46 protein-coding genes, 6 tRNA genes and 2 pseudogenes are annotated in these 51,417 nt (G+C 42.8%); 38 read left to right on the forward strand and 16 right to left on the reverse strand.

Going from position 1 to position 51,417, the window contains the following annotated elements; genetic code table 11:
• Positions 1 to 160: 160 nt before the first annotated feature.
• The 13 genes and pseudogenes from ACGF7G_RS14275 to nagE all read right to left on the reverse strand — a co-directional run.
• The gene (locus ACGF7G_RS14275; RefSeq protein ID WP_387466326.1) at positions 161 to 586 is read right to left on the reverse strand and encodes a DcrB-related protein; all 426 of its coding nucleotides are present in this window, start codon (positions 584 to 586) and stop codon (positions 161 to 163) included.
• 633 nt (positions 587 to 1,219) lie between these two features.
• On the reverse strand, positions 1,220 to 3,895 hold the full coding sequence (locus ACGF7G_RS14280) for a beta-N-acetylhexosaminidase (RefSeq protein ID WP_387466328.1): 2,676 nt from the start codon (positions 3,893 to 3,895) through the stop codon (positions 1,220 to 1,222).
• An 878-nt stretch (positions 3,896 to 4,773) separates the two neighbouring features.
• Positions 4,774 to 5,223, reverse strand: coding sequence for a cupin domain-containing protein (locus ACGF7G_RS14285; protein ID WP_387466330.1), 450 nt, complete (start codon positions 5,221 to 5,223; stop codon positions 4,774 to 4,776).
• A gap of 76 nt (positions 5,224 to 5,299) precedes the next feature.
• Positions 5,300 to 5,539 (reverse strand): FAD-dependent monooxygenase, encoded by a 240-nt coding sequence (locus tag ACGF7G_RS14290; RefSeq protein ID WP_387466332.1) that lies wholly within the window; start codon positions 5,537 to 5,539, stop codon positions 5,300 to 5,302.
• A gap of 56 nt (positions 5,540 to 5,595) precedes the next feature.
• Complete coding sequence (locus ACGF7G_RS14295; protein WP_387466334.1) at positions 5,596 to 7,263, reverse strand: FAD-dependent oxidoreductase; 1,668 nt, start codon at positions 7,261 to 7,263, stop codon at positions 5,596 to 5,598.
• 40 nt (positions 7,264 to 7,303) lie between these two features.
• Positions 7,304 to 7,999: a methyltransferase domain-containing protein gene (locus tag ACGF7G_RS14300; protein WP_387466336.1), complete on the reverse strand. Its 696-nt coding sequence runs from the start codon at positions 7,997 to 7,999 to the stop codon at positions 7,304 to 7,306.
• Between the two features lie 27 nt (positions 8,000 to 8,026).
• A complete protein-coding gene (locus ACGF7G_RS14305) occupies positions 8,027 to 8,536 on the reverse strand; it encodes a hypothetical protein (RefSeq protein ID WP_387466338.1) in 510 nt (169 codons plus the stop codon).
• Positions 8,511 to 9,269, reverse strand: coding sequence for a TenA family transcriptional regulator (locus tag ACGF7G_RS14310; RefSeq protein WP_387466340.1), 759 nt, complete (start codon positions 9,267 to 9,269; stop codon positions 8,511 to 8,513). Before ACGF7G_RS14310 ends, ACGF7G_RS14305 begins: the two co-directional genes overlap by 26 nt.
• A 55-nt stretch (positions 9,270 to 9,324) precedes the next feature.
• Entirely contained in the window at positions 9,325 to 9,783 is a 459-nt protein-coding gene (locus tag ACGF7G_RS14315; RefSeq protein WP_387466342.1) for a hypothetical protein, read from the reverse strand.
• A complete protein-coding gene (locus tag ACGF7G_RS14320) occupies positions 9,749 to 10,150 on the reverse strand; it encodes a hypothetical protein (protein WP_387466344.1) in 402 nt (133 codons plus the stop codon). The genes ACGF7G_RS14315 and ACGF7G_RS14320 overlap by 35 nt, the downstream gene beginning before the upstream one ends.
• A gap of 588 nt (positions 10,151 to 10,738) precedes the next feature.
• On the reverse strand, positions 10,739 to 12,406 hold the full coding sequence (gene glnS / locus ACGF7G_RS14325) for a glutamine--tRNA ligase (RefSeq protein ID WP_387466345.1): 1,668 nt from the start codon (positions 12,404 to 12,406) through the stop codon (positions 10,739 to 10,741).
• Between the two features lie 198 nt (positions 12,407 to 12,604).
• A pseudogene (locus ACGF7G_RS14330) lies at positions 12,605 to 13,054 on the reverse strand (glucose PTS transporter subunit IIA); the annotation flags it as partial.
• Between the two features lie 65 nt (positions 13,055 to 13,119).
• A pseudogene (gene nagE / locus ACGF7G_RS14335) lies at positions 13,120 to 14,629 on the reverse strand (N-acetylglucosamine-specific PTS transporter subunit IIBC); the annotation flags it as partial.
• Between the two features lie 348 nt (positions 14,630 to 14,977).
• Here nagE and nagB point away from each other — a divergent pair.
• The 9 genes from nagB to ACGF7G_RS14380 all read left to right on the forward strand — a co-directional run bounded on the left by nagB (position 14,978) and on the right by ACGF7G_RS14380 (position 19,026).
• Positions 14,978 to 15,790: a glucosamine-6-phosphate deaminase gene (nagB, locus tag ACGF7G_RS14340; RefSeq protein ID WP_387466347.1), complete on the forward strand. Its 813-nt coding sequence runs from the start codon at positions 14,978 to 14,980 to the stop codon at positions 15,788 to 15,790.
• 84 nt (positions 15,791 to 15,874) lie between these two features.
• Positions 15,875 to 17,035, forward strand: coding sequence for an N-acetylglucosamine-6-phosphate deacetylase (gene nagA / locus ACGF7G_RS14345; RefSeq protein ID WP_387466348.1), 1,161 nt, complete (start codon positions 15,875 to 15,877; stop codon positions 17,033 to 17,035).
• A 15-nt stretch (positions 17,036 to 17,050) separates the two neighbouring features.
• Positions 17,051 to 18,274 carry an ROK family protein gene (locus ACGF7G_RS14350; protein ID WP_133816189.1) on the forward strand — a complete coding sequence of 408 codons (1,224 nt, stop codon included), beginning with the start codon at positions 17,051 to 17,053 and terminating at the stop codon, positions 18,272 to 18,274.
• A gap of 151 nt (positions 18,275 to 18,425) precedes the next feature.
• Positions 18,426 to 18,502: transfer RNA gene (locus tag ACGF7G_RS14355), tRNA-Met, on the forward strand.
• Between the two features lie 5 nt (positions 18,503 to 18,507).
• Positions 18,508 to 18,592 (forward strand) — tRNA-Leu (locus ACGF7G_RS14360).
• A 28-nt stretch (positions 18,593 to 18,620) separates the two neighbouring features.
• Positions 18,621 to 18,695, forward strand: a tRNA-Gln gene (locus ACGF7G_RS14365).
• 43 nt (positions 18,696 to 18,738) lie between these two features.
• A tRNA-Gln gene (locus ACGF7G_RS14370) sits at positions 18,739 to 18,813 on the forward strand.
• A gap of 55 nt (positions 18,814 to 18,868) precedes the next feature.
• A tRNA-Met gene (locus ACGF7G_RS14375) sits at positions 18,869 to 18,945 on the forward strand.
• 6 nt (positions 18,946 to 18,951) lie between these two features.
• A tRNA-Gln gene (locus tag ACGF7G_RS14380) sits at positions 18,952 to 19,026 on the forward strand.
• Positions 19,027 to 19,180: 154 nt separating this feature from the next.
• Here ACGF7G_RS14380 and ubiF read toward each other — a convergent pair.
• Entirely contained in the window at positions 19,181 to 20,362 is a 1,182-nt protein-coding gene (gene ubiF / locus ACGF7G_RS14385) for a 3-demethoxyubiquinol 3-hydroxylase (protein WP_207627332.1), read from the reverse strand.
• 199 nt (positions 20,363 to 20,561) lie between these two features.
• On the opposite strand from ubiF, the gene miaB reads away from it, so the two are divergent.
• From miaB to crcB, 23 genes are all read left to right on the forward strand, one after another.
• Entirely contained in the window at positions 20,562 to 21,992 is a 1,431-nt protein-coding gene (gene miaB / locus ACGF7G_RS14390) for a tRNA (N6-isopentenyl adenosine(37)-C2)-methylthiotransferase MiaB (protein WP_387466350.1), read from the forward strand.
• A gap of 87 nt (positions 21,993 to 22,079) precedes the next feature.
• Complete coding sequence (locus ACGF7G_RS14395) at positions 22,080 to 23,057, forward strand: PhoH family protein (RefSeq protein WP_207627333.1); 978 nt, start codon at positions 22,080 to 22,082, stop codon at positions 23,055 to 23,057.
• Positions 23,054 to 23,521 (forward strand): rRNA maturation RNase YbeY, encoded by a 468-nt coding sequence (gene ybeY, locus ACGF7G_RS14400; protein WP_387466352.1) that lies wholly within the window; start codon positions 23,054 to 23,056, stop codon positions 23,519 to 23,521. Before ACGF7G_RS14395 ends, ybeY begins: the two co-directional genes overlap by 4 nt.
• A 73-nt stretch (positions 23,522 to 23,594) precedes the next feature.
• Positions 23,595 to 24,476, forward strand: a complete 882-nt coding sequence (gene corC, locus ACGF7G_RS14405; RefSeq protein WP_387466354.1) for a CNNM family magnesium/cobalt transport protein CorC — start codon at positions 23,595 to 23,597, stop codon at positions 24,474 to 24,476.
• 7 nt (positions 24,477 to 24,483) lie between these two features.
• On the forward strand, positions 24,484 to 26,013 hold the full coding sequence (gene lnt / locus ACGF7G_RS14410) for an apolipoprotein N-acyltransferase (protein ID WP_387466356.1): 1,530 nt from the start codon (positions 24,484 to 24,486) through the stop codon (positions 26,011 to 26,013).
• A 641-nt stretch (positions 26,014 to 26,654) separates the two neighbouring features.
• A complete protein-coding gene (locus tag ACGF7G_RS14415; RefSeq protein ID WP_387466358.1) occupies positions 26,655 to 27,548 on the forward strand; it encodes a glutamate/aspartate ABC transporter substrate-binding protein in 894 nt (297 codons plus the stop codon).
• Between the two features lie 136 nt (positions 27,549 to 27,684).
• Positions 27,685 to 28,425 carry an amino acid ABC transporter permease gene (locus ACGF7G_RS14420; protein WP_387466359.1) on the forward strand — a complete coding sequence of 247 codons (741 nt, stop codon included), beginning with the start codon at positions 27,685 to 27,687 and terminating at the stop codon, positions 28,423 to 28,425.
• A complete protein-coding gene (gltK, locus tag ACGF7G_RS14425) occupies positions 28,426 to 29,100 on the forward strand; it encodes a glutamate/aspartate ABC transporter permease GltK (RefSeq protein ID WP_133816182.1) in 675 nt (224 codons plus the stop codon).
• Positions 29,100 to 29,825, forward strand: coding sequence for an amino acid ABC transporter ATP-binding protein (locus tag ACGF7G_RS14430; RefSeq protein ID WP_350304877.1), 726 nt, complete (start codon positions 29,100 to 29,102; stop codon positions 29,823 to 29,825). The genes gltK and ACGF7G_RS14430 overlap by 1 nt, the downstream gene beginning before the upstream one ends.
• A gap of 162 nt (positions 29,826 to 29,987) precedes the next feature.
• A complete protein-coding gene (gene leuS, locus ACGF7G_RS14435; protein WP_387466363.1) occupies positions 29,988 to 32,570 on the forward strand; it encodes a leucine--tRNA ligase in 2,583 nt (860 codons plus the stop codon).
• A 13-nt stretch (positions 32,571 to 32,583) separates the two neighbouring features.
• Positions 32,584 to 33,132, forward strand: a complete 549-nt coding sequence (gene lptE / locus ACGF7G_RS14440) for an LPS assembly lipoprotein LptE (protein ID WP_387466365.1) — start codon at positions 32,584 to 32,586, stop codon at positions 33,130 to 33,132.
• Positions 33,129 to 34,169 (forward strand): DNA polymerase III subunit delta, encoded by a 1,041-nt coding sequence (gene holA, locus ACGF7G_RS14445; protein WP_387466367.1) that lies wholly within the window; start codon positions 33,129 to 33,131, stop codon positions 34,167 to 34,169. Before lptE ends, holA begins: the two co-directional genes overlap by 4 nt.
• Positions 34,153 to 34,839, forward strand: coding sequence for a nicotinate-nucleotide adenylyltransferase (gene nadD, locus ACGF7G_RS14450; protein WP_133816177.1), 687 nt, complete (start codon positions 34,153 to 34,155; stop codon positions 34,837 to 34,839). Before holA ends, nadD begins: the two co-directional genes overlap by 17 nt.
• 98 nt (positions 34,840 to 34,937) lie before the next feature.
• Positions 34,938 to 35,264 carry a ribosome silencing factor gene (rsfS, locus tag ACGF7G_RS14455; RefSeq protein WP_166295963.1) on the forward strand — a complete coding sequence of 109 codons (327 nt, stop codon included), beginning with the start codon at positions 34,938 to 34,940 and terminating at the stop codon, positions 35,262 to 35,264.
• A gap of 2 nt (positions 35,265 to 35,266) precedes the next feature.
• Positions 35,267 to 35,737 carry a 23S rRNA (pseudouridine(1915)-N(3))-methyltransferase RlmH gene (gene rlmH / locus ACGF7G_RS14460; RefSeq protein ID WP_133816175.1) on the forward strand — a complete coding sequence of 157 codons (471 nt, stop codon included), beginning with the start codon at positions 35,267 to 35,269 and terminating at the stop codon, positions 35,735 to 35,737.
• A gap of 38 nt (positions 35,738 to 35,775) precedes the next feature.
• Entirely contained in the window at positions 35,776 to 37,671 is a 1,896-nt protein-coding gene (gene mrdA, locus ACGF7G_RS14465) for a peptidoglycan DD-transpeptidase MrdA (RefSeq protein WP_387466370.1), read from the forward strand.
• Positions 37,672 to 37,678: 7 nt separating this feature from the next.
• Positions 37,679 to 38,791 carry a peptidoglycan glycosyltransferase MrdB gene (gene mrdB, locus ACGF7G_RS14470; protein ID WP_387466385.1) on the forward strand — a complete coding sequence of 371 codons (1,113 nt, stop codon included), beginning with the start codon at positions 37,679 to 37,681 and terminating at the stop codon, positions 38,789 to 38,791.
• A 13-nt stretch (positions 38,792 to 38,804) separates the two neighbouring features.
• The gene (rlpA, locus tag ACGF7G_RS14475; protein ID WP_387466371.1) at positions 38,805 to 39,812 is read left to right on the forward strand and encodes an endolytic peptidoglycan transglycosylase RlpA; all 1,008 of its coding nucleotides are present in this window, start codon (positions 38,805 to 38,807) and stop codon (positions 39,810 to 39,812) included.
• 161 nt (positions 39,813 to 39,973) lie between these two features.
• Positions 39,974 to 41,185 carry a D-alanyl-D-alanine carboxypeptidase DacA gene (gene dacA / locus ACGF7G_RS14480; protein WP_387466373.1) on the forward strand — a complete coding sequence of 404 codons (1,212 nt, stop codon included), beginning with the start codon at positions 39,974 to 39,976 and terminating at the stop codon, positions 41,183 to 41,185.
• A 159-nt stretch (positions 41,186 to 41,344) separates the two neighbouring features.
• Positions 41,345 to 41,608, forward strand: a complete 264-nt coding sequence (gene ybeD / locus ACGF7G_RS14485; protein WP_011145617.1) for a DUF493 family protein YbeD — start codon at positions 41,345 to 41,347, stop codon at positions 41,606 to 41,608.
• Between the two features lie 131 nt (positions 41,609 to 41,739).
• Positions 41,740 to 42,381 (forward strand): lipoyl(octanoyl) transferase LipB, encoded by a 642-nt coding sequence (gene lipB, locus ACGF7G_RS14490; RefSeq protein ID WP_133816171.1) that lies wholly within the window; start codon positions 41,740 to 41,742, stop codon positions 42,379 to 42,381.
• A gap of 112 nt (positions 42,382 to 42,493) precedes the next feature.
• Positions 42,494 to 43,459, forward strand: a complete 966-nt coding sequence (lipA, locus tag ACGF7G_RS14495; protein WP_387466376.1) for a lipoyl synthase — start codon at positions 42,494 to 42,496, stop codon at positions 43,457 to 43,459.
• Between the two features lie 14 nt (positions 43,460 to 43,473).
• Positions 43,474 to 43,848: a fluoride efflux transporter CrcB gene (crcB, locus tag ACGF7G_RS14500; protein WP_387466377.1), complete on the forward strand. Its 375-nt coding sequence runs from the start codon at positions 43,474 to 43,476 to the stop codon at positions 43,846 to 43,848.
• A gap of 71 nt (positions 43,849 to 43,919) precedes the next feature.
• Here the strand turns inward: crcB and cspE are convergent, their stop codons facing one another.
• Complete coding sequence (gene cspE, locus ACGF7G_RS14505; protein WP_021323071.1) at positions 43,920 to 44,129, reverse strand: transcription antiterminator/RNA stability regulator CspE; 210 nt, start codon at positions 44,127 to 44,129, stop codon at positions 43,920 to 43,922.
• Between the two features lie 219 nt (positions 44,130 to 44,348).
• Positions 44,349 to 44,810 carry a methylated-DNA--[protein]-cysteine S-methyltransferase gene (locus ACGF7G_RS14510; RefSeq protein ID WP_133816168.1) on the reverse strand — a complete coding sequence of 154 codons (462 nt, stop codon included), beginning with the start codon at positions 44,808 to 44,810 and terminating at the stop codon, positions 44,349 to 44,351.
• A gap of 334 nt (positions 44,811 to 45,144) precedes the next feature.
• On the opposite strand from ACGF7G_RS14510, the gene nrdH reads away from it, so the two are divergent.
• From nrdH to ACGF7G_RS14540, 6 genes are all read left to right on the forward strand, one after another.
• Positions 45,145 to 45,375, forward strand: coding sequence for a glutaredoxin-like protein NrdH (nrdH, locus tag ACGF7G_RS14515; protein WP_387466378.1), 231 nt, complete (start codon positions 45,145 to 45,147; stop codon positions 45,373 to 45,375).
• A 13-nt stretch (positions 45,376 to 45,388) separates the two neighbouring features.
• The gene (nrdI, locus tag ACGF7G_RS14520) at positions 45,389 to 45,805 is read left to right on the forward strand and encodes a class Ib ribonucleoside-diphosphate reductase assembly flavoprotein NrdI (protein WP_166295972.1); all 417 of its coding nucleotides are present in this window, start codon (positions 45,389 to 45,391) and stop codon (positions 45,803 to 45,805) included.
• A gap of 2 nt (positions 45,806 to 45,807) precedes the next feature.
• Positions 45,808 to 47,937, forward strand: coding sequence for a class 1b ribonucleoside-diphosphate reductase subunit alpha (gene nrdE, locus ACGF7G_RS14525; protein ID WP_387466379.1), 2,130 nt, complete (start codon positions 45,808 to 45,810; stop codon positions 47,935 to 47,937).
• Positions 47,938 to 47,958: 21 nt separating this feature from the next.
• Positions 47,959 to 48,918, forward strand: coding sequence for a class 1b ribonucleoside-diphosphate reductase subunit beta (gene nrdF, locus ACGF7G_RS14530; RefSeq protein ID WP_166295966.1), 960 nt, complete (start codon positions 47,959 to 47,961; stop codon positions 48,916 to 48,918).
• A 598-nt stretch (positions 48,919 to 49,516) separates the two neighbouring features.
• Complete coding sequence (proV, locus tag ACGF7G_RS14535; protein ID WP_387466381.1) at positions 49,517 to 50,716, forward strand: glycine betaine/L-proline ABC transporter ATP-binding protein ProV; 1,200 nt, start codon at positions 49,517 to 49,519, stop codon at positions 50,714 to 50,716.
• On the forward strand, positions 50,709 to 51,417 hold a 709-nt coding region (locus ACGF7G_RS14540), incomplete at its 3' end, for an ABC transporter permease subunit (RefSeq protein ID WP_387466383.1). The genes proV and ACGF7G_RS14540, both read left to right, overlap by 8 nt.

The raw sequence follows: 51,417 nt of genomic DNA on the forward strand, positions 1-51,417 counted from the left end.
AGGATGCGGCCAATCCGGCCACAAAGAGGGCCCCGGCGAGAATCCCCCCGGCAGCTGAAATTAATGAACCGATGACGGTTCCCGCCATCAGTCCCGCCATGGCGCTGGCATGGCCTATCGTGTCTCCGAGTCGTGCAGCTTCTGGCATAACGTCCCCGCCCTAGAACTGGAAACTTTTCAGGCCGTCATCCAGCCACTGCCGTTGAGCATCGGTGAATTTCTGCGGGGATGACAGGGTGAAAATCAGCATTTTTTTCTCATCCAGCCGGAATACGGCCTGATATTGATAGACTTGTTGGCCTTTTTTGGGCCGATAACGGGAAAGCAGCGCGGTGCCCTGCCGCAAGTTATCGCCCAGCGTCGCGGGCTGCTCTTCCAATAATTGCCAGTTGCGCAGACCGTTTTTCAACAGACCTTTTTGACGGGTGAGGTAACCGGGGAGATCTTCGCCTTCGATTAACTGATCACGCGAGATATTCAGCGCCGGGGCCTCAGGCGCGATGAGGATGTTTACCGTCTGTTCCTGATAGCCTTCCGGTAACAGAATGCTGCCTTCAGTGAACCGACAACGGGCTTGATTGTCCATCTTTCTTTCGTCTTATGTAGTAGGCGTGCCGAACAAAGCAACAACATTGATAATCCTGATTAAACAAATGCAGGGCGTCTCTCCTGCTTAGTCATCAATAAATTTATATAATAAATAATGTTGTCCGTTTAATATTCAGACAAAAAGATATAACAAAAAATCGTCTATGTCTTGATTACCCGGAGAATTAATCACCAGCGAATGTCATAAAATGTGATTTAGATCACAAAATATGCCGATAATCTCGCTGGAAACCGGTTTTATATTAGCTAAATCACTAAAGCTTTATTCAACCTAGTTACCTTGCCCGGTTGATAGGCCTGGTATTAATCACCAGAGAAGATTAACACTGTATTTTTTATGATATTGAACAAAATCAGCTCTTATTATGGTCTTCCCCTGTATTACAAGAAGATAGCGTTGCTAGTCGCAACGCTTTGTTATTCTTATCGGTGGATGACGGGGATATACCATGTAGCAGGGTCAAAATGGCACCTCGGTGGGCGCTCAGACCGGCTTAATGAGAAAAAATGAACACCGTATTTTTCATCATGAAAAAAACCATTATTTCGAATGAGGTTTGTCAGCGGTCTGAAAGGAACCCATCAGGGTTCCTTTCTTGATGAAACAAAATCATGCCTTTACATTATCAATCCGGCTGTAACGTTTGCCATCCGGGCTGACAGAACGAATCAACACATTTCCTTTCACCTTCGGACGTTTGTGATTGTCATAAATTTTCCAGCTATTACCACCATCAGTTGAGTACTGAATAACCAACCCTGGCAAAGCAATATTGGCCTTCAGAACACCGCGTTTTACCTTAGCTCCAGGTACTGGTAAACGGTAAGCAATTCCTGCCCTATCCAGTTTAACAAGCTCACGCTGCCCTATCAGGTTAGCAAACTGTATCCAGTCACGATTCAGTGCATCTATATCAACTTTATGCGTTTCTCCTCGCTTATATTCCTGGCCTGGAACATAATCTTGTTCCCAACCAGCCCGGTGCCATGCCCGTTCTGCCAGCGGTAATAAGCGAGGATAAATCATATATTCCATCTGCTCATCGGTACGAACAGTTTCACTCCATGCTTGCCCTGACAGCCCATAAGCGCCCGGCCACGGTTTGTCACTTTTCGCATAGAAGGCATTACCATCACGGTCAACAGATGTTTCAGCATTTTGCGGCATATTATTTGGCGCAAAACTAAAGATTTTGGCTTCATCATTAAAACGGGTTGCCCAATAGTAGCCACGTTCCTGCGGATGAACTTCATATGGCATATCCAGATAAACATAATCCGGGTTGGATATAACCACTTCATAGCCCTTGTTCGCCCAATCATTGACTGAATCAAAGCCACCCCAGTAGAGAGTATCCCAGAAATTTACACCCACGCGTTTGGTCGCAAAATCTTTAGCGCTGTCGGCATGTTTAAGACCATCCTGCCACGCCTGCATCTTTTCGATACCATTAGCATTCACAATTTTGCTCACTTCAATGGCGAAGTAGCTGGCAAGATGCTCAATATCTTTCACCACGCCCTGCTCCACCAACTTTTGGCAAACCTGAGACTTAGCCCACGGCTTATCTTCTATACTCTTATCAATGATGCCTTTACCCGGTTCTATAGGACCGTTCTTATCCTGGAACCCCGCTCCCAAACGAATATTCTTCGCTTCATCACCACCGAAATGCCAGGTTTCCAATGGCAAGCCCGCCTCTCTATGCATAGCGGCAATTTCACCAATGACTTTCTCAACAAAGCGTTTTGAAGAATCCATACACGGATTCAAATAACTGCGGCGATCATAGAACTGGACAGAAGTTGCCCTGGTGGTATCCGTTGGGTCCAGCAAGCGGTATTCATTCGCCCCTTTCACATCATCCCGAGCGATTAACTTTTTATAGCGTGCCTCCATAGAAACCACCGCAGCCCGGGCATGAGCCGGCATATCAATTTCGGGAATAACGTCAATATAGCGGGCTTTGGCATATTTCAGAATGTCGATGTAGTCCTGACGGCTGAAAAATCCACTCCCCATATTGTTGTTATCAGGACCAGACCCCAGTTGTGGCAACAAGCATTTGGTTTCACTCAAATCATGACAACGCTGGCTACCAACTTCCGTTAGCTCCGGTAATCCGGGAATTTCTAAACGCCAGCCTTCATCATCGCTCAGGTGGAAATGGAATTTATTCAGTTTGTAACTTGCCATTTGGTCAAGCAAACGCAGAACCGCCTGTTTACTGTGGAAATTACGCCCCACATCCAAGATAGCGCCACGATACTCAAAACGTGGAGTATCTTTTACCGTCAGAGTAGCAATCTTTCCGCTGCCATCGACAGGAATCAATGACAACAGAGATTGAAGACCGTAAAACACACCCGCTTGGTCAAAAGCAACAATTTGAGCGCCATTCTGGGTAACATTCAGGCGGTAAGCCCCTTTAACCTGCCATTCACCGGTAAAATCTGAAGAGACAATCTGAGTCGCAACCAGATAGCCACTATTCTCTAATTTAATGCCTTGATCGGTAAAACGTTTTCTGACAAGAATAACCGCCTCATCATTCAAACCACCAAATTCCAGCCTTACTCCCCCAGATAAATCAGCATCCTCTGAATAAATCTGAATTTCTTTTGGCGTCGGGATTATTTGCCCACGTAATTTTTCTGGCTCGACTTTTTTAACCTGCAAATTCTTCACATAACGATTTTCAGACGTCATCAGGATGTTGTTATCCGCTGTTGTGCGTTTCCATTGATCACCGGTGAAAACAGATAAAAATTGGCTCAGATCTTCTGTATCCGTATTTACAAGGATTTTAGGTTTCGCATCGCCTGACGTTGCATACCAGCGTGGCAAGAAGTCAGTGCTGTAAATCTGCCAGTACTCGCCGGTAATAGGCAGTTTTACCTGCTGATTCGCTTTAATACCGGTGAATTTCTCAGTTGGTTCCAGTTTATGTAAATCACCCGTGATACGCGTAATTTTAAACTGCTCATTATCAACACTCAGGACCTGGCGGATACTGTGGAAATAAATCGCCCAGTCAGATGAGTCAATGGCCTGATTACCATTGGTTAAAGTAATATCGACCCGATTACAAGTGGCCCAGTCCGCCCCCAATACCGCACAATTAACACCATGATCTCCAGCCTGATTATCAACAACCTTATAATTAACTTTCAATTGACTCAGTGAATCAACCAATTGCTGCGCTGTATTATTAGCATAGACAGACCCTATCAGGCCAACAGTCGCCGTTAGCGCCGCCAGTGTGCACAATTTAAATTTCTTCATTGTCGCCTCTTTCAAACACAAATGTTATGTAAGGTAAGCCACTGCCCAGAAATATAAAAACAGCGGCAACAAGCCATTAGAAGACAATAAATGGCATGATGATGTTGAATTTAATCTCTTTCTCATCCCGGAAAAATTCCAGACAAATCCTTGAAAACACACACTCTGGTCATAGATTGGATTAGTGCTGATTTTTGTACTCTGTGTAACCATAAAATTAATTATTTTTTAATTAAAAATAAATCACGACCAAAAATGTGAATCTATCCGTGAAATAAAGATTTCAATTGAAAAAGAAAATTAAAATCATCTGATCAGTATACATACAGATTATTTTTCATGTCACGAATTATCAATGGTAAAAAAGGGATTTTTTACAAAACATGACAAAGAACACATTACAAGAAAAATATAATAATAGTTATACATTGCATTGATATTAAAACAAAAAAATAAAACCATAAAAACTTAACAATATAAAATACACATTAAAAAACAGATTGATTAATATAAATGTTTTTCAACTAAAATAGATGCAAAATTATTTATCAATGATAATATTTTAGAGACTATCCTGGTAATCATAATTATTGTCAGCCGTTCCAGTGAATACCAACAGCGCGCAAAATTTTGGCGTACACGTAGTGCGTGAGGATCTTGCATAGGAAAAATATTATAAAATATAACAAATTAAACCATAATCCCTATCATAATAGTTCATAAACAAATTACCGGGATATTGCCAATAGGCTTTTCACCCCGGCTGGATAATTATCTGTTTTTAAATAAAATCAACAAAACCCATATCACATTTATCTAAACATAATAGTGCCATTCCTCTTAAAAAATAGCCTTAATTAATATATATCCTGCTAAATTCAAAGTTCTTCACGAACTGCCAGCCCCAAGTTTTGCAACATCGGTGCATTCTCACATGCAATATAGAATGCTTCATCAGTAGTGCTGCTATTTGTATGTTGATGCCATGCCCATACAGGCACATATATTGCGTCACCCGCTTTCCATGAAACATGTTGTTCACCAATGAGTGAATACCCCTCACCATTGACGATATATATTATGGTTTCATAACTATGCCTGTGTTTACGCGTGGATTGCCCAGGCTGTAATCCCCCCAGAGTCATACTGAGAACTTTACTGGGTAAATTAACCATAGCGACCTTATGACATCTTTCATTTGAGAAACTAATATCTTGACTGACTTCAGAATTCAATACATCTTCATGAATTAATTGAGCAGGCTTATCTGCAATTAACTCTCCTGGAACTCTACCAAAATCACCAGATGAAAAGAAAGTCTTTTTCATTATAATCACCTATAATATCACGTCTTATTTTACAATTTGCATTATTTGGCTATTTTAAAATAATATTCAAGATATTTTATCTTAAAAGTATTTTAATCATCGCTTCTGCTAAAATTTTGCCATGTTCTACACCATGCTTATCCTGTTCCGATAATATTTCTATTGTTCGCTGATTGGTTATATGTGCGCGAGGTGTATTAGCCAGCCATCGATGTTTCGTTATGACCAGTGTATTAATTCCGTAGGTACTCAGAAACAGGGCCGCTGCTGAACCAGAAGGGCCGCTACCTACGATAAGAACATCCGTCTCAATCATAATATTGTTTTCCATCTTTAATTAGCATTAGTACCCTATTCCCGGGAAATCTTCGCTTATTTACCAATAATTCTATCCAGTATCGAACCTGCGTTGTCAGGCACTTTATCCCCTTTCCAGGCAATATATTGATCAGGTCGTACCAAAAGGAGTCTTGCCTGATATAATTGCCAGGCGTCGTAACCAGGAAGATCAATAACCTTCATCGGAATTTTACGTTGATATGCCTGATCTAATAGTTCGGATACATCTGGAAGATGCTCTCCCACCCGAAGCAAACTAAATCCAGTGCCCAAAATATCAAACAGGGATATTCTTGCCCCTGGAACAGGTGTTATCCACAAGTGCGGTAATCGTCCTCCCGGCACATTACTCGGCTGGTAATTCAAAAAGTCATCATCCGGTATTGGGGCGCTGTTAATGATATGAGGAGAATTGTCGTATCGGGCACCCAGTTCAACACCGATAGAGCTAAATTGACTACGAAATGTCTTAAGCTCGGCACCTAATTTTTGGCGAGCCAAATCACCGGCAGAATCCGCATTTTCCAGATTTTCAGGTATAAATAACGCGGATACTCGCTGAGTCAAAAAACGGGCAGCAGATGTATTTCTAAGTGCAATTGGACGACGTTCGCTTTCATAAGAACCCATTAACTTATCGCCTGCCCAGCCATTTATAGATGCGGCAATTTTCCAGGCTAAATTACTCGTATCGTCGATTCCGGTATTCATTCCGAAACCACCCGTAGGCGCAAATAAATGCGCAGAGTCACCTGCCAAATATATCCGACCGTCAGAAAACCGTTCTGCGACAAGAGCAACTCCACCTTTCCATAGCGAATTACCAAGGACAGACACTTCCATATCTGTACCTATCCCTGCCTGCGCTATGCGAATTAATTCCGCATCATCAATAGTCTGTCCAAGTTTACTCTGAGTCACAAATAAAAAATCATCTTTACCATCCAGACTAATAAATAACATTCTCAGCATGGGTGAGATAATATTGTACATCCAGGCCGCTTTATCTTGTAATAATCCCCGGTAAATTCCAGAAACACGGATATAACTGGAAATCATGCCTCCAGTCAGAAAACCTGTCTTAGCTTCAACCGTTCCTTCATATGCAATACCCAGTTTGGAGCGAACAAAACTTTGTCCGCCATCACATCCGATCATATAAGTTGCATGCCAGACTTCATCAAAATATTTTCCCTCAATATGCTCCGCATAAAGTTTTACTTCATCTTCATATTGGACAAAATCTTTAACACGCCAGCCATATCTTATTGTGATATTTGGACGACTGCTTGCATGCTGTAACAAAAATTTTTCAACATAGGTTTGATTTACACGTAGTATCGGCTCTGGAACGGAATCTGTCGCAGCAGCATTTTGGACCCTGGACATTTTTTCCATTTCCGATGGCATATCAATGCGCGCCAGTTCCCATGCATTAAGCTTGGTAAAATAGGCGATATCCAGAGGAAACTCTTTCGGCAATCCTAAATCCCGAATAGACTGAGATATACCCAAACGACGATAATGTTCCATAGTACGGGCACTATGGGTATTGCCTTTAGGGTGTAACCGAGTCAATTCATCCAAATTAAAAATAACCGAACGAATACCATATAAATCCAGAAATAAAGCTAACATTAGGCCAACTGGCCCACCACCCACAATGGCAACTTGCGATACAGAAATATTCTCTGAAATCAAAATATACTCTCCTTAATAATTACTTATAAAAATAAATATCTTAGATTAAAGATACCAGTTGAAAAATTTTGTATATCTGTGAATTTTCGCCTTTTCCTCTTTCTTCATATAAAACAAAATAGTTATAATCATGTGCCATCAGTAATTCACTAAACGCTACCTCATTTCCCTGGCTGCTAAACCCAATGAGTATCTTTCCCTGTGGATTAATATATTTCCTTACCTCCTGAAGGAAACGTTTATGTGTTATATACCCTGGATCATAAAACGCGTGATAAATTTGTTCCTGAAAAGAGTAGCTTTCAGGAACAAATAGAAAGTTAGAATTCCAAAAAATGACATCAAAACTTTCACCTTCTTCTAATATGTCAAACAAATCGCCATGTCTTACAGAAACGAAATTATTTACATTATGACGCATTACATTAAACAAGGTATTTTTCACCGCGTCCCCACTAATGTCAGAAGCAACAACCGGATAACATCCCTCCAGTGCCGCTGTAACAGCGGTTACTCCTGCACCACAACCTAATTCCAAAAAAGAGGTATTTTTAATATAAGGAATATTATTAGTGAATATACAAGTGGACTGAAAATGAGTGGGTGGGAACACATTTTTATGAATATTAAATAACCGCCCCATACATTCAAACTCAGAGACATCGGAAGATTCAGCAAGGATCAATTTTTGTTTTATCGCTTCGACAGCAGGACCTTCATGAGAAACTTTGCTCACAATACTTCACCTTCTTTATAATCAATTCTAATTAGCCGATATATAGTTAATGATTTTTAAAATGCCATTGGGGAGTTGTTTACTCCTTTCATATTCCTCAAGAATTTTAGGGCGAGTATCCTTTAATCTACGTTTCAAAACCTTACCTGTTGCGCCGGTGGGAATTTGATCGAAGCTATTAACAACGATAATCGTATATTCTCTAATATAGTACTCCCTCCCGATTTTTTCCAACATTAGCTGAATAACTTGCTCTACAACAATATTTACATCCGAAGTTAATTTCTCATTTAATAAAATTAATATGACTAATTTCGTTTCTCTATTCTTGGCATGAGATAAATCCAATCCAATAATTATTGCATCATAGATACTTTCAATCGTCTGTATCGCTTCTTCAAGTTGAAGTGTATACAAAGAACCATTGGGGGTATTACTTAGCGCTAAACAGCGGCCAAGAAAATTACCCCTGCCTAACATGTCATCATTACGCAAAATGTCTATATCACACTCAGATGATAGTATCGTCATATTCATGCGGATTTATCCTGGTATTACTTTGATATAGTTCATTTAGCATCGCCATGCGAAAACGCACCATCTCTTCACCAACAGCAATAACGTCTGCCCTTCGGTGAGGATTTTCTTCAATCATTCGATCAATAATTTTCCTCATCACTATTGCATGATCTTCGTCCTCCTCAACATGGATTCTGAAGAAATATAATGCGTCGTCAGAAGCTTTTATTGATCGCAATGCATCTAAAATGGGACCATAAACCAGAGGTACAATTGCCTCAGCACCTAAACACAAAGCCGCCAGACCTCTTAGGGAATCATCACTCCGGCAATGGCGGAACATAGCGTCAATCAGTTGTTGAGTACTTTTAAGTATTGCGTCACTTTTAGGAACAGCATTGATAGCCACCATCGCCTTTTTATATAACTCTGCATGAGAGATCTTTGCAACATCAGTTCCTGTTAGCTCTTCCAGCAAATTATGAGAAAGCGACACAAAATCTTTTTGATCTACTAAACCTCCCATTAATAAACACAAATATCGGGTAAAATATTGTGAATAGTAATGGTGCTGAATCATGAACTTTCTCAGTAAACTCTGGTTGGCCTGCCCAGAACGACAAGCCACCAGAAATATATTCGAATTAAGTTCTTCCAGTAATTCTTTAGAAAAAACGTCTTCCCACAACGGCGATAAGAAATAACCGGTTTCTTTTTTAGGCTCGTTTTGAGTGTTGATAGCGAGTTCCATGATAAACCCTTTTAGTAACATTCAACTGATGAGATCTATGATATACAGGCTTTTATCAAGCCAAAGATATTAGCTCTGCGTTTATGCACTCATATAAATTTTTCAGTAGAGATTGCGGATTTAGATTCTGAAAAACATTTCTGCCAACACATAATCTGCTAGCCCCAGCTGAAATAGCAACTTTTGTATTATCGATCAATATTTTGTCAGCGGTTTTTTCTCCTAATATTTTGGTGTCCGGCGACGCTGATATAATCGGCATACCATTAATATGGAGAATGACACCAATTGATGGGCGAAAAGCGCCACGTAAAATTAACTTCTCTAATACCCCTTTATGTGCCAAAATAGCACTAACATAGTTATTATTAATCCACGGCTCAACTGCATATATATTCTGTAAACTAGGGATCGGCTTCATCGTTAATCCATGATCAATCGGCACGATCAAACCTTTATTTGAATTGGGAAATAACAATCTACTTTCTCTTAATTTTCTTCCAATATATCCCATGATCGTCACCTATTTTTCGATGATTGACTCGTTTGTTCCCCGCAAACTCTGCTTCAATTAACCGAATTTGCATTCTTTTAGGTACTTCATCAATGAAAGCTGAGAAATTATCTGGATATAAAATTATATCACTATAAAAAGAATTTATTACTCTGATGAAAATGCTGCCATCTGGCCTTTGATCTGACAGCTTTTCTGTATCAAACCAAATCACTGGCCCATTTAAAGCTTCACGTTTAGAACTTTTATTTTTACTTGGATTGTTTAATCTTACAGATGTTCTCTTGGCAACTATTTCGGCTGTTTCAAAATTGTCGGATGGGATGGTGACTGCTTCCTTTTTCATGCTAATTATATTTTTGTTCATATTCATAACCCCCTAAAAAATAAATAATATTTTTTCACTTGGTAATTTCTCTTAATTAATATCAACTTATTATTATCATATCCTATTTTTTTCGTATCTATGAAATATCCAGACTGCAATTTTTTATTTCATAACCTCAAGAATCAGTATAGTGATATTTCGCAAAATATATTGTTTATTATTTTTCTAAAATAGATAAATGTGTAAAAAAACCACACTCTGCTCATAAGTACAATAGATAATGGCAATGTTTATCCTAATAATGAAATAAAACTCGGCTAATTAACAGATAATCAATACTCAATAGTTATGTAATTAATGTCAGCTCTTTGAGTTTCATTGCCAATCCATTTTTCTGCTACCGAAGGACTGTTATCTATATTATTAATATAATTAGTGAATGGGAAAGTTATTACTTTGAATATATTATTTTTATTTACTTTCGCTGTGGGATTTTACTTTCCCCAACGAAATATGCGTTTGCAAATAAAAAAAGGTCTAACATGGGAATAGCAATATTTAGAAAAAAAACTGCACCTCAACTGTTGACCTCATGTCCAACTCGTTGGGTACAGTTCATTATCTCAATTAATCCTGAGAAATTTTTGTCCAGGTATCACGCAGACCAACAGTACGGTTAAATACCAGGCTTTCTGCACTGGAATAACCGCTATCAGCACAGAAATAACCTTCACGCTCAAACTGATACGTTTTTTCTGGCTTGGCATTCGCCAAACTTGGCTCAACAAAGCCCTGACGGACCACCAGTGATTCGGGGTTAATTGTCGCCAAAAAATCATCCTCTGCACCGGGATTTGGTACGCTGAATAGACGATCATACAGACGGAATTCAGCAGGAACAGCCTGAGACGCACTGATCCAATGAATAACACCTTTTACTTTACGTCCATCTGCCGGATCTTTATTCAGCGTCTGTTCATCATAGCTGCAATAGATTACCGTGATATTGCCGTCAGCATCTTTTTCAACACGCTCTGCTTTGATGATATAAGCGTTACGCAGACGAACTTCTTTACCCAAAACTAAGCGTTTATATTGACGGTTAGCTTCCTCACGGAAGTCTGCCCGGTCAATATAGATCTCACGGCTGAATGGCACTTCACGGCTACCCATCTCCGGTTTATTCGGATGATTAGGCATATTCAGCATCTGCTCCCCTTCCGACCGGTTTTCGATCACCAGCCTGACCGGATCGAGCACAGCCATTGCACGAGGGGCATTTTCGTTCAGATCATCACGAATACAGGACTCCAATGCCGCCATCTCCACATTGTTGTCCTGCTTGGTGACACCAATACGACGGCAGAATTCACGAATAGAAGCAGCAGTATAACCACGACGACGCAAACCTGAGATAGTCGGCATCCGTGGATCATCCCAACCTTCAACAATCTTGTCAGTCACCAATAGGTTCAGCTTACGCTTGGACATAATCGTGTATTCAAGATTCAGACGCGAGAATTCATACTGACGCGGATGACAATCGATGGTGATGTTATCCAGCACCCAGTCGTACAAACGACGATTATCCTGGAATTCCAGTGTACACAACGAATGTGTAATCCCTTCCAGCGCATCAGAAATACAGTGGGTAAAATCGTACATCGGGTAGATGCACCATTTGTTACCAGACTGATGATGCTCGGCAAATTTAATACGGTACAAAACCGGATCGCGCATCACAATAAAAGGTGATGCCATATCAATTTTGGCGCGCAGGCAGGCTTTACCCTCGCTGAATTCACCAGCACGCATTTTTTCAAACAGTGCCAGGTTTTCATCAATACTACGGTTACGATACGGGCTGTCTTTACCTGGCTCTTTCAATGTGCCACGATATTGGCGGATCTCTTCCGGGCACAATTGATCAACATAAGCCAAGCCTTTATTGATCAATTCAATAGCATACTGATACAGCGTGTCAAAATAATTAGAAGAGTAGCGAATATCACCACTCCACTCGAAACCTAACCACTGAACGTCATTTTTAATAGAATCAACGTACTCAACATCTTCCTTAACCGGATTGGTATCGTCAAAACGCAGATTGCACTGGCCCTGATAGTCCTCTGCAATCCCAAAGTTCAGGCAGATAGATTTTGCATGACCAATATGCAGATAACCATTGGGTTCAGGCGGGAAGCGAGTATGTACGGATGTATGTTTACCAATTGCCAAATCTTCATCAATTATTTGACGAATAAAGTTTGTCGGGCGGGCATCTGCCTCACTCATTGTTTTATACCTCAATAATGCCAAAAGCGCGTCACATAACCGCCTATAATCCAACAAGCAGTGCTGAGAAACAACCGTTTGTTACTGCCAAATGGCGATTCAGAGCAAAGTTAAAGCGAAAAACGGGAAAAGTGGCGCTCTTCCCGTTTTTCATTTTATTGAAAATTTTTTATCAACTTTTACGGATTTGTCTGTTGTTTATCTCAGCACATCAAATAATTTTGTCTGTCCTGCTTTTACTTGACCTTTTGCCAAAATATTAACACCAATATAGTCATCAATATTGCTGACGATCACCGGGCTAATCATAGATTTGGCATTAGCATTCAGATAATCAAGATCCAAGTTCAATACAGGTTCCCCCACTTTTACAATTGTGCCTTCATTCACCAACCGTTTAAAACCTTTACCGTTAAGGGAAATCGTATCGATACCTAAATGTACAATCAGTTCCACACCTTCATCAGTCTCAATACAGAAAGCGTGATTAGTGTCGAAAATTTTCACGATCGTACCAGACACTGGCGCAAGCACAGTATTTGATGTTGGTTTGATAGCAATACCATCACCAACAATTTTACTGGAGAAGGCTTCATCAGGTACATCTGCCAAATCGACTAACTCACCACTGACCGGAGCAATCAGAGTGAGCAGGATTTTACGTTCACCTTCAAGCTTCGCTTTCTGTGCCGTCTGATGTTGATAGCTTGCTGTCGCAGCAGCAACCGGACCTTTTGCCAGCACATCACGCATAGCACTGGCAATCAGTTCTGCACGAGTACCAACAATAACCTGCACACTCTGTTTATTCAGGCGGATAATACCGGAAGCACCCAGACGTTTAACCAGATTGTCATTGACCTGATCGACATTTTTTACCGACAGACGCAGACGAGTAATACAAGCATCAATCGCAGTCAGGTTATCTGAACCCCCCACTGCGGCAAGATATTGATGAGCTTCATTGTGGATGTTATTCGCTGTTGCTTTACCATTTTTGTCCACATCAATATCATAGCCATCAATTTCACCATCAGCAGCCAATTCACGCCCTGGTGTCATCAGGTTGAATTTTTTGATAGTAAAGCTGAATACCACATAGTACAGGCAGAAAAATACCAGACCTTGCGGGATCAACATGTACCAATGTGTTGCCAATGGGTTACGGGAAGAGAGGACCATATCCACCAAACCGGCACTGAAACCAAAACCCGCAATCCACTGCATTGTTGCTGCAATAAACACTGAAATACCGGTCAAGATCGCGTGCAGCACATAAAGCACTGGCGCAACAAACATGAAGGCGAACTCCAGAGGTTCAGTAATACCCGTGAAAAACGCAGCGAATGAACCCGCAATCATAATACCGGCAATTTTGGCCTTATTTTCGGGACGCGCGCAGCGATACATCGCTAATGCCGCACCCGGTAGACCAAACATCATAATAGGGAAAAAACCCGCCTGATAACGGCCAGTAATACCCACTGTTGCGCTACCATCGACTATGGATTTCTGACCACCGAGGAAATTAGGGATATCGTTGATACCCGCAACATCAAACCAGAATACCGAGTTCAGTGCATGATGCAGGCCAACAGGAATCAGCAAGCGGTTAAATAAGGCATAAATACCGGCGCCTGTAGCACCGAGATCTTTAATACTTTCACCGAAAGTGACCAGTGCATTATAAACCACCGGCCACACATACATCAGGATGAAAGCAACCAGAATCATCAGGAAAGAGATCAAGATGGGCACCAAACGACGACCGCTGAAGAATGACAATGCTTTCGGCAGTTCAACACGACTAAAGCGGTTATACAGTTCAGCAGACACAACACCAACTAAAATACCAACAAATTGGTTATCAATTTTACTAAAGGCTTTTGGTATGTCGTCAACCGGAATACCCTGGATCATCGATACCGCTGCCGGAGAACAAAGTGTCGTCACGACTAAAAAACCAACAAAACCTGTCAGTGCTGCCGCACCATCCTTATCTTTAGACATGCCATAAGCCACACCAATAGCGAATAATATTGGCATGTTCTTAATAATGGCTTCACCAGATTTAATCAGCAAAGCTGCCAGTGCATTATCTGCTCCCCAACCTACCGGATCGATCCAGTAACCTATCCCCATTAGTATTGCAGCAGCAGGCAGTGTGGCTACCGGTACCATTAATGCTCGCCCCACTCTTTGCAAATAACTCAGAATATTCACCTTGCTCCCCCTTATATCCTCAATTACCAGAGTCTCTTACTGCGTTATGACTACATTATTATCAAAGTAAGCAATAAGGACATTTATTCTACAATTTCAGTGTAGAAAATTTATTTTTCGTCGCAAATTAATTCCTCATTATATGTGATGAAAATCACCATAAACACCAGGAATTTGGTCAAAATGCTAGCTAACACACAAATCTTATTTTATCATTTAAAATATCATAACGTGCAGAGTGTCTCTGCCAATGAAAATGATTTAGTATTCAGGTTATAGAAGATTAATTAAGAGAATAATGTATAACTCTATTTTAACTATGATAATTTATTGTTTTAAGAGGTAATTATGAGACTGATCCCCCTAACGAATGCAAGTGATGTCGGTAAATGGTCTGCACACTATATCGTTAGCAAAATCAATGCATTTAACCCAACCGCAGAGTGCCCTTTCGTTTTGGGACTACCAACCGGCAGCACACCACTAGCGACTTACAAGGAATTGATTACTCTGCACAAAGCAGGAAAAGTCAGTTTTAAACATGTCGTTACATTCAATATGGATGAATATGTCGGCATCCCCGAAAATCATCCGCAAAGTTACCATAGTTTTATGCACCATAACTTCTTTGATCACATTGATATTGCAAAAGAAAATATCAATCTGCTCAATGGTAATGCCGCTGATATTGATGCAGAATGCCAACGTTATGAAGACAAAATTAAGTCTTATGGTCAGATTCATCTGTTTATGGGGGGTGTAGGTAATGACGGCCATATTGCATTTAATGAACCAGCATCATCCTTGACTTCCCGCACCCGTATCAAGACGTTGACTGTAGAAACCCGAACGGCCAACTCCCGCTTCTTTGATAATGATATTAATCAGGTGCCTAAATACGCCTTAACTGTAGGTATAGGCACCTTGATGGATGCCGAAAACATTATGATCCTGGCTACCGGTTTGAATAAAGCCTTGGCAATCCAAGCAGCTATTGAAGGCAATATCAACCATATGTGGACCGTAAGCTGCCTGCAAATGCACCCTAAATCCATCATTGTCTGTGACGAACCTGCAACAATGGAATTGAAAGTAAAAACGGTTAAGTACTTCCATCAATTGGAAGCAGACATTATCGACATATTTGCCAGCAAAAAATAAGGATCCGCACAGCCTGAGACTGATCTCAGACGGATTATCATCATTATTTTCAATCATCATCTCCAGATCCCATAGGAGGCTAAGATGTATGCTTTAACCAACTGCATTATATATACCGGTCATGACAGGCTGGATAATCATGCTGTTATCATTGATGGCGACTTAATTAAACAAGTTTGCCCAATACAAGAGTTACCCGAACAGATTGAAAAACGTAATCTGAATGGAGCAATTCTTTCTCCCGGCTTTATTGACCTGCAAGTCAACGGTTGTGGTGGTGTTCAATTTAATGAGCGGCTAGAAGATATTGCAGAAAAAACGCTGGATATCATGCAAAAAGCCAATGAACGCTCTGGCTGTACTAGCTACTTGCCGACTCTGATTACCAGTACAGATGAATTGATGATAGCCTCCGTTGAGGCAATGCGTATTTATCTAAAGCATAATAAGTTTCAGGCTTTGGGCCTGCATCTGGAAGGGCCTTACCTCAATCCGGTAAAAAAAGGCACTCACAATCCAGAAATTATCCGTAAACCTACAGCTGAAATGATAAATTTCCTGTGCGATAACGCGGATGTCATTACCAAGCTAACTCTCGCACCAGAAATGGTGGAACAGAAATACATTCACCAGCTGATCGAATCAGGGATTGTGGTTTCTGCCGGTCATTCCAATGCCAGTTATGAAGAAGCCCGACTGGGATTCCGGAACGGCATAACTCTCTCAACCCATCTCTATAATGCGATGCCATATATTTCTGGTCGCCAGCCTGGCCTGATTAGCGCTATCTTTGATACACCAGAAGTTTACGCGGGCATTATTCCCGATGGTTTGCATGTTTCATGGCCAAATATTCGCAATGCGAAACGTCTGAAAAAAGATAAGTTGATTCTGGTAACGGATGCCATACTTCCCGCCGGGATGGATACTTCTACCAATAAAATGGAGCATTTCACCTTTGCCGGTAAAACCATATACTATCGGGACGGATTATGTGTCGATGAAAATGGCACGTTAAGTGGCTCTTCTATCACTATGATAGACGCCGTTAAAAATAGCGTTGAACATGTTGGTATTGCTCTGGATGAAACACTGAGGATGGCAACACTCTACCCAGCCCGTGCAATTGGTGTTGATCAATATCTTGGCACTATTGAAGCCGGTAAAATTGCTAACCTCACCGTTCTCAGTCACGACTTTGAAATCTGCAAGACCATTGTTAACGGAAAAGAAACTGATATCTAATGGACAAAATAACCGATGAGTTATAGCAGCACACAAAAGCAAATTGGTAATATTGACCTTGTAAAGCAACTTAACGGCGCTGTGGTATACCGGTTAATTGATCAACAAGGACCGATATCCCGGATTCAAATTGCAGAGCAAAGTCAACTTGCACCCGCCAGCGTAACTAAAATTACTCGTCAGCTACTTGAGCGCGGCCTGATTAAAGAAGTCGATCAACAAGCCTCTACCGGAGGCCGCCGCGCAATTTCAATCGTTACAGAAAATCGTCATTTCCATACTATCGGTGTCCGCCTTGGCCGCCATGATGCCACTCTTGCTCTTTATGACATGAGTGGCAAAGCATTGGTTGAAGAGCATTATCCATTGCCTGAAGCCACTCAGCAAAAAGTCGAAAACCAGCTTATCCGAGCAATAGAAAACTTTATTCAACAAAATCAGCGCAGGATCCGCGAATTAATCGCTATTTCAGTTATCTTGCCGGGATTGGTTGACCCAGATACCGGTATCGTCCGTTATATGCCTCATATTAAAGTGACTAACTGGACTCTAGTCGATAACCTGAAAAAATATTTCAACATGACCTGTTTCGTTGGTCATGATATCCGCAGTCTAGCCTTGGCTGAACGCTATTTTGGTGCCACCCGTGATTGTGAAGACTCAATATTGGTACGTATCCATCGGGGTGCAGGTGCCGGGGTAATTATAAACAGCCAGATATTCCTCAATAATAGAGGGAATTTAGGTGAAATTGGTCATATTCAAATTGATCCGCTCGGTGAGCGTTGTCATTGTGGCAATTTTGGTTGTCTGGAAACTATCGCCTCCAACTCAGCAATTGAAGCACGCGTTCAGCATCAATTAAAGCAAGGTTTTCCAAGCCAGCTAACATTGAATAACTGCAATATCAGAGCCATCTGTCAGGCCGCCAATCAGCATGATCCATTAGCATCTGAAGTGATAAAAAATGTCGGTCATTATCTTGGCAAAGCCATTTCTATCGCCATTAATTTATTTAACCCACAGAAAGTTGTGCTGGCGGGAGAAATTACTGAAGCGCAAAATGTGCTCTTACCCGCTATTCAAAGTTGTATCAATACTCAGGTTTTAAAAGAATTTCGCGAAGATCTGCCAATCGTTGTGTCTGAACTAGTTCACTGTTCCGCTATTGGCGCCTTCGCTCTGACCAAACGTGCTATGCTTAATGGTGTCCTGTTACAACGCTTACTCGAAGGGTAATATTCATTTTTTGTTGGTTTTACCATCAAAATGATTATAAGCCAAACAAACAAGCGACCTTAAGCAGATTTCAAGAAAAAAGCAGTTGACGCATTTAGCTGATATACGCATAATGCGCCCCGCAACGCCGATGAAGGTAATGCAAAAAGATGGCTACGTAGCTCAGCTGGTTAGAGCACAGCACTCATAATGCTGGGGTCACAGGTTCGATTCCCGTCGTAGCCACCATCTTTGCGGGAGTGGCGAAATTGGTAGACGCACCAGATTTAGGTTCTGGCGCCGCAAGGTGTGCGAGTTCAAGTCTCGCCTTCCGCACCATTCTTTCATCAGGTTGTCATTATTCAGATGGGGTATCGCCAAGCGGTAAGGCACCAGGTTTTGATCCTGGCATACCCAGGTTCGAATCCTGGTACCCCAGCCATCATTCTGATAAAACAACACGTTGTACAGTGATTACTTTCAGTTGGGGTATCGCCAAGCGGTAAGGCACCAGGTTTTGATCCTGGCATACCCAGGTTCGAATCCTGGTACCCCAGCCATTAGCTGAATGTCATTCACTGGTATTTTACGATAAAGTCTCTTTCGTCGTGAAATGGCTACGTAGCTCAGCTGGTTAGAGCACAGCACTCATAATGCTGGGGTCACAGGTTCGATTCCCGTCGTAGCCACCATTTAATTGGGGTATCGCCAAGCGGTAAGGCACTGGATTCTGATTCCAGCATTCCCAGGTTCAAATCCTGGTACCCCAGCCAGATTCAGAAAACCTGCTTTCGGGCAGGTTTTTGCTTTCCAAATCTTCTAATTTCCCCTTACTTACTACCTAGAAATGTATAAAAAAGAGTAAACTATCCACGCCATATATAGATTTACGACGTGTTTATGATCTACCAATGCCAATTCTATCGGTTACAATCCCAACGCATATTTAAGCGCCGCTTTTTTCATTACTCCAGCTCGTTGGGCTGCCATCAATGCCAGATTACGTGCAACTTTCAGCCCCGGTAACTCATTACTGAACACGGTGTAAAACAGATCCATTCCAGCCTGCATCATCAGGTTATCCGGCATTCTGTAACGCTGATAGCGCATAAGTACTTCCAGTGAATCCCATTTTTCAGTTAATTCTCTGGCCTTCACCAAAACATTAAGCAACGTATCCACATCCCGATAACCAAGATTTACCCCCTGCCCTGCCAATGGATTAATGGTATGAGCCGCATCGCCCAACAATACTAATCCTTCACGCACATAACTGTTAGCGTGATGACGAGCCAAAGGAAATGAGCCGGCGGCCACAGGTGTCACTTTACCTAACCGCACAGGAAATGCCTGAAAAATCTCCTGCTCAAGTTGGGCCATTGGCATTGCCTGTAACTGCCGTATACGGGCCGGTTTGTCATACCACACCAACGAAGCCCATTGGTCAAATAGCGGAAGAAATGCTCTTGGGCCAGAAGGGAAAAACTGCTGCCAGGTAATATCTTGCTGTGGCTGCTCGGTTTTTACTGTAATCAACATACAAGACTGTCTGTATTGCCAACCACGGCTACCAATCCCCGCCATTTGCCGAACCTGAGAACGAGCACCATCAGCCCCGGCAATCAAACAGGTATTCATTTCAGTTCCATTATCCAGAGTGACCAACCAGCCCGCTTTCTGCCGCTGCATTGATTGTAGTACCGCAGGGCATAGCAAAGTCAAATTAGGATATTTTTCAAACTGTTGCCACAGCGCCAGCTGCAAAATACGGTTTTCAACCATATAGCCTAATTCAGGCAGACCCAGACCTTGTGCATCAAATACCAAATTAGAATCGTTCTGCTCCCAAGTCTCCAATTTACGATACGGCGCACTGCGCATCTGCAATACCGCATCCCATGCACCGAGTTGTTTGAGCAAATCTACAGAAGCACAACTGATTGCCGATACGCGCACATCAGGATGACTCTGTGCATCATAAGATTGTGGTGGCTGATGATCCAACAAAGCAACTGTCCAACCTTCCTGCGCCAACCCCAATGCTGTCGCAGCACCGATCATGCCAGCACCAACCACCACTACATCAAAAGTCTGTTGTGAATTATTCATATCAGTCATGCTATTAACTCATTGATTGGCACAGTGTACCGGATTTTTAATCCTTCGGTAGAGAATATCCTGTTTAACAGTCTGGTCACTGCTCCCTCAAATGACTACAATATCCGACAACTTTAATGCCTAATACACAACTGCTTTTGCAGTGCAATAATCTCCTTAAGCACTGTAGAAAGCTCGGATGCACAAGAAAATGTCGACGATAAAAAAACTGTATATTAAAACTTGGGGCTGTCAGATGAATGAATATGATTCATCTAAAATGGCCGACCTGCTGGAAAGTACTCACGGTTATCAATTAACCGATGTCGCCGAAGAAGCAGACATTTTACTATTGAATACCTGTTCAATCCGTGAAAAAGCCCAAGAAAAAGTTTTCCATCAGTTAGGCCGCTGGAAAAATCTGAAAGATACCAATCCAGATATCATCATTGGTGTCGGTGGCTGCGTAGCTTCTCAGGAAGGTGATTTCATCCGTCAGCGCGCCCAGTGTGTAGATATTATTTTTGGGCCGCAGACACTGCACCGTTTACCTGAAATGATCAACCAGGTGAAAGGCACCCGCAGCCCGGTTGTTGATATCAGCTTCCCGGAAATTGAAAAATTTGACCGTCTGCCTGAACCGCGTGCTGAAGGTCCATCTGCATTCGTTTCTATTATGGAAGGTTGCAACAAATACTGTACTTTCTGTGTCGTACCTTATACCCGTGGTGAAGAAGTCAGCCGCCCGAGTGATGATGTTTTGTTTGAAATAGCCCAGCTTGCCGCACAGGGTGTACGTGAGGTTAATCTTCTCGGGCAGAACGTGAATGCTTATCGCGGTGCAACTTATGATGGTGATATCTGCTCTTTCGCTGAGTTAATCCGTTTGGTCGCGGCGATAGATGGTATTGACCGTATTCGTTTTACCACCAGCCACCCCATTGAATTTACAGACGATATTATTACTGTTTATGAAGATATACCGGAATTGGTTAGTTTCCTGCATTTGCCGGTACAAAGTGGTTCTGATCGCATTCTGACACTGATGAAACGTGCGCACACAGCCCTTGAATATAAAAGTATTATCCGCAAACTGCGTAAAGCACGACCAGAGATCCTCATAAGCTCTGACTTTATTATCGGCTTCCCAGGTGAAACCCAGGACGACTTTGAGAAAACCATGAAATTGATCGCTGATGTCAATTTCGATATGAGCTACAGCTTCATCTATTCTGCCCGTCCAGGAACGCCAGCCGCAGATCTACCTGATGACGTCAGCGAAGAAGAGAAAAAACAGCGTCTTTATTTATTACAACAACGCATCAATCAACAAGCTATGAGCTACAGCCGTGCTATGTTAGGTAGTGTACAACGTATTCTAGTTGAAGGAACTTCCCGTAAAAATGTAATGGAACTTTCCGGCCGTACTGAAAATAATCGGGTCGTCAACTTTGAAGGCCAACCTGATATGATTGGCAAATTCGTTGATGTCGAAATTGTTGATGTCTACGCCAACTCACTACGCGGTAAAGTTATCCGTACCGAAGATCAGATGGATCTTCGTATACACGAATCACCTGAATCCGTCATAGCCCGTACCCGTAAAGAAGATGAAATCGGGGTCGGCACTTATCAGCCTTAAATATAGAGATACTCAGTGATTCAACAAACTCATTCACAAGTCGCAACCCAGGAAATTTTTCTCGAACCGGCCGACAATCAGCGCCTGATGGGCCTGTGTGGCCCGTTTGATGACAATTTGAAGCAGCTTGAACGCCGGCTGGGCATTGAAATCAGCCATCGTGACAACCGTTTTAAATTGATGGGCAAACCGTTAAGCGTTAGTGCCGCCACCAATATTCTACGCCATTTATATGTGCAAACGGCCCCTGTTCGTGGTGTTATCCCTGATATCAAACCAGAGCAAATTCACCTGGCAATTACAGAGAGCCGGGTTCTGGAGGAAGCAGCCGAAAGCATACCTGAGTACGGCAAATCCGTTAATATTCGTACCAAACGTGGCATGGTAAAACCACGCACGCCCAATCAGGCACAGTATATTGCCAATATTCTCAACCATGATATTACGTTCGGAGTTGGCCCTGCCGGCACAGGCAAAACTTATTTGGCCGTTGCCGCTGCGGTTGATGCTCTGGAACATCAGGAAATCCGCCGTATCCTGCTAACCCGCCCGGCAGTAGAAGCGGGTGAAAAATTGGGTTTCCTACCTGGCGACCTGAACCAGAAAGTTGATCCATACCTGCGCCCTCTCTACGACGCCTTGTTTGAAATGCTGGGTTTTGAAAAAGTTGAGAAGCTGATCGAACGTAACGTTATTGAAGTTGCCCCATTAGCTTATATGCGTGGGCGAACACTGAATGACGCGTTTATTATTCTGGATGAGAGCCAGAACACAACCATTGAGCAGATGAAGATGTTCCTGACCCGTATCGGCTTCAACTCCAAAGCGGTTGTCACTGGTGACGTTACGCAGATTGACCTGCCTCGTGGACAGAAGTCCGGCCTGCACCACGCGATTGAGGTTCTGTCTGAGGTCAGTGAATTGAGTTTTAACTTTTTCCACAGTGATGATGTTGTCCGTCATCCGGTTGTTGCCAAAGTGGTTATCGCCTATGAAGAGTGGGAAGCAACAGAGCAAAAACGTAAGCAGACACTCAGTGAACAACGCAAACAGGAAGCACAATGAGTTCAGTCATACTTGATTTACAAATTGTCAGTGAGAATTCACACGGTCTTCCTGAGGAAACCCTATTCCAGCGCTGGCTGGGTGGGGTTTTACCTCAATTTCAATCTGAAAGTGAGGTAACAATCCGCATTGTTGATGAAGCAGAAAGCCACGACTTAAATCTGACGTATCGCGGTAAAGATAAACCAACAAATGTGCTATCTTTTCCATTTGAAGCCCCACCAGAGGTCGATTTACCCCTGCTTGGTGACCTGATTATCTGTCGTCAGGTCGTTGAAAAAGAAGCGGAGGAGCAACAAAAAACAGTAGAAGAACATTGGGCACATATGGTTGTGCACGGCTGCCTGCATCTACTGGGCTATGACCATATCGAAGATGATGAAGCAGAAGAAATGGAATCTCTGGAAACAGAAATTATGCAAAAGCTAGGTTATGCTGATCCCTATCTTGCAGAAAAAGAGTAACCACTCTCACCATTTTTATGCTAAAAAATACCAACAATAACTTACTTTAATGGGAAATTTTCATTAAAACGCCATGAGCGACGACCATCCTTCAAGTAACGATAACCTTGGCCCTAAGAAAGGGTTTTTTACACTTCTTCTTAACCAGCTCTTTCACGGTGAGCCAAAAAGCCGTGATGAACTGGTGGAATTGATCCGTGACTCTGAACAAAACGATCTGATTGATCCTGATACCCGCGATATGCTCGAAGGGGTCATGGATATTTCTGATCAACGTGTCCGCGATATCATGATCCCCCGTTCCCAAATCGTTACCTTAAAACGTAATCAAACCCTGGACGAATGTCTGGATGTGATTATCGATTCGGCTCATTCACGTTTCCCTGTGATCAGCGAAGACAAAGATCACATTGAAGGGATTTTAATGGCAAAAGACTTATTGCCATTTATGCGCACCGATGCCCCACCATTTAGCATAGATAAAGTTCTGCGTCAGGCTGTCGTTGTACCTGAAAGTAAGCGGGTTGACCGTATGCTGAAAGAGTTCCGTTCTCTACGTTATCATATGGCAATCGTCATTGATGAGTTTGGTGGTGTATCGGGTCTGGTTACTATCGAAGATATTCTTGAACTGATCGTCGGTGAAATTGAAGACGAATACGATGAAGAAGAAGATGTCGATATTCGGGCCCTAAGCCGTCATACCTATACGGTGCGAGCGCTAACTCAGATTGAAGACTTTAATGAAGCCTTTGGTACCCAATTCAGCGATGAGGAGGTGGATACTATTGGTGGTCTGGTTATGCAAGCATTCGGTCACTTACCCGCCAGAGGGGAATCTGTTGATATCAACGGTTATCTCTTTAAAGTTGCGATGTCCGATAGCCGGAGAATCATTCAGGTTCATGTTACGATACCAGACGATGCGCCAATGCCTAACCTTGAAGAAAAATAGAGTCTGGATGAACAAAGTCTCATTATTAAATTGCCAGCGGCTTCGTGCCTTGCTGGCACTATCTTTCGGAGCCAGTGGAACACTGGCTTTTTCACCTTTTGGCTTCTGGCCTGCCGCCATTATCTCCTTATTTGGGCTACAACTTCTGACTTTAAACAGAACAGTCCGGCAAGCAGCATTTATTGCTTTTTGCTGGGGGTTAGGTCTGTTTGGCACGGGGGTAAACTGGGTGTATGTCAGCATTGCCAATTTTGGTGGCATGCCAACCGCTGTTAATATTCTGCTGGTCATATTACTTGCAGCCTATCTCTCACTCTATCCTGCGTTATTTGCTGGCTTGCTCAACCGTTTTTTCGCAAAAACGAACGGGTTGAGACTCGCGGTAGCAGCGCCTGCATTATGGCAACTCACCGAATTCCTGCGTGGCTGGGTTCTGACCGGTTTTCCCTGGCTACAATTCGGCTACAGCCAATTAGATGGCCCAATGGAAGCCATCGCACCTATATTAGGTGTTGAAGCCATCACTTTCCTGTTAATGGCTGTCAGCGGGTTATTAGTTCTGGCTGTCACGCACCGAAAAATCGTCGCTGGTATTATCGCCATCGCTATTCTGCTATTACCATGGCCAATGCGCCATTATCAGTGGTACAACCTGTTGCCTGAAAAAGCCGTTGATGTGGCACTGGTTCAAGGAAATATCCCACAATCCCTAAAATGGGACCCAAAAATGCTCAGTGAAACCCTCGACGTCTATATGAGTAACAGCCTGCCATACATCGGTAAAATACCGATAATCATCTGGCCGGAATCTGCCATTCCTTCACTGGAAAATTACCAACGTCATTTTCTGGCAAAATTGGATATGCTATTACGCAATCAGCACACCAGCCTTATTACCGGCATTGTTGATGAAAGAGCAGTCGGCAACAGCTATAAGACCTATAACAGTCTGATTGTCTTGGGTGATAAAATACCTTACCAATATCCCGCAACCATCCGCTACGATAAATATCATCTGGTACCATTCGGCGAGTTTGTTCCTCTGGAATCTCTGCTCCGACCGTTGGCACCATTCTTCAATTTGCCAATGTCTTCATTCAGCCGTGGTAACTACACTCAACCACAACTTTCTGTTGCAGGATATCATCTGACCGCCGCCATTTGTTATGAAATTATACTTGGTGAGCAAGTTCGTGCTAATTTCAAACCAGACACCGAATTTTTGCTGACGGTTTCCAATGATGCCTGGTTTGGGCGCTCAATCGGCCCCTGGCAGCATTTCCAAATGGCACGTATGCGTTCCCTCGAATTAGGACGCCCATTGTTGCGTGGTACAAATAATGGCATTACAGCCGTTATCGGCCCGGATGGGAAAGTGCAGGCAGCACTCCCACAATTTACCCGTAATGTTTTAACCGCCAAGGTGACACCCACAACCGGGATAACACCGTATGCACGCTGGGGTAACTGGCCCATATGGGGAGCCACGGTATTGTTTACCCTATTTGCGCTGATATATAACCGTCGACAATCTTGATCCAAATATCCATACAAACAAAAGGGAGCGAAATGACTCCCTTATGTCATGCAGCAACAAATATAGCGCGGTAGCCAAGGTCGATGAATTAACTTACAAATCAACCCTCGGTAAAGAGCTTATCGAACTCGTCAAGGTAAGAGCTTCCCAAATATACTTTGCCCAACCCCACCATTGATCCCCTCGGATACAATCCGGCATGGTTATTCTGTAATAACACCAAATAACTGTCACTGATAGTTAACCATGCCAATCCTCAATGATTGATGTTACACAAATAACCTGATTAAATGATTTATTGGTATTAATTTCAGCCCTCCTTATTACTTTGGCACGTTAATTGCTTTTATCTCTATGAATAAAAAGGAAAATACTTGTTTCACTAACAAAGAACGGGAAAGTGCACCAAAAAGGTGATAATCACACACCTTAATTGTGCAAAATAAGTAGCATTGTTCATTTATAGTGCGAGACAGCTCCCGAAATAGAAACAATTCATTTTCATTAACTAACCCTTTTGTACTATTTTCTAACATTATATACACATATAACAGCAAATGATCCTTGGTTAAAAACAAATCACCAAAGAGACTTTTGCAAACACAATATCGCAAACGATAATCACACCAAAGGAGTTGTATATGCGAATGCGTAACCTAGTATTAACCATGATGTTACTTGGCGCAGCAGGTGCTGCTCAAGCCGAAGAATTAACAGGGACACTGAAAAAGATAAAAGATGATGGCGTGATCATTGTGGGACACCGTGAATCCTCCGTACCTTTTTCTTACTACGATAACCAACAAAAAGTCGTTGGCTACTCACAGGATTATTCTAATCTGATTGTTGAAGCTGTGAAGAAGAAACTGGACATGCCAAATTTGCAAATAAAATTGATACCCGTGACCTCTCAAAATCGTATCCCATTGTTACAAAATGGGACTTATGATTTCGAATGTGGTTCCACTAGCAATAACCTTGAGCGTCAAAAACAAGCCACTTTCTCTAATTCCATCTTTATTGTTAGTACTCGTTTGCTGACTAAAAAAGATTCCGGCGTAAAAGATTTCCCGGATTTAGTTAGTAAAAACGTTGTTGTCACCTCCGGTACGACTTCTGAAATATTGCTGAATAAACTCAACGACGAGAAAAACATGAAAATGCGCATCATCAGCGCAAAAGATCATGGTGACTCATTCCGTACTCTGGAATCCGGTCGTGCAGTCGCCTTTATGATGGATGATGCTCTATTGGCTGGTGAACGCGCAAAAGCGAAAAAGCCCGCTCAGTGGGAGATCGTGGGTAAAGCTCAATCTAAAGAAGCTTATGGTTGCATATTACGCAAAGACGATCTTGAGTTCAAAAAGCTGATCGATGAAACCATTATTCAGGCACAAGCCTCTGGCATAGCAGAAAAATCATTTGAGCGCTGGTTCAAACATCCGATTCCTCCCAAGAATCTGAACTTGAACTTCTCTTTGTCTGATGAAATGAAAGCACTATTTGAATCGCCGAATGATAAGGCACTTAACTAAAAAATATAATTAAAAAAATGACAATTTGATTGGCATCACAGGGTGCGAGGTGGCCGTTCCCTACCTCGCTTTTTTTTCCCCCAGCCAATCAAACGTTTTCAAGGGATCAAGCCATACCCTTGCAGGGAGTATTATCATGTCAATTAATTGGAACTGGGACATCTTTTTGCAAGCTGCCCCTTTCGGCAATACCACTTATCTCGGCTGGTTGATCGCCGGATTTCAAGTGACCATTGCCTTGTCTATCTGCGCCTGGATTATCGCCTTCGTTGTCGGTTCATTCTTCGGCATCTTACGCACTGTTCCCAATAAAATATTATCTGGGATAGGGACCTGTTATGTTGAACTTTTTCGTAACGTACCATTGATTGTTCAATTTTTCACCTGGTATCTGGTTATGCCTGAGCTGCTGCCGGAAAAAATCAGTATATGGTTTAAAATTGAACTGGATCCTAACATCCAGTTTTTTATTTCGTCCACTATCTGTTTAGGTCTTTTCACCGCTGCACGTGTATGTGAGCAGGTTCGGGCTGCCATACAATCATTACCACGCGGTCAGAAAGCGGCGGGGTTAGCAATGGGGTTAACCCTGCCACAAACCTATCGCTACGTCCTGCTGCCAAATGCTTACCGAGTCATCATTCCACCAATGACTTCAGAAATGATGAATCTGGTAAAAAATTCCGCTATCGCCTCCACTATTGGCCTCGTGGATATGGCGGCACAGGCAGGTAAATTACTCGACTACTCAGCACATGCTTATGAATCATTTACTGCGATTACACTGGCCTATGTCGGAATCAATCTGGTGATTATGCTTACCATGCACTTGCTTGAGAAGAAAGTGCGTTTACCGGGTAATATTGGAGGTCAATAAATGTACGAATTTGACTGGAGTTCTATTGTTCCCAGTATCCCTTTTCTACTGCAAGGCTTAGTCATTACAGCAAAAATCACCATTATTGCTATCGTTATCGGTATCCTTTGGGGAACCGTACTAGCCGTTATGCGTCTCTCTTCTGTAAAAGCCCTGAGCTGGTTTGCAACTTTATATGTCAATCTGTTCCGTTCTGTACCATTAGTCATGGTACTGTTATGGTTCTATCTGATTGTGCCCAGCCTATTGCAAGATGTTCTGGGAATTTCACCCAAAACAGATATTCGTTTAATTTCAGCCATGGTCGCGTTTGCATTTTTCGAAGCAGCTTACTATTCAGAAATTATCCGTGCGGGGATTCAGAGTATTTCCCGCGGACAATCTTCGGCGGCACTGGCATTGGGGATGACGTCAATGCAAAGTATGAGGATGGTTATTTTGCCTCAGGCATTCCGTGCGATGACCCCGCTATTACTGACACAGGGAATTGTGCTGTTTCAAGACACCTCATTGGTGTATGTACTCAGCCTGACGGACTTTTTCCGTACTGCGGCAAATATCGGTGAGCGTGATGGTACTCAAGTTGAAATGATTCTGTTTGCTGGTTTTGTTTATTTTATTATTAGTTTTGCCGCATCTATGCTGGTTAACTATTTGAAGAAAAGGACTGTTTGATGATCTCCCTGAAAAATGTATCCAAATGGTATGGCCAATTTCAGGTTCTTGCTGACTGCTCAACTGAAGTTAAAAAAGGTGAAGTCGTTGTGGTCTGTGGCCCGTCTGGCTCCGGCAAATCCACCCTGATAAAAACGGTCAATGGTCTGGAATCCATCCAGCAGGGTGAAATTCTGGTTAATGATATTAAAGTCAATGACAAAAACACCAATCTAGCTCAATTACGTTCAAAAGTCGGTATGGTGTTCCAGCACTTTGAGCTGTTCCCGCACCTCTCCATCATTGAGAATCTTACTTTGGCTCAGGTTAAGGTGCTTAACCGTGATAAAAAAGCGGCAGAAGAAAAAGGGCTGAAACTGCTTGAACGTGTCGGGCTTGCCAGTCAGGCCAACAAATTCCCGTCACAACTTTCCGGTGGTCAGCAACAACGCGTGGCAATCGCCCGTGCACTTTGTATGGACCCTATTGCCATGCTGTTCGACGAACCCACTTCCGCACTCGACCCTGAAATGATCAATGAAGTACTCGATGTCATGGTTAAGCTGGCGGACGAAGGTATGACTATGATGGTTGTTACCCATGAAATGGGTTTTGCCCGTAAAGTAGCCAATCGGGTTATCTTTATGGATGAAGGCAAAATTGTTGAAGACAGTAAGAAAGAAGATTTCTTTGCCAATCCAAAATCGGATCGCGCCAAAGAGTTTCTGGCTAAAATTCTTCATTAGTATTATCTCATTTCCGGTGGTGATGCCCGTTGCCACCGGATTTTCCCTCAGAACCCCTGTTGCTTGCGTATCAAATCAGATATGCTATGCCGACCTCATATTTCACCAACTAAATGATTGCTACAAGCGTAGCTTTTTACTCACCATAGGATCATCGGTGTCATGCAAGAACAATACCGTCCAGAAGATATAGAGCCGCAAGTTCAGCTTCACTGGCAAGAGAAGCAAACTTTTAAAGTGACAGAAGACAACAGCAAAGAAAAATATTACTGCCTGTCCATGCTACCTTACCCTTCTGGCCGACTACACATGGGTCACGTACGTAACTACACTATTGGTGATGTTATCTCTCGTTACCAGCGTATGCTTGGCAAAAATGTCCTGCAACCTATTGGCTGGGATGCATTTGGCCTGCCCGCAGAAGGCGCGGCGGTAAAAAATAACACCGCACCAGCCCCATGGACCTATGCCAACATCGAATATATGAAAGGCCAGTTGAAAACACTGGGTTTTGGTTACGACTGGGATCGCGAAGTCACTACCTGTACCCCTGAATATTACCGTTGGGAACAGTGGTTTTTCACCAAACTGTATGAAAAGGGCCTTGTTTATAAAAAAACCTCTGCTGTTAACTGGTGCCCCCACGATCTGACCGTTCTGGCCAATGAACAAGTGGTTGACGGCTGCTGCTGGCGTTGTGACACCAAAGTTGAACGTAAAGAAATTCCACAGTGGTTTATCAAAATCACTGATTATGCCGAAGAGTTGCTAAACGATTTGGATACGCTGGAAGAGTGGCCTGAGCAAGTCAAGACCATGCAACGCAACTGGATTGGTCGATCCGAAGGTGTAGAAATCACGTTTGATGTGGCTGATAGTCAGGAAAAACTGACCGTCTATACCACCCGTCCTGATACATTCCTGGGCGCTACTTATGTCGCTGTGGCCGCAGGTCATCCTCTGGCAAAACAAGCAACAGAAAATAACCCTGAGCTGACCGCTTTCATTGATGAATGCCGTAACACCAAAGTTGCTGAAGCAGATATGGCAACAATGGAGAAGAAAGGCATAGCAACTGGCATGTTTGCTATTCATCCATTAACCAAAGAGAAGGTGGCAATCTGGGTTGCAAACTTCGTTTTGATGGAATATGGCACCGGTGCGGTCATGGCAGTTCCTGGTCACGACCAACGCGATTGGGAATTTGCGACAAAATATAACCTGCCAATCAAAGCCGTTATTCTGGACAGTGAAGGCAACGAACCGAATGTTCATGAAGCACCGGTGACAGACAAGAATGTCCTGTTCAACTCCGGAGAATTCAGCGGCCTGAATCACGAAGCTGGTTTCAACGCCATTGCGGATAAACTGGTCGAAATGGGCGTAGGTAAACGTAAAGTCAACTATCGTCTGCGTGATTGGGGAGTTTCCCGTCAGCGTTATTGGGGTGCTCCTATTCCAATGGCAACGCTGGAAGATGGTACCGTTGTACCAGCACCAGAAGATCAACTGCCGGTTATTCTGCCGGAAGATGTCACCATGAATGGTATCACCAGCCCGATTAAAGCTGATCCTGAGTGGGCAAAAACCACTATCAACGGCCAGCCAGCGCTGCGTGAAACAGATACCTTCGATACCTTTATGGAATCTTCCTGGTACTACGCTCGTTACACCTGTCCAGAATATGACAAAGGTATGCTTGATCCGGCGGCGGCTAACTACTGGCTGCCAGTTGATCAATATATCGGTGGTATCGAACACGCTATCATGCACCTGATGTATTTCCGTTTCTTCCACAAACTGATGCGTGACGCAGGTATGGTCAATTCTAACGAACCAGCAAAACGCCTGTTGTGTCAGGGAATGGTTCTGGCCGATGCTTTCTACCATATCGGCAAAAATGGCGAAAAAGTTTGGATTCCCCCAGCTGATGCCCTTGTTGAACGTGATGATAAAGGTCGTATCATCAAGGCGACAGACAGAGAAGGCCATGAGCTGGTTTACACCGGCATGAGCAAAATGTCTAAATCCAAAAACAACGGTGTTGATCCACAATTGATGGTGGAAAAATACGGAGCCGATACCGTCCGCTTGTTTATGATGTTCGCTGCTCCACCAGAATTGACTCTGGAATGGCAAGAGTCCAGTGTTGAAGGAGCAAACCGCTTCCTGAAACGGGTATGGCGTCTAGTTTATGAACATACCAGTAAAGGAGCAACTCAGCCGCTGGAGATCACAAATCTAACCGTGGAACAAAAAGATCTGTTCCGTAATCTGCACAAAACCATTGCTAAAGTTACCGATGATGTCGGTCGCCGTCAGGCATTCAACACTGCCATCGCTGCCGTGATGGAATTGATGAATAAACTGACTCGCGCACCACAGGAGACGGAGCAGGATCGCGCACTGATGCAAGAAGCGCTGTTGGCAGTCGTCCGTATGTTGTCACCAATCACGCCTCACGTTTGTTTTACTATGTGGCAAGCTCTGGGCGGTGCAGGCGATATCGATACGGCTGACTGGCCGCAAGCTGATGAGCAGGCCATGGTTGATGACACCAAACTGGTCGTCATTCAAGTCAATGGTAAAGTACGTGGCCGTGTTACCGTCCCAGCAGATTCCACTAAAGAATATGTTCATGACATGGCAGCAAAAGAGTATGGGGTGGCGAAATACCTTGAAGACGTCACTATTCGTAAGGTCATCTATGTACCAGGCAAACTGCTGAATCTGGTCGTCGGCTGATAAAGGAGGCAATGTGCGGCATCGTATTTTAACGTTGTTGCTGGGGTTAGCGGTGCTGGTCACCGCTGGCTGCGGTTTTCATCTGCGTGGTACCACTCAAGTACCACCGGAGCTCAAAAAGCTGCAATTAACGAGCAGTGATCCATATGGGCCTCTGACTCGTTCTGTGCGCCAACAACTTCGTCTGAATAACGTCACTATTCTTGAGAATGGTAGCGCCGAAATTCCTATTCTGAGGCTAATCACTTCTTCTGAAAATAAAGACACTGTTTCCGTTTTCCAGGACGGTAAGGCGGCTGAACGCCAATTGACACTGTATGTCGATGCACAGGTTATTATGCCAAACGGTAGCGTCTACCCGCTTCAATCCAGAGTTGACCGTTCTTTCTTCGATAACCCATTAGAAGCATTGGCAAAAGATGCGGAAAACGAAATGATCAATCAAGAAATGCGCGAACAAGCTGCACGTCAGTTAGTTCGCCAGTTACTGACTGTTCACAGCGCAGAAAAACAGAAAGCCAGAGAAAAACAAGCGGAACAGCAAGCTGCACAAGCACAATGATCAGACTCTATTCCGAACAACTGGTTTCGCAGCTCAACGAAGGGCTGCGAAACTGTTATCTGATATGGGGCAATGAACCCCTGCTATTACAGGAAAGCCAAGATCACATTCGCAAGGCGGCTGAACAGCACGCTTTCACTGAACACTTCACTTATGCTCTGGACAATCATACCGAATGGGATGAAGTATTCAGTATTTGCCAGTCATTAAGCCTGTTTGCCAGTCGTCAAACCCTCACTTTACTGCTACCAGAAAATGGCCCCAACACGGTAATGGCTGAAAAACTGGTAAAACTGGCGGAATTACTTCATCCAGATATCTTGCTGATATTGCGCGGTTTGAAATTGACCAAAGCTCAGGAAAACAGTAGCTGGTTTAAAACATTAGGGAAAAATGGTGTTTACATCAGTTGTCAAACGCCCGAATTGAACCGCCTGCCTCAATGGGTCGCGCAACGAGCCAAAGTCATGAAACTGACTCTGGAAGAGCAAGCCAATCAACTGTTGTGTTACTGCTATGAAGGAAACTTATTGGCGCTGACTCAGGCTCTTGAGCGGCTCTCCCTGCTATATCCAGATGGTAGACTGACCTTACACCGTATTGAAAATGCGGTGAATGACGCGGCTCACTTTACACCTTATCACTGGGTAGACTCTCTGTTATTGGGTAAAGCAAAACGAGCCTGGCATATTCTAAAACAGTTACAACAGGAAGATTGCGAGGCCGTTATTCTGTTACGTACCCTACAGCGTGAATTGCTGCTGCTACTTACACTAAAGCGCCAGAGCACCACAACTGCTATAAAAACTCTGTTAGATCAACATCGAATATGGCAAAACCGCCGCCCGTTACTAACCAATGCACTGCAACGCTTAACTCAGCATGATTTACAGCTGGCAGTCCATTTACTTGTACAAATGGAACTCCGGGTGAAACAAGATTACAGTCAGTCCGTTTGGCCAGATTTAGAAACAATTTCCATGTTGTTATGTGGGAAAACATTACCTGAGAGCTTTTTTCATGTCTCACGCCATTGATTCTATTTGTCCGACTTGTCCGACACATCCCGTTATTCAGGCATTATTTGGTGGGACATTTGACCCAATTCATTATGGGCACCTGCATTCAGTTGAAGCTCTGGCACATCAAACTGGCCTAAAGCAAGTGATTCTACTGCCAAATCACGTCCCTCCCCACCGCCCACAGCCAGAAGCTACCGCGCAACAACGGCTTGAAATGGTTCGTCTAGCAGTACAGGACAATCCACTATTCACCGTCGATACCCGTGAACTGGAGCGTACTACCCCATCGTACACAATTGATACGTTGGGATCATTCCGTCAAGAGTTTGGTGAAAATCAACCTCTGGCATTTATCATCGGCCAGGACGCGTTGTTATCACTGCATACCTGGCATCGCTGGCAGGAACTGCTGAATATCTGCCATTTGCTGGTTTGTGCTCGTCCCAGTTATCAAACCCAACTTTCTACAACTGAAATGCAGCAATGGCTTACGCAACATCAAATCAGCGATCCCGCTCTACTTAGTCGCAAACCTAATGGTTATGTCTATCTGGCAGATACGCCACTGTTACATATCTCAGCAACAGATATCCGCCAATGTCTCCAGCAAGGGCTAAGTTGTGATGATTTGTTATCCCCTTCAGTACAAAAGTATATAAATTCACAGGGGTTATATCGCCAATAGCGAAATCTGCCCCGATTAGTCACTTAGTTGGCTTACCCTTGGGTAACCTGGCATGCTATTATTCCGCACTATTTGCTCAATTTTGATAAAAAATAAGGATGAACCTTTTGCAAGGTAAAGAACTCCAACAGTTTGTTATTGATAAACTTGAAGACTCCAAAGCACAGGATATTATTTCTCTGGATGTTCAGGGGAAATCCAGCATTACCGATTGCATGATTATCTGCACCGGAACCTCCAACCGCCATCTGATGTCTGTCGCAGACAATTTGGTTGGTGACTGCCGTGCGAGTGGTTTAACTCCACTGGGTGTTGAGGGACAGGGCATATCTGACTGGATTGTCGTAGACCTCGGTGAAGTTATTGTCCATGTCATGCAGGAAGAGAGTCGCCGCATGTATGAACTTGAAAAGCTTTGGAGCTGAGTTTGAAGCTGCAATTAGTCGCTGTAGGTACAAAAATGCCGGACTGGATACAGGCCGGCTTTATGGATTATTTGCGCCGTTTTCCAAAAGACATGCCATTTGATCTGGTAGAAATTCCGGCTGGGAAACGAGGTAAAAACGCGGATATTAAACGCATTCTGGAAAAAGAAGGCGAACAAATGCTGGCCGCTGTCGGCAAAGGCAACCGTATTGTTACTCTGGATATTCCTGGTTCCCGTTGGGAAACACCTCAACTGGCGCAACAACTTGAACATTGGAAACAAGATGGCAGAGATGTCAGTCTGCTGATAGGCGGGCCCGAAGGTCTTGCGCCAGCATGTAAAGCTGCCGCAGAACAGAGCTGGTCACTGTCGCCACTGACCTTGCCCCATCCTTTGGTCCGGGTTTTAGTTGCAGAAAGCCTGTACCGGGCATGGAGTATTACCACCAATCATCCCTATCATCGGGAATAATTTGGTTACCAACGGATAAAGCGAATTCTGGCAATGGGATGAAAAATAAACGTACCCCTTTTCGTGATTACACGGCTGAATCAGCCCTGTTTGCCCGCCGCGCATTGGTGGCGTTTATTGTTATCCTGGTACTGACTGGTGTCTTGGTTGCCAATCTTTATCATTTACAAATCACCCGCCACGAAGACTACCAAACCCGCTCAAACGAAAACCGCATTAAACTGGTTCCAATCGCGCCAAGCCGGGGTATTATTTATGACCGTAAAGGCACACCATTGGCGCTTAACCGAACAATTTACCAGTTGGAAATTGTACCTGAAAAGGTAGAACATCTTGAGCAAACCCTAAATGATTTACGGGATGTTATCGATCTAACTGACGAAGACATTGCCAACTTTGAAAAAGAACGTAAGCGCTCACGCCGCTTTACCTCTATCCCATTGAAAACGTCGCTTGATCATATTCAAGTGGCGCGTTTTGCTGTTAACCAGTACCGTTTCCCCGGCCTTGAAATAAAAGGCTATCAACGCCGTTTCTACCCTTATGGTTCAGCATTGACTCATATCATTGGCTATGTCGCTAAAATTAATGATAAAGATGTGGAACGGTTGGATAAGGAAGGGATTTTACCCAATTATGCAGCCACCCATGATATCGGCAAGCTGGGTATTGAACGTTATTATGAGTCTGTTTTACACGGCAGAACCGGTTATGAAGAAGTCGAAGTCAATAATCGTGGCCGTGTAATACGTCAATTACATGAACAACCGCCACAGGCCGGACAGGATATTTACCTGACTATCGATCTTGAATTGCAGATCTATATTGAGAAACTTCTCACAACCAGCCGAGCCGCTGTCGTTGTCAGTGATCCACGGAATGGGGAAATTCTGGCCCTGGTATCTAACCCAAGTTATGACCCAAACCTGTTCGTAAACGGTATCTCCAATAAAAACTATCAGGAATTATTAAACAACCCTGACCGACCGCTTATTAATCGTGCGACTCAAGGGATTTATCCTCCTGCTTCAACGGTTAAGCCTTTCATTACCGTTGCAGCACTCAGTACAAACGTTATCAATAAAAATACAACCCTCTTTGATCCGGGATGGTGGCAACTGCCGGGTTCAGAAAAACGCTACCGTGACTGGAAACGCTGGGGGCATGGTAGTCTCAATGCATATAGAGCCATTGTGGAATCTGCGGATACTTTCTTCTATCAAGTTGCCTATGATATGGGTATTGATCGTTTGTCTGAATGGATGACCAAATTTGGTTATGGCGAATACACCGGAATCGACCTAGCTGAAGAACGTACAGGCATCATGCCAACCCGCGAATGGAAGCAAAAGAAATATAAAAAACCCTGGTATCAGGGAGATACTATTCCTGTGGGTATCGGCCAGGGATACTGGACAGCAACCCCCATTCAAATGGTCAAGGCGCTGACAACCTTAATTAATGACGGTAATGTAAAAACGCCGCATCTGTTACTGGGTAAAAAGTTGAAAGGTGAGATGCTCCCTTATCAACAACCAGAAAACGTTCAGATAGGTGATATCCATTCAGGGTACTGGGAACTGGCAAAAAGTGGTATGTATGGTGTTGCTAACCTGCCAAATGGTACCGGCCACAAGAGTTTTATCGGCACACCGTATAAAGCGGCTGCCAAATCAGGAACAGCACAGGTCTATAGTTATGAAACTTACAATGCCAGTAAAATTGCTGAACATTTACGGGATCACAAACTAATGATTGCTTTCGCCCCTTATGAGAATCCGACAGTAGCCCTTTCCATTATTTTAGAGAATGGGGGTGCAGGTCCGTCTGTGGGAACCCTTGTTCGCCAAATCCTCGATCATGTACTGTTAGGGGATAACAATACTATATTACCGGATGCTGCCCCTGCACCACCCGGAACAGAAAGTGACTAATGACACTATGACAGAAAACCCAAAAAAGGTTCCTCTCTGGACCAGATTACATATCGACCCGCCATTACTGCTGTGCATTCTGGCACTACTGGTATACAGCGCTTTTGTTATGTGGAGTGCCAGCGGTCAAGATATGGGGATGATGGAGCGCAGAATCGGCCAAATCGGTGCCGGATTTGTTGTCATGATCATTATGGCGCAGATCCCACCAAGAGTTTATGAAAGCTGGGCACCTTATCTCTATATTGTTTGTATCATTTTACTGATTTTTGTCGATGCTTTCGGGCAAATCAGTAAAGGGGCACAACGCTGGCTCGATCTGGGGATCATCCGTTTCCAGCCTTCTGAGATTGCCAAAATCGCAGTACCACTGATGATTGCTCGTTTTATGAACCGCGATTTATGTCCACCATCGCTGAAAAATACTACTATCGCTTTAATGCTGATTTTTCTACCCACTTTACTGGTCGCCGCCCAACCAGATCTGGGTACTTCAATTCTGGTCGCCGCTTCTGGTCTGTTTGTCCTGTTCCTTGCAGGAATGAGCTGGCGACTGATTGGTATTGCGGCTCTGTTATTGGCCTGTTTTATCCCTATTTTGTGGTTCTTTCTGATGCATGGATACCAGCGTGATCGCGTAATGATGTTACTTGATCCAGAAACTGATCCATTGGGTAAGGGTTACCACATTATTCAATCGAAAATCGCTATTGGCTCCGGTGGCTTATCAGGTAAAGGTTGGTTGTTCGGGACACAATCTCAGCTAGAATTTCTTCCAGAACGCCATACTGACTTCATATTTGCCGTATTATCGGAAGAGCTTGGTTTAATTGGCGTGCTACTGTTATTAACATTATATTTGCTATTAATTATACGCGGGCTGGTTATCGCAGCCAGAGCACAGAATACTTTCGGCCGGGTCATGGTTGGCGGCCTAATGTTAATCTTGTTTGTTTATATTTTCGTAAATATCGGCATGGTGAGCGGTATCCTGCCTGTGGTAGGGGTTCCTCTACCATTTGTCAGTTATGGCGGTTCAGCATTGATCGTCTTAATGGCGGGTTTCGGAATTATAATGTCGATTCACACACACCGAAAATTATTGTCTAAAAGTTTATAAAGAAGAGGTTTCAATGCGTCAACACTGGCTTATACTCGGCATGATTGTGGCTTCATTATCCGGCTGTACCACTCCTGACGAGCAAAAATCTTCCCCGTTACCCGCAGTACCAACGCAGGATGTTCTGGGCGCGGAGCCTCATTATGAGCCTTATCACCCCAGCGCCAATAATGATTATCAGATGAACGGACATATTTATCATATTGTTCAAGACCCATCTCAGTTCAGTGAAACGGGTTATGCCAGTTGGTATGCCGCAGAATCCAGTGGCAAAATGACAGCGATTGGTGAGCGTTTCAATCCTTATGCTCTGACAGCAGCCCACCCCACCCTACCAATTCCGAGCTATGTCCGCGTGACCAACTTGAGTAATGGCCGTATGATGGTTGTCAGAATCAATGACCGTGGTCCCTATAAACAGGGGCGGATTATCGATCTGTCAAAAGCTTCTGCTGAACGCCTGAACCTGACTCAAAGTACCAAAGTTAAGATTGATTTTATTCAGGTTGCCCAAGATGGTTCTTTATCGGGTCCCGGTACTGTCGGCAGCCAGATAGTTAAACAGAGTTATGCGCTACCCGGCAGGCCAGTTCTAACAACCGGGCCACTGGGAACACCAACAATGGAGAATGTCCCGGATCAAACGAATAGCCAGACTTCGGCAAATCAACCGGTGGAGCAAACACGACGGTTAACTGTACAGCCGGAAGTCACTGGGCAACTACCCGCAATGAAATTACAGCCGCCTAAACCTGTGACAAACAGTGCGTTAACAACGGCTGCACCAACCTCTTCAACAAATGGTTTTATGGTCCAGGTTGGTGCGGTTAGCAGTGAACAACGGGCAAAAGAGTGGCAACAAACCCTGGAACAACGCTTCAATGTTCAAGGCCGAATAACCCAATATAGCAACGTTTATCGTGTACAATTGGGGCCATTCAATAATCGTCAACAGGCTACCGATTTACAACAGAAACTGGCTGATCAAATACAACAATCCTCCTTTATCGTCAGTCCTTAATTGTTCGCTTACTGATATCTGGCTTTAGTTCAGATATCAGTAAGCGAGGTAAAAAAATGTAAACCTGCTGCTTGTTAAAATTTGCCAATGTCAGTATTTTTTTCATTTGCTATGATGTGGCCCGATATCAACCTTTTCTCACGGATGTTGTCCAACCGACCATGAAATATACAACCACTTCTCGTTTTATAAAAAGTGCCACCCTGGGTATTGCGCTGGCAATAAGTGCTTCTGCCTTTGCCGATGGAAACGATGTAAACCTGAAAACGATGATCCCAGGTGTACCTCAGATTGATGCTGAAGCTTATATTCTTATCGACTATAACTCAGGCAAGGTTCTGGCTGAGATGAACGCGGACGCACACCGTGATCCTGCCAGTTTGACAAAAATGATGACCAGTTACGTTATTGGTCAGACAATCAAATCAGGCAAAATCGGCCCAAATGATATGGTCACTGTTGGTACTGATGCATGGGCAACAGGTAATCCGGTATTTAAAGGCTCCTCCCTGATGTTCCTCAAACCAGGAGATCAGGTTTCGGTTTCTATGTTATCTCGCGGTATAAACCTGCAATCCGGTAATGATGCCTGTGTTGCAATGGCGGATTATGTTGCCGGCAGCCAAGAGTCTTTCGTTAATCTAATGAACAGCTATGTAACATCCCTTGGCTTACAGAATACACATTTCAAAACTGTTCATGGTCTGGATGCGGAAGGCCAATACAGCTCTGCCCGTGATATGGCGCTGATTGGTCAGGCCCTGATCCGCGATGTTCCTGAAGAGTATGCTATCTATAAAGAGAAAGAATTTACCTACAATAATATCCGTCAAACAAACCGAAACGGCTTATTGTGGGATAAAAGCCTGAATGTAGATGGTATAAAAACCGGACATACGAATGCCGCAGGCTATAATCTGGTCGCTTCTGCAATGGAAGGCGATATGCGTCTGATTTCTGCGGTATTAGGCGGCCATACTTATAAGGGCCGTGAAACAGAAAGCAAGAAACTGCTGACATGGGGGTTCCGTTTCTTCGAAACCGTCGAGCCACTGAAAGCTGGCAAAGAATTCGCTTCTGAACCGGTTTGGTTCGGAGACAACGATAGGGTTCAGCTAGGTGTTGATAAAGATGTTTATCTGACTATTCCCCGCGGTCGTCTGAAAGATTTGAAAGCCAGCTATGTCATGAATAATACTGAACTACATGCACCGCTAGCGACAAATCAGGTTGTCGGCACCATCAATTTTCAACTTGATGGCAAGACTGTCGAACAGCGCTCATTAGTCGTTATGAACGAAGTGAAAGAAGGCAGCATCTTCAGTCGTTTTATCGATTACATCAAACTGCTATTTCATCATTGGTTTGGCTAGTTCCTGAGATAGTTAAACGACAAAAAAACATAACCCACAGAAGCGAGCCAGGCTACAGTCTGACCGCAATAAAAATCCCCGCGATTTAAGCAGGGAAGATATCGAATTTTACACAAAAGACTGACCGTACGTATTGCGGAAAGCAAAACAGGAGCGCCCATGAAAACGAAATTAAATGAACTGCTTGAGTTCCCTTGTTCATTCACTTACAAAGTGATGGGTCTGGCTGAACCTGAGTTAGTCAATCAGGTCGTTGAAGTGGTTCAGCGCCATGCGCCGGGCGATTACTCTCCACAAGTGAAGCCAAGCAGCAAAGGCAACTACCACTCAGTATCCATTACGATTAATGCAACTCACATTGAACAGGTAGAAACTCTGTACGAAGAGTTAGGTAACCTTGAACTGGTACGGGTAGTGTTGTAATACAAACCAGAAAAATCCCCTGTAATTTCACAGGGGATCTTTTATCTATCAGAAACACCACAGTTTCAAGTGGACTAAACTGGTGAGAACCTCTTCTGAGGGTTATACTGACCCAATCTTATCGCTATCAAATGATGTTTCAATTGCAACATAAAACGATCTTCTTACGCCAATTAGGAATACAACCCTACGAGCCGATTTCTGATGCAATGCACTTGTTTACTGAGCAGCGAGATACTGATACACCCGATGAAATTTGGCTGGTACAGCATCCAAAAGTATTTACTCAGGGGCAGGCAGGTAAATCTGAGCATCTGCTATCTCTCGGTGATATCCCGGTTATTCAATCCGATCGCGGTGGGCAAGTCACTTATCATGGTCCCGGCCAGCAGGTTATGTATGTCATGATTGACATCAAACGCGCCAAAATTGGTGTACGGCAACTGGTTACAGCAATAGAGGATACCGTAGTTAAAACACTTGCCTACTTTGGTGTACAAGCTTATACCCGTCCGGATGCTCCAGGTGTTTATGTCGAGGAAGCCAAAATCTGCTCTCTAGGATTACGAATACGTAAAGGCTGCTCTTTCCACGGACTGGCACTTAATATCGCAATGGATTTAGAACCATTTCTGCGTATTAATCCCTGTGGCTACGCCGGTATGAAAATGATTCAACTTAGTGATTTAGTCCCTGGAATTACTGTTGAGCAAGTACACCCCATTTTGGTAGAAAAATTTTGCCAACAGTTAGGATTTAAACTGAATAGTTAAAGATGATATAATTTTTTAACATTTTTCAAAAATTTTTTAATGGATTTATTATACAGTTAGGCTGAATGATAAATCTCAACCTGATGAATTTAACACTGGAACCAGCACGATTATGAGTAAACCAATTCAGATGGAACGCGGAGTTAAGTACCGTGACGCAGACAAAATGGCGCTGATCCCTATCAAAACAGTGATTACCGAACGTACAGAAATCTTGCGTAAACCTGAGTGGATGAAAATCAAACTTCCTGCGGATTCCAGCCGCATTCAGGGTATCAAATCGGCCATGCGCAAAAATGGTCTGCATTCTGTCTGTGAAGAAGCTTCCTGCCCTAACCTGGCTGAATGTTTCAATCACGGTACAGCCACCTTTATGATCCTTGGCGCAATCTGTACCCGCCGTTGCCCTTTCTGTGATGTAGCCCACGGCCGCCCTACAGCACCTGATACCAACGAACCGGTAAAACTGGCACAAACCATCAAAGATATGGCACTGCGCTATGTCGTCATCACCTCCGTTGACCGTGATGACTTGCGCGATGGCGGTGCTCAACACTTTGCTGACTGCATCTCTGCTATTCGTGAAAAAAATCCATCCATTAAAATTGAAACCTTGGTTCCTGATTTCCGTGGGCGTATGGATCGTGCACTTGAAATATTGACAGCAACACCTCCCGACGTTTTTAACCATAACCTGGAAAACGTACCGCGGGTTTATCGTCAGGTACGCCCTGGCGCAAACTATGAGTGGTCACTGAAATTGCTCGAAAAGTTCAAAGAAGCCCATCCCGATATTCCGACTAAATCTGGCCTGATGGTGGGTCTTGGTGAGACCAACGAAGAAATTCTCGATGTTATGCGTGATTTGCGCCGCCATGGTGTCACCATGCTAACACTGGGCCAATATCTACAACCCAGCCGCCATCATTTACCGGTACAGCGCTACGTTAGCCCACAGGAATTTGATGAAATGAAAGAAGAAGCTATGGCTATGGGATTTAGCCATGCTGCCTGCGGACCATTCGTCCGTTCTTCTTACCATGCTGATTTGCAAGCCAGAGGCGAAGAAGTCAAATAATCATAAGATTTACTATGATTAATATTATTTTGGCTGTATTTATTGGTGGTGGCTTAGGCAGTGTATTACGCTGGTTTATCAGCCTCCGCCTTAATAGTATTTCTACTAACATCGCGGTTGGCACCCTTACCGTTAACTGTATTGGTGCATTGATCATCGGGCTGGGGTTAGCCTATTTTAATAAATCCCCCCATCTTGATCCGACCTGGAAACTCATGCTAACCACCGGTTTTTGCGGCGGCTTAACAACCTTTTCCACGTTTTCTGTTGAAGTCGTTTATTTGTTGCTGGATGGAAAACTGGGATGGGCATTGGGAACAGTTCTGCTTAATCTTTTCGGCTCACTACTGATGACAATTTTAGCTTTCGCACTAATGAACGAGCTTTAAAATTACACACACATCACAAAAATAAAAAAAACCCGTTATATCAACGGGTTTTTCAAAATACGGAGTTAAAATCAGATAGCGACAACGTTTACAGCAGATGGACCTTTAGCGCCGTCAGTGATTTCAAACTCTACCTTTTGACCTTCTGCCAGAGTTTTAAATCCGTTACTCTGAATAGCAGAGAAATGCACAAATACGTCTTTGCTACCATCTTCTGGAGTGATAAACCCGAATCCTTTAGATTCATTAAACCACTTAACGTTACCTTTAATTTTTGACATCAAACTTACCTTTAACGTGAAAATAAGACACAAAACCTGTGTCGTATACAGTACAGCAAATAAATTGGTTGATTGTCTACAACCAAGATCACGAAAAGCATAATAAAATACAATAGATCTTATCTTTTATTTAGTTTTACTGCCAAATAATGTACATATGTAAATATTCTATGACCTTCCCTGGTCTTTTATCAGACAATTTATTAAACAAGCAAACTGTTATACTTTTTCATGTTCCAATAACCAGCTTTTAATATTCAAACCACCGGTATATCCCACCAACTTACCATCATGCCCAATAACACGGTGGCAAGGCACAATTAATGAGATCGGATTACGGGAATTAGCCATTCCTACAGCACGACAATAATTGACTGAACCTAATGCTAATGATAGCTGCTTATAACTCCACACTTCGCCAAACGGGATATTACATAACAGCGACCAGACACGCTGCTGGAATTCAGTTCCTACCGGATTGAGTGGAACAGAAAACTCAGTACGTTTACCCGTAAAATACCCCCGCAACTCCTTCACGCACTGTTTAGTGATATCATTTTTTACTTCAGGCGCTGTTTTTTCATCAACAAAATACAGACTAGTTACTCCCTTATCATCCGCAGTGATATGAACATACGGTTTTGGAAATCCTTTAGGTGTATCAAGATACTGATGATACATAGCCACCTCCTCCATTGAAAAAATATCAATTATTATAGGGATTAGAGTAAATCGTCTTTTCAATAAATTGCAATGATGAATTCAGTTTCTCCCTTACCACCGACTAGAAAACTTAAATTCTCCCAATAGGGAAAAAGTCTCCCAGCCAATAGAGAATAAACAACACCGTAATTTTGATGATAGTCACTCAATGTAAAATTAACACCATATATAGTATGGTTGAATTAAAATCCCACTACATATAGTATAAGTCCAGTTATAGCTTTTTGGAAAACTTTTACCAGTGAACCAAATTTTATCATTACATACCCACAAACTGAAAAAGGAGTCATTAATGAGCATTACTATTTATAGCAAACCTGACTGCGTACAATGCGATGCGACCTACCAGGCTCTAAACCAAAAGAATATTCCTTATCAGATTATTGATTTAACCGAAAATCAACAGGCTTTAGCGATTGTCCGCACTATGGGTTACCAGCAAGTTCCCGTCGTCGTCGCAGACACACAGCATTGGTCAGGGTTCCGCCCTGATAAAATCAACGCGTTATCTGAGAATTTGTAGGTTTACTATGAATATGAATCCGCTGGTCTACTTCTCCAGTTCATCCGGAAATAGCGACAGATTTGTCCAGAAACTCAAGATGCCAGCTCTCCGTATTCCGATAAACCAATCAGGTAATCTGCTCAATGTAACTTCACCTTACATTTTACTGATACCAAGTTATGGTGGTGGCAGTGCTAAAGGCGCGGTTCCACAACAAGTTATCCAGTTTCTAAATGTTGCCGAAAACCGAGCACTGATTCGGGGAGTCATAGCCGCCGGAAATACAAACTTTGGCGAAGCTTACGGTATCGCCGGACGGATAATTTCAGAAAAATGTCAGATACCACTCCTATACCGTTTTGAACTATTGGGTACTGAAGAAGATGTATATCAAGTACACCAGGGTATCCAAAGATTCTGGCAACATTACTCACCAGAGAATATGTAATCATGACTTTCCAAATTAACGAGCGGCAGGATTATCATGCTCTCAATGCTATGCTCAATCTGCACGATAATGAAGGAAACATTCAGTTTGATAAAGACAAACTGGCCATTCATCACTATTTCCACCAACATGTAAATCAAAACACAGTCTTTTTTAACGATCTGAAAGAGAAACTCGATTTCCTTCAACAAAAGGGATATTACGAAACTGAAGTACTAAAACAGTACGATTTTGCTTTTGTTAAAAAGCTTTTTCAGCAAGCCTATAGTAAAAAATTTCGCTTTCAAACTTTTCTGGGCGCATTCAAATATTACACCAGCTATACACTAAAAACCTTCGATAATAAACACTACCTGGAACGCTATGAAGATCGGGTATGCATGGTAGCACTGACCTTAGCTCAAGGTGATCAGATACTGGCTGACCGTCTGGTCGATGAAATTATCAGTGGCCGTTTTCAACCCGCAACGCCAACTTTCCTTAATTGTGGTAAGAAGCAGCGTGGAGAACTGGTTTCCTGTTTCCTTCTGCGAATTGAGGACAATATGGAATCCATCGGGCGTTCAATCAATTCAGCATTACAACTTTCAAAACGTGGTGGCGGTGTCGCCTGCTTACTCAGTAATCTACGGGAAACCGGCGCACCAATAAAAATGATTGAAAATCAGTCATCAGGCATCGTTCCAGTGATGAAAATGCTGGAAGATGCATTCTCATATGCCAATCAACTTGGTGCACGCCAGGGTGCAGGTGCCGTTTACCTCAATGCTCATCACCCTGATATTCTTCGTTTTCTGGATACAAAACGGGAAAATGCCGATGAAAAGATCCGTATAAAAACTCTCTCTATTGGGGTCATCATTCCTGATATCACTTTTAAATTGGCTAAACACAATGAAGAAATGTATCTATTCTCACCTTATGATATTCAGCGGGTTTATGGCGTGCCAATGTCTGAAATTAGCATTACAGAAAAATATGCTGAAATGGTAAATAATAAAAAAATTCGCAAATCAAAAATCAATGCCCGTGAATTTTTCTTAACATTAGCTGAAATCCAATTCGAATCCGGTTATCCCTATATTATGTATGAAGACACTGTGAATCATGCTAACCCAATTAAAGGCCGGATCAATATGAGCAATTTATGTTCCGAAATTTTACAGGTTAACAGTGCCAGTGAATATAACGATGATTTAAATTACTGCCATATTGGGAAAGATATCAGTTGTAATCTGGGATCGATGAATATCGCTCATACAATGGACTCACCTGATTTTGCCCTTTCTATTGAAACAGCTGTTCGCGCCTTAACTGCCGTATCAGATATGAGCCATATCCGTTCAGTCCCTTCTATCGAAAAAGGAAATCAGGATTCTCATGCGATTGGTTTAGGTCAAATGAATCTTCATGGCTATTTGGCAAGGGAAAGCATTCATTATGGTTCTGAAGAGGGAATTGATTTCACAAACATCTATTTCTATATCGTCACTTATCATGCTTTGCGGGTTTCAAATCAGATTGCAATTGAGCGAAATCGCTACTTTAAAAGTTTTAAAGATTCCCGTTATGCCAGTGGTGAATTCTTCAATAAATATACGGAAAGATCATGGCAACCTCAGACAAAAAAAGTCCGTCAACTATTTGAACAAGCAGGAATAATTATTCCCAGTCAACAAGACTGGCTTGAATTAAAAGCTTCAGTTATGGCCCATGGTATTTACAATCAGAATCTTCAGGCTATTCCTCCCACAGGTTCTATTTCATATATCAACAATTCAACCTCAAGTATTCACCCTATTGTATCCCGTATTGAGATCCGTAAAGATGGCAAAACAGGACGAGTATATTACCCAGCTCCGTTTATGACCAATAATAATCTTGAATATTACAAAGATGCTTATGAAATAGGGCCGGAAAAGATTATTGATACTTATGCCGCAGCGACTCAACATGTCGATCAAGGATTATCACTAACACTTTTCTTTAAAGATGGTGCCACTACTCGCGATATTAACAAAGCCCAAATATATGCCTGGCGTAAAGGGATCAAAACACTTTATTACATTCGTCTGAGACAAACTGCTTTGGAAGGTACAGAAGTACAAGGCTGTGTTTCATGCTCATTGTAAAATTAATGCTGGAAATTTATTATGATTAGTCATCCTATACGTGCAATTAACTGGAATCGAATTGAAGACGACAAAGATCTAGAAGTCTGGAACCGGCTGACAACTAACTTTTGGCTACCGGAAAAAATCCCGTTATCTAATGATATTCCCTCATGGAATACATTGACCGCAGAACAGAAAAAACTCACTATCCGGGTATTTACCGGGTTAACCCTATTGGACACCATCCAGAATACAGTCGGCGCTCCGGCATTAATGGAAGATGCGCTGACACCTCACGAAGAAGCGGTTATGTCCAATATTAGTTTTATGGAGGCCGTTCATGCACGTTCTTACAGTTCCATCTTTTCAACATTATGCCTGACTACGGATGTAGATGACGCCTATCGCTGGAGTGAAAGTAATTTTTCATTACAGAATAAAGCCAAAATTATCTTAAATTATTATTGTGATAATCATCCATTAAAGAAAAAGGTTACCAGTGTTTTTCTGGAATCATTTTTATTTTATTCAGGTTTCTATTTACCTATGTATTGGTCAAGTCGGGGCAAATTAACCAATACAGCCGATTTAATCCGCCTTATTATCCGAGATGAAGCTATTCACGGTTATTATATTGGATATAAATTCCAAAAATCATTGAATAAATATGCTAAACCAGAGAAAAAAGAAATTAAAGACTTTACCTTTTCATTATTATTAGATTTATACGAAAATGAAGTTAAATATACCGAAGAGCTTTATGGTATTGTTGGCTGGACTGAAGATGTTAAAAAATTCTTACATTACAATGCCAATAAAGCATTAATGAATCTTGGCTATGAAGCCTTATTTCCTTCAGAAACAACGAATGTCAGCCCGGCAATACTCTCCGCATTATCACCTGGTGCAAATGAAAACCATGATTTCTTTTCTGGTTCAGGTTCATCGTATGTTATTGGTAAAGCAGTTAATACAGAAGATGAAGATTGGAACTTTTGAAGAAAATGACTTTATTTTATCTAGAATATTTCGAACGCCTGATAACCGTAACACGATAATATTTAAAAACAATACCATTAAGCCTATTTTTTAAACGATAAAACACCATAAAATCCTTATATTTTTTATGGTGTTTTTTACAGATGAAACTATTCCTGTGAACATTTTTTACCAGAAACAGCCATTCTTATCATCTCAAACGACAAAAAGCATTAATTAATTTAATTGATTTTAAATTAAATTTCACTCTGATCAGACATAGTCAACATTATAAATTAATAACCAATTCCATCTAAAATATAATTGACGAATTATTGCTTTATTATCATAAAAATATACTAATAACAATAGCATAGAAGGAATTTATCCTTTCAACAATAGAATCACTTCATAAAAAATAATTTGCTCATAATAATGAAATCACTCCAAATATATTTAATTTAAGTAATTTAATATCACTAATTTTTACATTAATTAACATTAACATAGGGTTGTCAGACTCTCTCAGTATGTTAGGGTATATATCTTCAAAGAATCGTGCAGAGATGAATAATGCATAAAATTATTAAATAACCATTGAAAGGAAAGTAACTATTTCATGGCAATTAAACTCGAAGTTAAAAACCTCTATAAAATATTCGGTAAGCACCCAGAATATGCATTCAAATTGCTGAATTCTGGCTTGAATAAAGATCAGATATTTGAAAAGACAGGTCTGACTATTGGTATACAAAATGCCAATCTGGCCATTGAAGAAGGCGAAATATTTGTCATCATGGGATTATCAGGCTCCGGCAAATCCACCATGGTACGCCTTCTCAATCGCCTGATAAAACCGACTCGCGGTCAGGTATTAATTGATGGGGAAGATATTTCTGAGATTTCAGAAACAGCGTTAAGAGAAGTTCGCCGTAACAAAATCAGTATGGTTTTCCAATCATTCGCACTGATGCCACATTTAAACGTCATGGAAAATACAGCTTTTGGTATGGAACTTGCCGGGATCCCCAAACAAGAACGCCATAAAAAAGCACTAGATGCACTGAAACAGGTAAATCTGGAAAGTTATGCGCAATCCTACCCTGATGAACTTTCAGGCGGAATGCGTCAGCGTATCGGGCTTGCCAGAGCACTGGCTAATAACCCGGATATTTTGCTAATGGATGAAGCATTTTCTGCCCTTGACCCATTAATTCGCACAGAAATGCAAGACGAGTTACTCAGTCTACAAGGTAATCAGCCACGCACCATCGTCTTTATTTCTCATGATTTGGATGAGGCAATGCGTATCGGGGATCGAATTGCCATTATGCAAGGCGGTGTTGTTGTACAAGTCGGAACACCTGATGAAATCCTGAATAATCCGGCAAACGACTATGTGAAAACCTTTTTCCGGGGCGTAGATATCAGCCATGTATTCAGCGCCAAAGATGTCGCTCGCCGCCGCCCGGACTCGCTTCTTCATGTTGCGCCAGGCTTTGGCCCTCTTTCCGCATTGAAAGTCCTGGATGATGAGAACAGGAATTATGGCTATCTGATCGAACGTGGGCAAAAGTTCGCAGGTGTGGTTTCAATCAATTCATTGGAAAAAACATTACGGGAAAAAAAACCTATCGAACACGCCATATTAACCGAGCCAACCGCCGTTGCCGCAGATATGCCTCTCAATGAATTGATCTCTGTTGTAGCACAATCACCTTGTGCGGTTCCGGTTGTTGGGGATAACGACAAATACATCGGCGTTATTTCCAAAGGAATGCTGTTACAGGCTTTAGATAAGGAGACACCAAATGGGTAATCAAAACGAACATCAAACTCAGCCTGCACCAGATACGAGGGATCCCCATCCCTCCTCGGCTGATAACATCGATCCCTGGGGTAGCGAAGCCAGTGTTGACAACTCAACGGGTTCTGACTGGCTGGATGCGCCAGCAACAACAGTACAACCTGAACATTTCAATATCATGGATCCATTCCAGCACACACTTATTCCCTTGGATTCATGGGTAACCCATGCTATTGACTGGGTTGTACTGAATTTTCGCCCAGCATTTCAGGGAATGCGTGTCCCAATTGATTTTGTTCTCAGCAATTTTGAGCAATTTCTAACCTCAATGCCCGCCCCCGTTGCAATCCTGTTTTTTACTCTGATTGCCTGGCAGCTATCAGGCATTGGCATGGGTATTGCCTCACTTGTTTCACTGATCATTATTGGTGCAATTGGAGCATGGTCTGAAGCGATGGTCACTCTGGCATTGGCTCTGACATCTCTGCTGTTCTGTATCATCATTGGTTTACCACTTGGCATCTGGCTAGCACGCAGTGGGAGAGCCGCAAAAATCATCCGACCTCTGCTTGATGCCATGCAAACCACGCCAGCATTTGTCTATCTGGTTCCCATTGTCATGTTATTTGGTATCGGTAACGTACCTGGGGTTATCGTCACCATTATTTTTGCCTTGCCCCCAATTGTCCGTCTGACAATTTTGGGTATCAAGC

Origin of the sequence: Photorhabdus sp. RM323S (assembly GCF_042879375.1) — a bacterium.
Lineage (GTDB): Bacteria > Pseudomonadota > Gammaproteobacteria > Enterobacterales > Enterobacteriaceae > Photorhabdus > Photorhabdus tasmaniensis.

Bases quoted from the DNA above. Each gene is read 5' to 3' on its own strand.
- leuS (WP_387466363.1), top strand. From the start codon at position 29,988: ATGCAAGAACAATACCGTCCAGAAGATATAGAGCCGCAAGTTCAGCTT.
- ubiF (WP_207627332.1), bottom strand. From the start codon at position 20,362: ATGAATAATTCACAACAGACTTTTGATGTAGTGGTGGTTGGTGCTGGC.
- ACGF7G_RS14320 (WP_387466344.1), bottom strand. From the start codon at position 10,150: ATGAACAAAAATATAATTAGCATGAAAAAGGAAGCAGTCACCATCCCA.
- ACGF7G_RS14285 (WP_387466330.1), bottom strand. From the start codon at position 5,223: ATGAAAAAGACTTTCTTTTCATCTGGTGATTTTGGTAGAGTTCCAGGA.
- lipB (WP_133816171.1), top strand. From the start codon at position 41,740: ATGATGTTTCAATTGCAACATAAAACGATCTTCTTACGCCAATTAGGA.
- ACGF7G_RS14430 (WP_350304877.1), top strand. From the start codon at position 29,100: ATGATCTCCCTGAAAAATGTATCCAAATGGTATGGCCAATTTCAGGTT.
- ACGF7G_RS14420 (WP_387466359.1), top strand. From the start codon at position 27,685: ATGTCAATTAATTGGAACTGGGACATCTTTTTGCAAGCTGCCCCTTTC.
- mrdA (WP_387466370.1), top strand. From the start codon at position 35,776: ATGAAAAATAAACGTACCCCTTTTCGTGATTACACGGCTGAATCAGCC.
- nagB (WP_387466347.1), top strand. From the start codon at position 14,978: ATGAGACTGATCCCCCTAACGAATGCAAGTGATGTCGGTAAATGGTCT.
- nrdH (WP_387466378.1), top strand. From the start codon at position 45,145: ATGAGCATTACTATTTATAGCAAACCTGACTGCGTACAATGCGATGCG.
- nrdE (WP_387466379.1), top strand. From the start codon at position 45,808: ATGACTTTCCAAATTAACGAGCGGCAGGATTATCATGCTCTCAATGCT.
- ybeY (WP_387466352.1), top strand. From the start codon at position 23,054: ATGAGTTCAGTCATACTTGATTTACAAATTGTCAGTGAGAATTCACAC.
- ACGF7G_RS14315 (WP_387466342.1), bottom strand. From the start codon at position 9,783: ATGGGATATATTGGAAGAAAATTAAGAGAAAGTAGATTGTTATTTCCC.
- rsfS (WP_166295963.1), top strand. From the start codon at position 34,938: ATGAACCTTTTGCAAGGTAAAGAACTCCAACAGTTTGTTATTGATAAA.
- corC (WP_387466354.1), top strand. From the start codon at position 23,595: ATGAGCGACGACCATCCTTCAAGTAACGATAACCTTGGCCCTAAGAAA.
- rlpA (WP_387466371.1), top strand. From the start codon at position 38,805: ATGCGTCAACACTGGCTTATACTCGGCATGATTGTGGCTTCATTATCC.
- ACGF7G_RS14510 (WP_133816168.1), bottom strand. From the start codon at position 44,810: ATGTATCATCAGTATCTTGATACACCTAAAGGATTTCCAAAACCGTAT.
- miaB (WP_387466350.1), top strand. From the start codon at position 20,562: ATGTCGACGATAAAAAAACTGTATATTAAAACTTGGGGCTGTCAGATG.
- dacA (WP_387466373.1), top strand. From the start codon at position 39,974: ATGAAATATACAACCACTTCTCGTTTTATAAAAAGTGCCACCCTGGGT.
- cspE (WP_021323071.1), bottom strand. From the start codon at position 44,129: ATGTCAAAAATTAAAGGTAACGTTAAGTGGTTTAATGAATCTAAAGGA.
- ACGF7G_RS14415 (WP_387466358.1), top strand. From the start codon at position 26,655: ATGCGAATGCGTAACCTAGTATTAACCATGATGTTACTTGGCGCAGCA.
- crcB (WP_387466377.1), top strand. From the start codon at position 43,474: ATGATTAATATTATTTTGGCTGTATTTATTGGTGGTGGCTTAGGCAGT.
- glnS (WP_387466345.1), bottom strand. From the start codon at position 12,406: ATGAGTGAGGCAGATGCCCGCCCGACAAACTTTATTCGTCAAATAATT.
- ACGF7G_RS14395 (WP_207627333.1), top strand. From the start codon at position 22,080: ATGGGCCTGTGTGGCCCGTTTGATGACAATTTGAAGCAGCTTGAACGC.
- nrdI (WP_166295972.1), top strand. From the start codon at position 45,389: ATGAATCCGCTGGTCTACTTCTCCAGTTCATCCGGAAATAGCGACAGA.
- ybeD (WP_011145617.1), top strand. From the start codon at position 41,345: ATGAAAACGAAATTAAATGAACTGCTTGAGTTCCCTTGTTCATTCACT.
- ACGF7G_RS14275 (WP_387466326.1), bottom strand. From the start codon at position 586: ATGGACAATCAAGCCCGTTGTCGGTTCACTGAAGGCAGCATTCTGTTA.
- ACGF7G_RS14290 (WP_387466332.1), bottom strand. From the start codon at position 5,539: ATGATTGAGACGGATGTTCTTATCGTAGGTAGCGGCCCTTCTGGTTCA.
- nadD (WP_133816177.1), top strand. From the start codon at position 34,153: ATGTCTCACGCCATTGATTCTATTTGTCCGACTTGTCCGACACATCCC.
- lnt (WP_387466356.1), top strand. From the start codon at position 24,484: ATGAACAAAGTCTCATTATTAAATTGCCAGCGGCTTCGTGCCTTGCTG.
- gltK (WP_133816182.1), top strand. From the start codon at position 28,426: ATGTACGAATTTGACTGGAGTTCTATTGTTCCCAGTATCCCTTTTCTA.
- mrdB (WP_387466385.1), top strand. From the start codon at position 37,679: ATGACAGAAAACCCAAAAAAGGTTCCTCTCTGGACCAGATTACATATC.
- holA (WP_387466367.1), top strand. From the start codon at position 33,129: ATGATCAGACTCTATTCCGAACAACTGGTTTCGCAGCTCAACGAAGGG.
- lipA (WP_387466376.1), top strand. From the start codon at position 42,494: ATGAGTAAACCAATTCAGATGGAACGCGGAGTTAAGTACCGTGACGCA.
- nrdF (WP_166295966.1), top strand. From the start codon at position 47,959: ATGATTAGTCATCCTATACGTGCAATTAACTGGAATCGAATTGAAGAC.
- ACGF7G_RS14350 (WP_133816189.1), top strand. From the start codon at position 17,051: ATGAGTTATAGCAGCACACAAAAGCAAATTGGTAATATTGACCTTGTA.
- ACGF7G_RS14310 (WP_387466340.1), bottom strand. From the start codon at position 9,269: ATGGAACTCGCTATCAACACTCAAAACGAGCCTAAAAAAGAAACCGGT.
- proV (WP_387466381.1), top strand. From the start codon at position 49,517: ATGGCAATTAAACTCGAAGTTAAAAACCTCTATAAAATATTCGGTAAG.
- ACGF7G_RS14305 (WP_387466338.1), bottom strand. From the start codon at position 8,536: ATGAATATGACGATACTATCATCTGAGTGTGATATAGACATTTTGCGT.
- nagA (WP_387466348.1), top strand. From the start codon at position 15,875: ATGTATGCTTTAACCAACTGCATTATATATACCGGTCATGACAGGCTG.
- ACGF7G_RS14280 (WP_387466328.1), bottom strand. From the start codon at position 3,895: ATGAAGAAATTTAAATTGTGCACACTGGCGGCGCTAACGGCGACTGTT.